This window comes from Massilia sp. KIM, from assembly GCF_002007115.1.
Lineage (GTDB): Bacteria > Pseudomonadota > Gammaproteobacteria > Burkholderiales > Burkholderiaceae_D > Telluria.
Map to the genome: position 1 here is coordinate 2,444,450 of NZ_MVAD01000001.1, position 56,948 is coordinate 2,501,397.

Annotated in this window: 51 protein-coding genes (2 of these 51 running past the window's edge); 6 read left to right on the forward strand and 45 right to left on the reverse strand. The window is 67.7% G+C overall.

Features of this window, described 5'->3' with window-relative positions; translation table 11 throughout:
- The 11 genes in view from B0920_RS10615 to B0920_RS25560 are tightly spaced (at most 54 nt apart) and all read right to left on the reverse strand, a layout consistent with a single transcriptional unit that may run on beyond the window.
- Window positions 1-154, reverse strand: partial view of a type II secretion system protein gene (locus B0920_RS10615; protein WP_229455350.1) — the 5' portion only. 233 nt of this gene lie to the left of the window's left edge; only the first 154 of its 387 coding nucleotides appear in the window; the start codon lies at window positions 152-154; the stop codon falls past the left edge of the window.
- 5 nt (window positions 155-159) lie between these two features.
- The gene (locus B0920_RS10620; protein WP_078032465.1) at window positions 160-651 is read right to left on the reverse strand and encodes a type II secretion system protein; all 492 of its coding nucleotides are present in this window, start codon (window positions 649-651) and stop codon (window positions 160-162) included.
- Window positions 648-2,771 carry a secretin and TonB N-terminal domain-containing protein gene (locus tag B0920_RS10625; protein WP_078032466.1) on the reverse strand — a complete coding sequence of 708 codons (2,124 nt, stop codon included), beginning with the start codon at window positions 2,769-2,771 and terminating at the stop codon, window positions 648-650. The genes B0920_RS10620 and B0920_RS10625 overlap by 4 nt, the downstream gene beginning before the upstream one ends.
- Window positions 2,771-3,313, reverse strand: coding sequence for a hypothetical protein (locus B0920_RS10630; RefSeq protein WP_078032467.1), 543 nt, complete (start codon window positions 3,311-3,313; stop codon window positions 2,771-2,773). Before B0920_RS10630 ends, B0920_RS10625 begins: the two co-directional genes overlap by 1 nt.
- Window positions 3,310-3,879: a hypothetical protein gene (locus B0920_RS10635; protein ID WP_229455352.1), complete on the reverse strand. Its 570-nt coding sequence runs from the start codon at window positions 3,877-3,879 to the stop codon at window positions 3,310-3,312. Before B0920_RS10635 ends, B0920_RS10630 begins: the two co-directional genes overlap by 4 nt.
- Window positions 3,876-4,442: a PilN domain-containing protein gene (locus tag B0920_RS10640; RefSeq protein WP_078032468.1), complete on the reverse strand. Its 567-nt coding sequence runs from the start codon at window positions 4,440-4,442 to the stop codon at window positions 3,876-3,878. The genes B0920_RS10635 and B0920_RS10640 overlap by 4 nt, the downstream gene beginning before the upstream one ends.
- Entirely contained in the window at window positions 4,439-5,272 is an 834-nt protein-coding gene (locus tag B0920_RS10645) for a hypothetical protein (protein WP_078032469.1), read from the reverse strand. Before B0920_RS10645 ends, B0920_RS10640 begins: the two co-directional genes overlap by 4 nt.
- Window positions 5,265-6,956, reverse strand: coding sequence for a GspE/PulE family protein (locus B0920_RS10650; protein WP_078032470.1), 1,692 nt, complete (start codon window positions 6,954-6,956; stop codon window positions 5,265-5,267). The genes B0920_RS10645 and B0920_RS10650 overlap by 8 nt, the downstream gene beginning before the upstream one ends.
- Window positions 6,957-6,967: 11 nt before the next feature.
- Window positions 6,968-8,152 (reverse strand): type II secretion system F family protein, encoded by a 1,185-nt coding sequence (locus B0920_RS10655; RefSeq protein ID WP_078032471.1) that lies wholly within the window; start codon window positions 8,150-8,152, stop codon window positions 6,968-6,970.
- A 54-nt stretch (window positions 8,153-8,206) separates the two neighbouring features.
- The gene (gene gspG / locus B0920_RS10660; protein ID WP_179119138.1) at window positions 8,207-8,638 is read right to left on the reverse strand and encodes a type II secretion system major pseudopilin GspG; all 432 of its coding nucleotides are present in this window, start codon (window positions 8,636-8,638) and stop codon (window positions 8,207-8,209) included.
- Window positions 8,639-8,666: 28 nt separating this feature from the next.
- A complete protein-coding gene (locus B0920_RS25560; RefSeq protein ID WP_143745700.1) occupies window positions 8,667-8,933 on the reverse strand; it encodes a hypothetical protein in 267 nt (88 codons plus the stop codon).
- Between the two features lie 181 nt (window positions 8,934-9,114).
- Here B0920_RS25560 and B0920_RS10665 point away from each other — a divergent pair, with 181 nt between their 5' ends.
- Together B0920_RS10665 and B0920_RS10670 are read left to right on the forward strand one after the other, a co-directional pair.
- The gene (locus B0920_RS10665) at window positions 9,115-9,921 is read left to right on the forward strand and encodes an NF038120 family PEP-CTERM protein (protein ID WP_078032473.1); all 807 of its coding nucleotides are present in this window, start codon (window positions 9,115-9,117) and stop codon (window positions 9,919-9,921) included.
- Window positions 9,922-9,952: 31 nt separating this feature from the next.
- Window positions 9,953-13,153: a S8 family serine peptidase gene (locus tag B0920_RS10670; RefSeq protein ID WP_078032474.1), complete on the forward strand. Its 3,201-nt coding sequence runs from the start codon at window positions 9,953-9,955 to the stop codon at window positions 13,151-13,153.
- A 93-nt stretch (window positions 13,154-13,246) separates the two neighbouring features.
- Here B0920_RS10670 and B0920_RS10675 read toward each other — a convergent pair whose 3' ends face one another.
- Window positions 13,247-13,672, reverse strand: coding sequence for a hypothetical protein (locus B0920_RS10675; RefSeq protein ID WP_078032475.1), 426 nt, complete (start codon window positions 13,670-13,672; stop codon window positions 13,247-13,249).
- 323 nt (window positions 13,673-13,995) lie between these two features.
- On the opposite strand from B0920_RS10675, the gene B0920_RS10680 reads away from it, so the two are divergent.
- A complete protein-coding gene (locus B0920_RS10680) occupies window positions 13,996-14,310 on the forward strand; it encodes a hypothetical protein (RefSeq protein ID WP_143745701.1) in 315 nt (104 codons plus the stop codon).
- A gap of 24 nt (window positions 14,311-14,334) precedes the next feature.
- Here the strand turns inward: B0920_RS10680 and B0920_RS10685 are convergent, their stop codons facing one another.
- The 4 genes from B0920_RS10685 to B0920_RS10700 form a co-directional block, all read right to left on the reverse strand.
- The gene (locus B0920_RS10685) at window positions 14,335-15,093 is read right to left on the reverse strand and encodes a LuxR C-terminal-related transcriptional regulator (protein ID WP_078032477.1); all 759 of its coding nucleotides are present in this window, start codon (window positions 15,091-15,093) and stop codon (window positions 14,335-14,337) included.
- Between the two features lie 2 nt (window positions 15,094-15,095).
- Window positions 15,096-15,818 carry a winged helix-turn-helix domain-containing protein gene (locus B0920_RS10690; RefSeq protein ID WP_078032478.1) on the reverse strand — a complete coding sequence of 241 codons (723 nt, stop codon included), beginning with the start codon at window positions 15,816-15,818 and terminating at the stop codon, window positions 15,096-15,098.
- A gap of 157 nt (window positions 15,819-15,975) precedes the next feature.
- On the reverse strand, window positions 15,976-16,566 hold the full coding sequence (locus B0920_RS10695; protein WP_078033377.1) for an NF038129 family PEP-CTERM protein: 591 nt from the start codon (window positions 16,564-16,566) through the stop codon (window positions 15,976-15,978).
- Between the two features lie 14 nt (window positions 16,567-16,580).
- Window positions 16,581-19,565: an ExeM/NucH family extracellular endonuclease gene (locus B0920_RS10700; protein ID WP_078032479.1), complete on the reverse strand. Its 2,985-nt coding sequence runs from the start codon at window positions 19,563-19,565 to the stop codon at window positions 16,581-16,583.
- A gap of 178 nt (window positions 19,566-19,743) precedes the next feature.
- Between B0920_RS10700 and B0920_RS10705 the strand changes: the two genes are divergently transcribed.
- Window positions 19,744-20,520: a hypothetical protein gene (locus B0920_RS10705; protein ID WP_078032480.1), complete on the forward strand. Its 777-nt coding sequence runs from the start codon at window positions 19,744-19,746 to the stop codon at window positions 20,518-20,520.
- A 313-nt stretch (window positions 20,521-20,833) separates the two neighbouring features.
- Complete coding sequence (locus B0920_RS10710; protein ID WP_078032481.1) at window positions 20,834-21,430, forward strand: hypothetical protein; 597 nt, start codon at window positions 20,834-20,836, stop codon at window positions 21,428-21,430.
- 186 nt (window positions 21,431-21,616) lie between these two features.
- Here B0920_RS10710 and B0920_RS10715 read toward each other — a convergent pair whose 3' ends face one another.
- The 15 genes from B0920_RS10715 to B0920_RS10790 form a co-directional block, all read right to left on the reverse strand.
- The gene (locus B0920_RS10715) at window positions 21,617-22,606 is read right to left on the reverse strand and encodes a TIGR03790 family protein (protein ID WP_307188903.1); all 990 of its coding nucleotides are present in this window, start codon (window positions 22,604-22,606) and stop codon (window positions 21,617-21,619) included.
- 156 nt (window positions 22,607-22,762) lie between these two features.
- Window positions 22,763-23,467, reverse strand: a complete 705-nt coding sequence (locus tag B0920_RS10720) for a PEP_CTERM-anchored TLD domain-containing protein (protein ID WP_373887897.1) — start codon at window positions 23,465-23,467, stop codon at window positions 22,763-22,765.
- A 283-nt stretch (window positions 23,468-23,750) separates the two neighbouring features.
- Window positions 23,751-25,169, reverse strand: a complete 1,419-nt coding sequence (locus tag B0920_RS10725) for a mannose-1-phosphate guanylyltransferase/mannose-6-phosphate isomerase (protein ID WP_078032484.1) — start codon at window positions 25,167-25,169, stop codon at window positions 23,751-23,753.
- Complete coding sequence (locus B0920_RS10730) at window positions 25,166-26,329, reverse strand: sugar phosphate nucleotidyltransferase (protein WP_078032485.1); 1,164 nt, start codon at window positions 26,327-26,329, stop codon at window positions 25,166-25,168. The genes B0920_RS10725 and B0920_RS10730 overlap by 4 nt, the downstream gene beginning before the upstream one ends.
- A 16-nt stretch (window positions 26,330-26,345) precedes the next feature.
- Window positions 26,346-27,344 (reverse strand): UDP-glucose 4-epimerase GalE, encoded by a 999-nt coding sequence (gene galE / locus B0920_RS10735; RefSeq protein WP_078032486.1) that lies wholly within the window; start codon window positions 27,342-27,344, stop codon window positions 26,346-26,348.
- Window positions 27,345-27,507: 163 nt separating this feature from the next.
- The gene (locus B0920_RS10740; RefSeq protein ID WP_078032487.1) at window positions 27,508-28,257 is read right to left on the reverse strand and encodes a WecB/TagA/CpsF family glycosyltransferase; all 750 of its coding nucleotides are present in this window, start codon (window positions 28,255-28,257) and stop codon (window positions 27,508-27,510) included.
- Complete coding sequence (gene wecB, locus B0920_RS10745) at window positions 28,254-29,348, reverse strand: non-hydrolyzing UDP-N-acetylglucosamine 2-epimerase (protein WP_078032488.1); 1,095 nt, start codon at window positions 29,346-29,348, stop codon at window positions 28,254-28,256. The genes B0920_RS10740 and wecB overlap by 4 nt, the downstream gene beginning before the upstream one ends.
- Window positions 29,349-29,378: 30 nt before the next feature.
- Window positions 29,379-31,340, reverse strand: coding sequence for an alginate lyase family protein (locus B0920_RS10750; RefSeq protein WP_229455354.1), 1,962 nt, complete (start codon window positions 31,338-31,340; stop codon window positions 29,379-29,381).
- Window positions 31,340-32,446, reverse strand: coding sequence for a glycosyltransferase (locus B0920_RS10755; protein WP_229455357.1), 1,107 nt, complete (start codon window positions 32,444-32,446; stop codon window positions 31,340-31,342). Before B0920_RS10755 ends, B0920_RS10750 begins: the two co-directional genes overlap by 1 nt.
- A 66-nt stretch (window positions 32,447-32,512) precedes the next feature.
- Entirely contained in the window at window positions 32,513-33,808 is a 1,296-nt protein-coding gene (locus B0920_RS10760; RefSeq protein WP_078032490.1) for a phenylacetate--CoA ligase family protein, read from the reverse strand.
- A gap of 8 nt (window positions 33,809-33,816) precedes the next feature.
- Window positions 33,817-35,034, reverse strand: a complete 1,218-nt coding sequence (locus B0920_RS10765) for a glycosyltransferase (RefSeq protein ID WP_078032491.1) — start codon at window positions 35,032-35,034, stop codon at window positions 33,817-33,819.
- A 160-nt stretch (window positions 35,035-35,194) separates the two neighbouring features.
- Window positions 35,195-36,355: a GGDEF domain-containing protein gene (locus B0920_RS10770; protein ID WP_078032492.1), complete on the reverse strand. Its 1,161-nt coding sequence runs from the start codon at window positions 36,353-36,355 to the stop codon at window positions 35,195-35,197.
- Between the two features lie 258 nt (window positions 36,356-36,613).
- On the reverse strand, window positions 36,614-38,095 hold the full coding sequence (locus tag B0920_RS10775) for an App1 family protein (protein ID WP_143745702.1): 1,482 nt from the start codon (window positions 38,093-38,095) through the stop codon (window positions 36,614-36,616).
- A gap of 93 nt (window positions 38,096-38,188) precedes the next feature.
- Window positions 38,189-39,049, reverse strand: a complete 861-nt coding sequence (locus B0920_RS10785) for a beta-1,6-N-acetylglucosaminyltransferase (RefSeq protein ID WP_078032495.1) — start codon at window positions 39,047-39,049, stop codon at window positions 38,189-38,191.
- Window positions 39,050-39,163: 114 nt separating this feature from the next.
- Window positions 39,164-41,398 (reverse strand): DUF4962 domain-containing protein, encoded by a 2,235-nt coding sequence (locus B0920_RS10790; RefSeq protein ID WP_078032496.1) that lies wholly within the window; start codon window positions 41,396-41,398, stop codon window positions 39,164-39,166.
- Here B0920_RS10790 and B0920_RS25565 point away from each other — a divergent pair.
- Window positions 41,397-41,612 carry a hypothetical protein gene (locus B0920_RS25565; RefSeq protein ID WP_143745703.1) on the forward strand — a complete coding sequence of 72 codons (216 nt, stop codon included), beginning with the start codon at window positions 41,397-41,399 and terminating at the stop codon, window positions 41,610-41,612. The genes B0920_RS10790 and B0920_RS25565 overlap by 2 nt on opposite strands.
- An 86-nt stretch (window positions 41,613-41,698) precedes the next feature.
- Here the strand turns inward: B0920_RS25565 and B0920_RS10795 are convergent, their stop codons facing one another.
- The 14 genes from B0920_RS10795 to epsL form a co-directional block, all read right to left on the reverse strand.
- Window positions 41,699-42,484: a glycosyltransferase family 2 protein gene (locus B0920_RS10795; RefSeq protein WP_078032497.1), complete on the reverse strand. Its 786-nt coding sequence runs from the start codon at window positions 42,482-42,484 to the stop codon at window positions 41,699-41,701.
- Entirely contained in the window at window positions 42,420-43,685 is a 1,266-nt protein-coding gene (locus B0920_RS10800) for a glycosyltransferase family 4 protein (RefSeq protein WP_078032498.1), read from the reverse strand. The genes B0920_RS10795 and B0920_RS10800 overlap by 65 nt, the downstream gene beginning before the upstream one ends.
- A 1-nt stretch (window position 43,686) precedes the next feature.
- Window positions 43,687-45,201 carry an oligosaccharide flippase family protein gene (locus tag B0920_RS10805; RefSeq protein WP_078032499.1) on the reverse strand — a complete coding sequence of 505 codons (1,515 nt, stop codon included), beginning with the start codon at window positions 45,199-45,201 and terminating at the stop codon, window positions 43,687-43,689.
- Window positions 45,201-46,664 (reverse strand): O-antigen ligase, encoded by a 1,464-nt coding sequence (locus B0920_RS10810; RefSeq protein ID WP_078032500.1) that lies wholly within the window; start codon window positions 46,662-46,664, stop codon window positions 45,201-45,203. The genes B0920_RS10805 and B0920_RS10810 overlap by 1 nt, the downstream gene beginning before the upstream one ends.
- 27 nt (window positions 46,665-46,691) lie before the next feature.
- Entirely contained in the window at window positions 46,692-47,408 is a 717-nt protein-coding gene (gene epsI, locus B0920_RS10815) for an exosortase-associated protein EpsI, B-type (protein ID WP_078032501.1), read from the reverse strand.
- Window positions 47,405-48,349, reverse strand: coding sequence for an exosortase B (gene xrtB / locus B0920_RS10820; protein WP_078032502.1), 945 nt, complete (start codon window positions 48,347-48,349; stop codon window positions 47,405-47,407). Before xrtB ends, epsI begins: the two co-directional genes overlap by 4 nt.
- A gap of 1 nt (window position 48,350) precedes the next feature.
- Window positions 48,351-49,220: a chain length determinant protein tyrosine kinase EpsG gene (gene epsG / locus B0920_RS10825; protein WP_078032503.1), complete on the reverse strand. Its 870-nt coding sequence runs from the start codon at window positions 49,218-49,220 to the stop codon at window positions 48,351-48,353.
- 15 nt (window positions 49,221-49,235) lie between these two features.
- Window positions 49,236-50,645: a chain length determinant protein EpsF gene (gene epsF, locus B0920_RS10830; protein WP_078032504.1), complete on the reverse strand. Its 1,410-nt coding sequence runs from the start codon at window positions 50,643-50,645 to the stop codon at window positions 49,236-49,238.
- 49 nt (window positions 50,646-50,694) lie between these two features.
- Window positions 50,695-51,483, reverse strand: coding sequence for a polysaccharide export protein EpsE (epsE, locus tag B0920_RS10835; protein ID WP_078032505.1), 789 nt, complete (start codon window positions 51,481-51,483; stop codon window positions 50,695-50,697).
- Window positions 51,484-51,538: 55 nt separating this feature from the next.
- Window positions 51,539-52,567, reverse strand: coding sequence for an EpsD family peptidyl-prolyl cis-trans isomerase (locus tag B0920_RS10840; RefSeq protein WP_078032506.1), 1,029 nt, complete (start codon window positions 52,565-52,567; stop codon window positions 51,539-51,541).
- A 154-nt stretch (window positions 52,568-52,721) separates the two neighbouring features.
- Window positions 52,722-53,726 carry a GDP-L-fucose synthase gene (locus tag B0920_RS10845; RefSeq protein ID WP_078032507.1) on the reverse strand — a complete coding sequence of 335 codons (1,005 nt, stop codon included), beginning with the start codon at window positions 53,724-53,726 and terminating at the stop codon, window positions 52,722-52,724.
- Between the two features lie 2 nt (window positions 53,727-53,728).
- Window positions 53,729-54,844 carry a GDP-mannose 4,6-dehydratase gene (gene gmd, locus B0920_RS10850; RefSeq protein ID WP_078032508.1) on the reverse strand — a complete coding sequence of 372 codons (1,116 nt, stop codon included), beginning with the start codon at window positions 54,842-54,844 and terminating at the stop codon, window positions 53,729-53,731.
- A gap of 304 nt (window positions 54,845-55,148) precedes the next feature.
- Window positions 55,149-56,531, reverse strand: a complete 1,383-nt coding sequence (locus B0920_RS10855; RefSeq protein WP_078032509.1) for an undecaprenyl-phosphate glucose phosphotransferase — start codon at window positions 56,529-56,531, stop codon at window positions 55,149-55,151.
- A 29-nt stretch (window positions 56,532-56,560) separates the two neighbouring features.
- On the reverse strand, window positions 56,561-56,948 hold the 3' end of the coding sequence (gene epsL / locus B0920_RS10860) for an XrtB/PEP-CTERM-associated polysaccharide biosynthesis outer membrane protein EpsL (protein ID WP_229455359.1). It continues 824 nt past the right edge of the window; only the last 388 of its 1,212 coding nucleotides appear in the window; its start codon lies beyond the right edge, outside the window; the stop codon is at window positions 56,561-56,563.

Sequence of the window (56,948 nt, forward strand, 5' to 3'; positions counted from 1 at the left end):
TGCGCAGGTTGTCGGCCAGGATGGTCTCCTTGGTGCTGTCGATGCTGGGGAAGAAGCGCGGCGCGGCGAGGGTCAGCAGCAGGGCCACGATGCCCAGCACCACCAGGAGTTCGATCAGGGTGAAGGCGCCCTGGCGCCGGCGGGATTGCGGCATGGGGCTCACCATTTGTTGTAGGGGATGCCGTTCAGGCCCAGGCGCTCGGAAGTCGAGTACACGTCGTAGACGTCCTCGCCCTCCTTCGGCTCGTCGGCCTCGCTGGCGTAGCTGCGCTTGCCCCAGGTCGCGGCGTCCGACAGCTGGGGGTCGGGCTGGAAGGGGTCGCGCGGCAGGCGGCGCATGAAGAAGATCTTCGCCCCCTTCGGGCTGCGCTGGTCGCGCACCCCTTCCACCAGCAGCTCCAGGCGCGCCGGATAGCCGGTGGCGCCGGCCGCCTTGGCGATGCGGCCCTCGTCGCTGGCCTTCTTGTAGGCGTCCAGGCCGGCGCGGATCTCGCGCAGCGCGCGGCGCAACTCCTGCTCGTCGCGCCGCTGCGCCGTGACCTGGGCCACCGGCACCACCAGGGTGCCCAGCAGCGCCAGGATCGCCAGGGTCACCAGCAGCTCGATCAGGGTGAAGCCGCGGCGCGGGGCCGGGGCGCACAGGGTGCTCATTGCTGGGTCGCCGGCGCGGGTTGGGCGGATGGGGCGGGTTGGGCCGGCTGGCCCGGGGGCGGCGGCGCCACCGGAGTCACCTCGACGTTCGCCGGCGGCTGGCCGGTGGGCGGCGGGCCGGACGGCGGGGAGCCGAGCTGCGGGGTGCTGGGCAGCTGCGAGGGCGGCACCGACAGCGGCGCAGCCGGCGCGGCCGGCGCGGCGTTCACGCCGGCCGGAGCCGGAGCCGGGGTCGGGGCCGGAGCAGAAGCCGGAGCAGAAGCAGGAACCGAAGCGGCGGCCGGCGCGGCCGGCTGCTGGCCGGCGGCCGCCGGCTGGCGGCCGCCGGTGGGCACGGTCACGGAGCGCACCACGTTGTCCGGGCGGCGGCGGAAGCTGGCCTCGGTGCCGGCGCCGAACTCGGAAGCGGCGGCCGGCGGGCGCTGGATGTTGCGCACCAGGCGCGGCGTGATCGACAGCACGATCTCGGTGCGGTCGCTCTGGTCGCGCGTGCTGCCGAACAGGCGGCCGACGATGGGCAGGTCGCCGATGCCGGGGATCTTGCTGCCGCTGGAGCGGTCCTCGTTGCTGATCAGGCCCGCCAGCACCTGGTTCTCGCCGTCCTTCAGCTGCAGCAGCGTGGTGGCCGAACGGGTGCCGATGCGGTAGGCCACCGAGCCGGAACGGGTGGTGACCGATTCGCCCAGGGTGCTGACTTCGAGCGAGATGCGGATCGCCACCTCGTTGTTCAGGTAGATGACCGGCTCCACGTTCAGGGTCAGGCCGACGTCCACGTAGTTCACGTTCTCCGAGGCGAAGCCGCCCACGCCGGTCGACACGGTGGCCGAGATGTTGGGGATCTTGTCGCCGATGACGACCTTGGCCTTTTCCTTGTTGCGCACCCGGATGCGCGGGTTGGCCAGGGTGTTGGTGTCGCCGTCGGTCTTGTTGGCGTTGACCTTGGCCTCGATGTTGCTGACCGCGATAGAGCCGCGGTTCAGGCGGCGCAGGCTGTCGATGGTGAGCGGCGCGCCGTCCTCGAAGGTCAAGGGGGCGAAGGACACCGCCGCCGGCCACTGGATGCCGAGGTCCATGATGCGGCTGCGCTTGATTTCCAGCACCTCGACGTCGAGCATGACTTCCGGCTCGGGCACGTCCTGCAGGGCCACCAGCTGCGTGGCGATGCGCACCGCTTCCGGATTGTCGCGCAGGATCACCAGGTTGAGCTTCTCGTCAATCACCACGTCGCGCGCCTTGAGGATGGTCTTGAGGGTGTTGGCGATGTTCTTGGCGTCGGCATTGGCCAGGAAGAAGGTCTTGACCGTCATCTCCTGGTATTCGCGCAGCTTGGCCGCGATGTTCGGGTAGATCAGGATGGTGTTGCCGTCCATGACCTGGCGCTCGAGCTGGTTGGTCATGAGGAGGTAGTAGACCGCCGCTTCCACCGTGCTGTTCTTCAGGAAGATCGAGGTGCGCTGGTCGCCCTTGACGTCCTTGTCGAAGACGAAGTTCAGGCCCGAGTGGCGCGAGATGATCTCGAACACCTGCTTGAGCGGGGCGTCGCGGAATTCCAGGCTGATCGGCTTGCGGTAGGCCGCCGCCAGCGCCGCCTCGCCGGCCGGCTGCTCCAGCGCCTTCTCGTTGACCTGGACCAGCAGCTGGCGCGCCGGCTCGTAGCCGGGACGCTCGGTCAGCAGGGCGCCCAGCTTCTGGCGCGCGCCATCGAGCTCGTTCCTGTCGAAGGCTTCGCGGGCAGCGGCCAGCATGCTCCCCAGGCGGCGCTCGGATTCGACCAGGCGCAGGCCGGCGCGGGCGCGGTCGTTGCCCGGGTCGAAGGAAAGCACGCGCCGGTAGTTTTCCAGCGCCAGCTCGGGCTGGCCCTCCTGCAGCAGGCGGTCGGCCTGTTCCAGCAGGCGCGCGCCGGCGCTGTCGCGCGCGCGCAGCCAGGCCGCCTTGTACAGCGGGTTGGTCGGATCGGCCGCCACCGCTTCCTGGTACTTGGCCAGGCCGGCCGCGACCTGGTCCTGGGCCAGCAGCGCATTGCCTTCCTGGTAGGCGCGCTGGGCGGCGCAGCCGGCCAGCAACAGCGCCAGCGGCAGCACGAGCGCCACGGCCCGGCCCTTGATTCGCAAACGAAGCATCAGTCGAACACTCCAATATTGAGCTGCTGAACCTGGTTCAGCGGCAGGTAGGTCAGGGTCAGGACCGGCGGCTTGATCGCGTCCACGCGGTAGGCGCCGTCGATGACGTCCTTGTCGCGCACCAGGTAGGCGCGCTCGCCGCGCGCCAGATACACCTGCCATACGCCGTCCTGCAGCGACTTGCCGATGAAGGTGAAGGGCAGCGGCGGCGCGCTGGGCGGCGGCGGTGGCGGCGGGGGCGGCGCCGGTTCGGGCGGCGGGGTCCAGTCCTGGCGCGCGAAGGCGGCGGCATCCGGCCCGCCGTCGGCGCCCAGCAGGGTGGCGCGCGGGATCAGGCGCGCGATGCGCGTCTCCTCCCCTTCCCCGGCCGCTCCCGCCACGCCGGCGGACGGCGCGCGGCCAGGCGCCGGGGCGGCGGGAGCGGCCGTCGCGGCGCGCTCGCTCGGCTCGGCGATGCCGCTGTCGGGCGCATTGTCGCCGAACGCGAGCAGGCCGGCGGCCAGCAGCAGGGCCGCGCCCAGGGCGAGATGGCGCGGCTTCATTGCGGCACCCCGGGCGTCTCCAGCAGGTAGAGGGTCAGGCGCAGCCGCGCCTCCACCTGCGGGTCGCCGATGCTGTCGCGGCGGAAGCTCAGGTCGTCGAGCGAGGCGTGCGGCAGCGCGCGCAGGGCCGCGAACACGAACTGCCAGATCGCGCCATACGCGCCCTTGACCGGCAGGTTGATCTGATAGGTGTGCAGCCGGGCCGCGCGGTCGTAGCTGCTGCGGTATTCGCCCTGCTGCAGGGCCAGGCCGTGCTTGCCGGCCAGCGCGAACAGGGACTTGAGCTGGTGCTCGACGTCGCGCCTTGCGCCCAGGGCCGCATAGAACTCGGCCAGGTTCTGGTCGCTGCTGGGCGGCGCGGGCGGCGGCGCGGCGCGAACCGGGGCCGGGGCCCGGGCGGCCTGGCGCGCCGCGGCGTAGTCGCGTTCGAGCTCCTCGCGCGCCGCGAGCAGCCAGGCCAGCGCGAAGGCGCCGGCCGCCAGCAGCGCCAGCACCGCCGCCACCGGAGGATTGATGCGCCCCAGCGCCAGGCGCAGGCGCAGCCAGAGGCCGGCGGCGCGCATCATCGGCCCGCTCCTTGGGCGCCCCATTGGGCCTGGATCTGGAAGCGCACCGGGCGGTTCGGGTCCTGCTCCACCACTTCATGGCGCACCAGGGCCACCGCGCTGAACCAGGCCTGCTCCTGCAGCTTGCCGACATAGGCGAACATGTCGTCGGTGCCGCGCGCCTCGGCGGTGAGGCGCAGGCTGCGGCGTTTGGCGTCCGGCTCGAGGGCCAGCAGGGCCACGCTGGGCGGGGTGGCCGCGGCCACCGCGTCGTGCAGCTCGCGCCACGGCAGATTGAGCTGCATGATCGCCTCGTTGACGGCCTGGGCCTGCTGCGGCGCGATCGCGACGGTCTTGGCCGCCGGGGCCGCGGCCGGGGCCGGCGCGGCGGCCGCGGCGCGCGCGGCCAGGGCGGCGCGCAGGGCGTCCAGCTCGCGCTGCTTGTCGAGGTAGTCGAGGCCCTGGACCAGGGCCAGCGCGCCGATCGCCAGGCCGGCGGCCAGCGGCCCGACCAGGCGCGGCGGGGTGTGGAACAGCACCCGGCGCAGGCTGCGCGGGGCGAAATCGATGCGGGTGCGCCTCATGCCGCGCTCCCGGTGCGCGCCAGCCGGGCCAGGTCGGTCCAGCCGGCGTTGGCGGCGTCGTCTTCGTGCTCGAACAGGATGCAGGCGAATTTCAGGCGGCCCACGCTGCTGGCCCAGCGCGCCGGCGCCGCGCCGCACAACTGGAGGCGCTCGGGCCGGCCGACGCCCACCCGCAGGGCTTCGCGCGCCACGTGGGCTTCCAGCCAGTCGCGGTCGGCGCCGGCCGGGATCACGGCGGTGCGCACCGCCGCCAGCCGCTTGCCGTCGTAGGCGGCCAGCGACAGCACCCCGCCCTGCACCAGCCCGAACCAGGCGCCGGGACGGCGCTCGCGCCGCCATTCGTTCATCGCGGCCACGAACTGCGGCACCACCTCGACCAGGTGCAGACGCAGCGCGCGCGTGGTGTCGATCAGCTGGTCCAGCAAGGGGCCGGGCACGGCCGCGGCCAGGAAGGGATGGGCGGCGTCCCAGTCGGCCTGGATGCGCCAGTCGCCGCCGTCGCTGCCGAACAGGTGCTGGAAGCGCAGGCGCGCCGCCGCCTCGAGGTCGGCCGGGCGGCTCGCGCCCGGTGGCGGCGGCACCTGCCACAGGCGCACCAGCTCGTCGGCCAGCACCACGCTCACCGGCCAGCCGCCGACCGGCAGGTCGCCCCCCAGGTCGTCGGCGAACAGGGCGCGCAGGCCGTCCGCCAGGGCGCCCGGCGCAGCCAGGTCGGCGTGGCGCTCGGCCAGGGCCAGGGGCGCGTTGCCGAACAGGCGGCTGGTCCTGACCAGGGCCAGGCCGTGGGCCGACAGGCCGATGCGCAGCGATTGTCCGATCCGTCTACGCATGCAAGGTCACCCGCTTGATCTCGTCGATGGTGGTGGCGCCGCGCCGGACCAGGTCGAGCGCCGCCAGGCGCAGGCTGCGGGTGCCGTTGGCGTGGGCCGCGGCCTTGATGCGGCGGATCGGCTGCTTGTCGACGATCAGCTCGCGGATCTCGTCGTTGAGCGTGAGGATCTCGGCGATCGAGCGGCGTCCTCGGTAGCCGGTGCCGCGGCAGTCGCCGCAGCCCTTGCCGCGCATGAAGACGTAGTCGGCCACCTCAGGCCGCGTCAGGTGCACCGAGGCCAGTTCGGCCTCCGCCGGCTCGTAGCGCGCCGCGCAGTGCGGGCAGTTCATGCGGATCAGGCGCTGGGCCCAGATCCCGTTCAGGGCCGAGACGAAGGCGTAGGGATCGATCCCCATGTGGGTGAAGCGGCCGAACACGTCGAACACGTTGTTGGCGTGGACCGTGGTCAGGACCAGGTGGCCGGTCAGGGCCGACTGCACCGCGATCTCGGCGGTCTCGCGGTCGCGGATCTCGCCCACCATGATCTTGTCGGGGTCGTGGCGCAGGATCGAGCGCAGGCCCTTGGCGAAGGTCAGGCCCTTCTTCTCGTTGACCGGGATCTGCAGGATGCCGGGCAGCTGGTATTCGACCGGGTCCTCGATGGTGATGATCTTCTCGCGTCCGTTGTGGATCTCGGTCAGGGCCGCGTACAGGGTGGTGGTCTTGCCCGAGCCGGTCGGGCCGGTCACCAGCAGCATGCCGTAGGCCTCCTGGGCCAGGGCGCGCAGGGTCGCCAGCGAAGGCGCGTCGAAGCCCAGGGCTTCCAGGGTCAGGGCGCCGTAGGACTCGATCATGGCGCGCTTGTCGAGGATACGGATCACCGCGTCCTCGCCGTGGATGCTGGGCATGATCGAGACCCGCAGGTCGATGTCGCGCCCGCCGGACTCGACCCGGAAGCTGCCGTCCTGGGGGATGCGGCGCTCGGCGATGTCGAGTTCGGCCAGCACCTTCAGGCGCGAGATGATGTGCTCGGCCAGCTCGACCCCGCCCACGGTGGTGGCGTGGTCGAGCACCCCGTCCACCCGGTACTTGACGGCCAGGCCGCCGGCGGTGCTCTCCAGGTGGATGTCGGAAGCGCCGGCCTTGAGCGCGTCGTAGAGGGTCGAGTTGACCAGCTTGACCGCCGGGCTGCCGGCCTCGGACACCGAGGCGAAGGACAGCACCTGGGCGGTGCGGCCGTCGCGCCGCCCGTCCCCCGCCCCGCCGACGATGGCGTCGACCGCGCGCGCCGATTCCTCCTGCTTGGACAAATAGGCCTGGATGTCGGCCTGCAGCGCCAGGCACAGCTCCAGCGGGGCGCGCGCGGTGGCGCGCGCCTGGGCCCCGAGCCAGGTCTGGAGGTCGAGGTCGAAGGGATCGGCCAGCACCCCGGTCAGGCGGCCGTCGGCGGCGCGCAGCAGCACGCAGTGGCGCGATAGGGCCTGGGCCAGGGGCAGCAGGTCGAAGGCCGGCGCCAGGGCCAGCATGCCGGCCGTCTCCATCACCGGCATGGCGAAGGGCGCGGCCAGCTCGCGCACCAGCCGGCGCGGCTCGCGCCCGGTCAGGCCTTCGAGCTCGGCCACCAGGCCGCGGCGCGACTGGGCGGCGGCGGCGCGGGCGCGCGCCAGCAGGGCCGCGTCCAGCGGGGCGTCGACCGGGTGCATGGGGGCGGCGCTCACGACATGTCTCCCGCCAGGTCGAAGATCGGCATATAGAGCAGCACCACGATGGCGCCCACCACCAGGCCGATGGCGGCCATCAGGAGCGGCTCGAAGGTGCGCGTGAAGCGGTCGATCCAGCGCCCGATCTCGCCGTCGTAGAAGGCGGCCGACTGGGTCAGCATCGGCCCCATCTCGCCGGTGCGCTCGCCCACCCGCAGCATGCGCAGCGAGATCGGGGTGGTCAGGCCGTTGGCCTCGAAGGCGTTCGACAGCGGCTGGCCCGACTCGATCGCGGCGCGCGCCTGGGCCAGGCCCTTGCGCACGCCGCTCGAGACCATCGGCTGCACGGTCTCGATGGCGTTGACGATGGTGATGCCGCCCTCGGTCAGCATGCCGAGCGTGAGGTAGAGGCGCGAGAGTTCATAGATGCGGGCGCGCTCGCCGATGCCCGGCAAACGGGTGAGCAGGCGCCGCAGCCCGCCGCTGCGCAGCAGGTGGCGCAGGCCGGCGAAGGCGCCCACGGCCAGCAGCAGCGCGGCCAGGCCGATGGCGCCGCCGTGGGCGGAGGCGAACTGGCCCCAGTCCAGCAGCAGCTGGGACATCCAGGGCAGCGAGCGTCCTGCGCCGTGGTAGACCTCGGCGAACTTGGGCACCACATAGCCGATGAGGAAGGCGCTCACGCCCCCGCCCACCAGGAGCAGGATCACCGGATAGATGGAGGCGCTGACGATCTTGGCGCGCACCGCGTCGATGCGCTGCTGGTAGTCGATGTAGCGCGCCAGGGCGCGCGGCAGGTCGCTGGTGCCTTCGGCGGCGCGCACGATGCCGACGTAGAGCGGCGGGAACAGCTCGGGCTGGTCGGCCAGCACGCCGGAAAAGCGCTTGCCTTCGCGCAGGCCGGCCAGCAGGCGCTCGAACACGCTGCGCGCGCCCGGGCTGCTTTCCTTTTCCAGCAGGGCCTCCAGGCCCTCGACGATGCCCAGGCCGGCGTTGAGCAGGGCCAGCAGCTCCTGGCTGAACAGCACCAGCGAGAGCTTGCCGCCGCCGCCGCGCCTCAGGCGCGCGCGCGCCGGCTCGACGCTGCTGACGAACAGGCCGCGCGCTTCCAACTGGCGGCGCGCATCGGCGGCGTCGACGGCATCGACGACGATGCTGGCGATCGACATGTCGGGCGCAAGTGTACGTACGGCGAACTGCATGGGGAGCCCGGCGAAAGACGTTGCGTTGAGCTGGCGGAAACGGCGCCGCGCGACTTATTGGGAACTGATGTCGGCGTTGTCGCCGCTGCCGCCGGGCTGTCCGTCCTTGCCCAGCGAGACGATCTCGTACTCGCCCTTGCTGCCGGGAGCGCGGTACTGGTAGGCGTTGCCCCAGGGGTCGGGCGGGACGCCCTTCTTCAGGTAGGGGCCGTTCCACTTGGCGCCGGCCGAGGGCGGCGCGGTCATCAGGGCGCCCAGGCCTTCCTCGGCGCTGGGATAGCGGCCGACGTCGAGGCGGTAGGTGTCGAGCGACTTGTCGAAGGCTTCGATCTGGGCCTTGGCCACCGTGACTTCCGACTTGCCGAGCTGGGAGAAATACTTGGGTCCGACGTAAGCCGCGAGCAGGCCGATGATCACGATCACGACCAGCAGTTCGAGCAGCGTGAAGCCGCGCACGCGCCGGCGCGAAGGGTGGCTCTGTTTCATTCCTGCATACATCTGTTGGACTCCTGGATTACACAAGCACAAAGACATGGCGAGGGGCGCGCCGGCCGGCAAGCGCGGCCTGCCGGAACCTCTCCGTCGGCGAGCAGGCTACCACGCCCGCAATAGTTGAGACAACTTTTCTTTCAAACTTGTAAAGCCCGGCGCACACCCCGCCGGGAGCGGTAACACGCATGCCACAAAACGCTTTTTTGCGCCAGCGGCGCACGATTGCAATGTCGCAATTTTCGTACACGAAAGTTACTGAAATATGCACGTTCTTGATAGGGGAAAACAAATTTTCTCCAGCGAATTTCCTTTGATTCAAAATTACCTTCGTTAAAATTTTTTACATCTTCATTATTTCCTTTGCTATATTTAATTGCAACCCGTTAACGGAAAAGCGGGGCGGCCCGCCTGCCCAAAGGCACAGCAATCGGATTCACCAAATAAATCACCAACGATAAAGGTAAAGACTGATGAAACGCGAACTTCGACCTGCTGCGCGCACCTACTCGGTGCCCGCGACCCTGAAACCTTTGCTGTGCGCCGCCGTGGTGAGCGCCCTGGGCGCCCTTGCCCCCGCCCAGGCCGAAGTCATCACGTTCGACAGTGTTACCAATATCGTGTCCGGCACCCTGAAACCGGGCGACACCGCCTACAACACCGGCGACGCCTTCACCCAGGGCGGCTACCAGTTCCGCGCCAACAACAGCGCCACCGCCGATCCTTCCGACTATGGCGTGGTCGGCGCCCTGGTCGACTCCGACAACAGCTTTGCCTGCCTGGTCACCGGCTGCCCGAACGGCACCGGCAGCACCTATTACGCCGGCCTGAACGACGGCTCGCTCACCGTCACCGGCGCGAGCCCGCTCGGCTTCACGGTCAGCGGCCTCAAATACGCCTTCGTGGCGCCGCTCGACGGCCTGGCCGATTTCAGCTACGGCCGCCTGCTCCTGACCGGCATCACCAGCACCGGCGCCAGCTTCAGCACCGGCGGCGACTTCGCCGGCCAGGGCGCCAACAACCGCTTCGACTTCGCCGATTTCCTGTTCGACGCCAGCTTCGCTACCACCGCCTTCACCAGCCTGACGATCAGCGCCTGCCTGTTCGACGTCAGCGGCGACTGCATCGACGTGCACGAACTGACCCGCAACCAGGCCCAGTTCGCGATCGACGACCTGGTCCTGAACGCCGCGGCCGCCGTGCCGGAACCGGGCACGATCGCCCTGCTGCTGATGGGCATGGCCGGCCTGGGCGCCGCCTCGCGCCGTCGCGTCCTGTGATCCGCCCCGCATCGAACAAGGAAAAGAATCCATGAAACTGCGTCCCATTTCCCTCGCCGTGCTGGCGGTCCTGTCCAGCGCCGCCCTGAGCGCCTCCGCCGACGGCGTGCGCCGCTCCTACATCGTGCAGCTGGCCGACAAGCCGGTCGCCACCTATACCGGCGAAGTGAGCGGCCTGCCCGCCACCAAGCCGGCCCCCGGCCAGCATCTCGACGTCAGCGCGGCCGACGTCCAGGCCTATATCCAGTATCTGGAGAAGAAGCAGAACAGCGTGCTGGCCAGCGTCAACGCGGCCCAGCTGACCCACAAGTACAAGCTGGTGTTCAACGGCTTCGCGGCGCGCCTGACCGAGTCCGAAGTCAAGGCCCTGAAGGCCGACCCGGCAGTGGCGGCCATCAGCGCCGACGAAGAGCGTACGCTCGACACCAACTTCACCCCGACCTTCCTGGGCCTGGACAAGCCGGGCGGCCTGTGGAGCAAGGAACTGAACAACAAGAGCAAGGGCGAAGACGTCATCATCGGCATCGTCGACGGCGGCATCTGGCCCGAGAACCCGGCCTTCGCCGACCGCGTCGACGGCGAAGGCAACCCGACCTTCGAGGCCTCCGGCACCCTGGCCTACGGCGCTCCGCCGGCCAAATGGAACGGCGCCTGTATCGAAGGAGAAGGCTTCACCGCCCAGAACTGCAACAACAAGCTGATCGGCGCGCGCTACTTCAACGAGACCTTCCTGTCGACCGGACGCGAGATGCACTGGTCCGACTTCGTCTCGCCGCGCGACTCGGTGGACGGCCCGACCGCCCACGGCGGCCACGGCACCCACACCGCCAGCACCGCCGGCGGCAACAGCAACGTCGCCATCAACCTGAACGGCATCCCGATGGGCAAGGCCAGCGGCATCGCGCCGCGCGCCCGCATCGCCGCCTACAAGGTGTGCTGGACCTATCCGGACCCGAGCGCGACCGACGGCACCGGCACCCGCAACAGCTGCTTCAACTCGGACAGCGTGGCCGCCATCGACCAGGCCGTCGCCGACGGCGTGGACGTGATCAACTTCTCGATCAGCGGCTCGCAGACCAGCGTCACCGATCCGGTCGAACTGGCCTTCTTCGGCGCTTCCAACGCCAACGTCTTCGTGGCGACCTCGGCCGGTAACGCCGGTCCGGCCAACGCCGTGGCCCACCTCAGCCCCTGGGTCACCACCGTGGCGGCCTCGACCCACAACCGCCTGAACGGTGCGACCGCGACCGTCAGCAACGGCGCCACCTATACCGGCGCTTCGCTCAACACCAGCCCGCTGCCCGCCACTACCGCGATCTCGGCGCGCGACGCCGGCATGAAACCCTTTGCCCAGCTGAACGCGGCCGACCAGGAAGCGCTGCGCCTCTGCTACACCGACGCCAACCGGATCCAGTGGCCGGCCAGCGCCGACGCCGCCCTCGACCCGGCCAAGGTCAAGGACAAGGTCGTGCTGTGCGAGCGCGGCACCAACCCGCGCGTGGACAAGAGCAAGGCCGTGGCCGACGCCCAGGGCGTCGGCATGGTGCTGATCGACACCGGCACCAGCCTGGTGTCGGAAATCCACAGCGTCCCGACCGTGCACCTGACCAAGACCGACGGCGAAGCCCTGCGCAGCTACGTGCAGTCCAACCCGGCCGCCACCGTCGCGATCTCGTCCTGGAGCCTGATGACCAGCTTCATCCCGGCCCCGGTCACCGCCGGCTTCTCGTCGCGCGGCCCGAACCGCGGCTACGCCAGCATCCTCAAGCCCGACCTGATCGCGCCGGGCGTGGACATCATCGCCGGCCACTCGCCGGTCAAGACCCAGGCGGAACGCGACGCCATCGCCAGCGGCAGCGGCACCCCGGGCGCGGCCTGGGCCTCGCTCCAGGGCACCTCGATGGCCAGCCCGCACGTGGCCGGCCTGGGCGCCCTGCTCAAGCAGCTGCACCCGAACTGGTCGCCGGCAGCGATCAAGTCGTCCCTGATGACCACCGGCGGCGCCACCTTCAACGACGGCCTGCCGGGCGCCCAGAACGGCCGCCTGCCATGGGGCCAGGGCGCCGGCCACGTGCAGCCGAACCTGGCCTTCGACCCGGGCCTGGTGTACGACGCCAACATCCTCGACTACGCCCGCTTCATGTGCGGCTCGGGCGCCGGCGCTGTCTTCGCTCCCGGCACCTGCTCGCAGATCGGCACCATCCAGGCCCACAACCTGAACCTCCCGTCGCTGACCGCCGGCAGCGTGCTGGGCAAGCTGAGCATGACGCGCACCGTCACCAACGTCAGCGGCGCCCAGGCCACCTTCACGCCGAGCGCCACCCTGGACGGCTTCACCGTGAGCGTGTCGCCGGCCTCCCTGACCCTGGCGCCGGGCGCCAAGGCCAGCTACACGGTCAACCTGACCCGCACCAGCGCCCCGCTCGACCAGTACAGCTTCGGCTCGCTGGAGTGGAACAGCAATCTGGGCCATAAGGTCCGCAGCCCGCTGACCGCGCGCGCCCAGGCCCTGTCGGCCCCCGCCACCCTGCACAGCGAGCAGGTTACCGGCAACATCGTGTACACGATCGGCACCGGTTACAACGGCAAGCTGGGCGCCCTGCAGGGCGGCCTCAAGCCGGCCACCCTGAACCAGCAGACCGTGGGCCAGACCCTGGCGGCGGACGGCGGCGTGGCTGAATGCGCGGCCGGCGGCTCGTCCGGCGTGAAGGCGACCAGCTTCACCGTCCCTGCCAACACCATGGTGGCCCGCTTCTCGCTGCGCGACCTCGACACCAGCGGCTACCAGGCCGGTTTCGCGGACGACCTGGACCTGATCGTCTACGGTCCGAGCAACACCCAGGTCGGCTATAGCGGCAACGCGACCTCGAACGAGATGGTGACCCTGGTGGCGCCGGCGGCCGGCACCTACCGCGTCTGCGTGGCCGGCTACGCCCCGCGTGGCGGCAGCTCGACCTACACCCTGGCTTCGTGGGTGGTGGGCGCCGGCGAGACCGGCGGCAACCTGAAGGTCTCGCTGCCGGGCAGCGTGTTCCTGGCAGGCACCGCCTCGGCTGTGGCAAGCTGGTCCGGCCTGACCCCGGACACCCGCTACCTGGCCGCGATCCGCTACCTGAACGGCAGCGCCACGGTCGGCACCTCGCTGCTGGAAGTGGATGCCACCAACCCGGTCCCGACCCCGGGCCCGGTGGGCAAGCCGCCCAAGGCCGGCGCCGTGACCTCGCTGCGCTGATCGCCCCTGGTCCGCCGCCAGGCGGACCTGAAAAAAAACGCTGCGTGCCTCCGGGCACGCAGCGTTTTTCTTTTGCTGGCCGTGAAGCCGGTCTCAGCTGGCGTCGGCGCCGCCCAGGCGGCAGCTTCCCGATACGCAGACCGCGCCCGGATCGGGGCGGTAGCGGCAGGTCGACATTTCACCGGTCTTGACGATTTCCGACTGGCGCTGGGCCCGATAGCGCTCGGCCAACTCGCGCAACTGTTTTTCGTTGGTGCGGGTCACCGAGTACGGCAGGTAGTCCTGGGGGCCGCCACAGGCCAGGGCGCCGACCGGAATGCTGCGGCATTGGGTGCTTTCGCTGCAGGTGGCGTCGGCGGTCAGGGCGCGCATCTGGGACAGCAGGTCACCGCCTGGGGCGGCCTGGGCCTGGGCCGGGCGGGCGCCAGTGTCCTTCGGGGCCGAAGACGTGGAGGGATCCTGCGCCTTGGTGGTGCAGGCGGCGCAGCCGAGGAGAAGGATGAGGAGAAGTTTGTTCATGCCGCATCTTCGCGCTCCCTGCTGCCGTGGTCAAGCGAATCACATCCTTTATAGAGCTGCTAATTAATCGCAGGAACTTGCTTTTTCGTCGTGGCTACGATGCCACGCGGCAATTTTTCCACAGCACATTTTTCTCAAAAGAATTTTTTATTTCTTTGAGGATATATTGGGCTTCTTCGCTTAACTTCGCTCAACATCGCAAATCTTTCGTTCAATAAACTTAATCTTGGCTGTTCGCTAACGAAATTAATTGAGCACCGGCAAAAATTTACGAACTACAATAGCCTCACTTGTTACAGACCAGCTCGCTCAAAACGATCACCATGAAACAAATCAGCTTCCGCACCACCGCCGCCCTCGCCCTCGCCGTCCTGCTCAGCGCTTGTGGCGCCGGCCAGCAAGAAGTCCAGGCGACTGCCCAGACCGCCTCGGTGCAGACCGCCGCCGTGACCACTGCCTCTTTTGAAGCCGCCTCGACCGGCGCGCCGGTGGCCCCGGTGGTCTCGGCCAACATGCCGGCGCCGGATTGCGCCCCCGAAGGCTGCAACAGCCTGCGCATCATCGACGGCAATGCCGAAGCCTGGCGCATCGACGCCCAGCGCCGTGCCGCCCAGGAAGGCCAGTACCCCCAGTCGTAATCTTGATGCCGCCGCCCGGCGGCGTCACAGCAGGCGCAGCTCCATGCAGCGCGCCACAGCGTGGGCCCGGTTTCCCACTCCCAGCACCCGATACACGCGCTGCAGGTGATTCTTCACCGTCAGCGCGCTGATCCCGAGCGCGTGCGCGGCTTCTTCGTTGCTGCGGCCCGCGCGCACCTGTTCCAGCACCGCCAGTTCACGCGCCGACAGCGCGCGCGCCAGGCGCACGCGTGCGCCCTCTCCCGCCCCCAGGCGCAACAGCGCCAGATGCAGGTAAGGCAGCAGCAGTTGCAGGAACCAGGCCTGGCGCGCCCCCGGCCGCAAGGGTAGGCCAAGGAAGGCGAACACGGTGGCGGCGCTTCCGTGCGCCCCTCCGCCCTGCCCCGCGCTGCCATGCACCAGGGTATTAACGTAGCCGCTGCGGCGCAGCGCCTCGCGGCAGGACGCCAGCGCACCGCCGGCCCCAGCCGGCTCGTCCGGCGTTTCCAGTTCCAGCACGGCCGGCTGAGGCGGACCGACGCGCCAGGCCCGGGCCAGCGCCGGTCCCAGCTCACCCTCCAGCTGCGCCAGCGCGCTTGGGGCCAGCACCGCCTGGCGCAGGCATTCGACACGCCGCAGCGCGCCGCCGCCATCGAGCTCCATGCACAACAGCGCCGCATGCGGCAGCAGGGCCTGCAGCGGCCCCTGGCTCCAGAGGAAAAACTGGCGCAGGTCGGCCAGCCCGACCCCGGATTCGATGCTGCGCAGCAGGTATTCCTGCTCCAGCTTGCTGAGGATGACCATGTTCAGGCGGCCGTGGCCCAGCCCGCCCGGGCCTGTAGCGACCAGGCCGCGAAGCGGTAGCCGCTGCCGCGCACGGTTTCGATGTGACGCTCGTGCCCGCTCGCCTGGAGCGCCAGGCGCAGGCGGCCGACATGGGTGTCGACGGTGCGTTCGTCCAGCACCGCGTGGCGGCCCCATACGCCGTCGAGCAATTGCGAGCGGGTGTGCACCCGCTCCGGGTGGTGCATCAGGAAGTTCAGCAGGCGGAACTCCACCGGTCCGAGCGGGATGCGACGCACGCCCGCGGTCACGCGCTGGGTGGCCGGATCGAGGCGCAGGCCGGCCAGCTGGATGCAGTCGGCGCCCGGCGCCGGAGCGCGGCGGCGCAGCACCGCGCCCATGCGCGCCAGCAGCTCGCGCGGGCCGAAGGGTTTGGTCAGATAGTCGTCGGCGCCGGATTCGAGCGCCAGCACCTTGTCGTGCTCGGCCGCGCGCGCGCTCAGCATGATCACCGGCAGGTCGCGGGTGCGGGCCTGGGCGCGCAGGCGCCGCACCAGCGCCTCGCCGCTCTGCCCCGCCAGTTCCCACTCGAGGATCAGGAGCTCGGGCAAGGCCTCATCCAACAGCACCAGGGCCGATTCGGCATCGGCGCAGCAGGCGGCCGTATAACCGGCGCTGCCGAGGTTTTGCACCAGCAATTGCTGGGTGCGGGGATCCGGATCGACCACGAAGACTTGGGCTGACATGGTGCAGTGTCTGTATGACAATGCTTTGACTATGCCGCAAGCCCCGACGCCTGAACAATATAATTTCGTTTAACAATTGAGACGTTTGGCGACTAAATCCTGAAACAAAAACACCTGGCCTCGGGCAGGTGTTTTCGCATGGGCGAAGGGGTCTGGATCAGCGTCGCGCCGCCTTGCGACGGGTGAGGCCGATCAGCAACAATCCGCTCGCCACCAGCAGCCAGTCGGCCGGTTCCGGCACCGCGCTCACGCTCACGCCCTGCCCCGGCACCTCGACCGTGTCGGCCAGGCCCGGCACGCGCTCGATGGTCAGGAGGTCGGCGGCGGCGCCCAGGTAGCTGCTGAAGTCCTCGTTGAACAAGGCCACGCTGAACAGCATGCCGTTGTCGCCGCCGAAGTCCTCGAGCGCCACCCGGAAGCTGAACAGGCCGCCGAAGTTCACGCCCTGGTCGATGAAGTTGTAGCCGGTCTGGTTACCCAGGGTGAAGCCGTCGAGCACGTTGCCGGCGGTGTCGCCCGCCAGCTTCAGTTCGCTCGTGAAGTCGCCGCTGAGGCCGTCCACCCGCGCGCCGGCGCCCGGGTCGCCCGGACCGTTGAAGCCGAAGTCGAGCCAGCCGGTGCTGCCCGCCCATTGCGCGGTATCGATCGTCACGTGGTAATACACCGGATTGGCCAGGGCCGCCGGAACGGTGCCCAGCATGGTCAGCGCCAGCATGGCGCGCAGGAATAGTGCTTTGATGTCGAACATGGTCTTTTCCATTCTTAGAAGCTGCCGCTGAAGAGTTTCGGCGTGTAGTTGATGCTGGTACGGGACGGATTGGTGAAGGTCGTGCCCAGCGTGACGGTGGCGCCGGCCGCGATCGTGGCCTGCGGCAGGCTCAGGTAAGGTGCGCCGTTACGCGTGCCGCTGGCGTTGTCGAGCGTGACGCCGGCAGGCAGGCCTTGCAGCAGGAAGTGCAGCGGGCCGCTCAGGGGTTGGCCGCTGGTGTTGGTGATGGTGACATTGCCGCTGTACTTGCCCGTCAGGCGGTTGACCGTGAAGCCACCCAGCGTGATCTTCACCGAAGCGCTCAGGTCGGCGTAGGTCGGGGTCAGGTTCAGGCTTACCACCACCGGGTCGTGGTCCGAGGCGCGGTAGGGGTCCATGGTGAACTGGTCCTTCGGCGTGTCGCCCAGGTTGTAGTCGATCGCCTCCGGCTCGTCGGCGTTGTTGTGCCACTCGGCCGCGCCGGCCACCTGGCTGCTCAGGGAGGCGCTCGCCAGCGCGTGGTCGAGGTAGCCCGACTGGCCGTCGAACACGTAGGAGTAAGGCATGCCCTGCGGACGCACGAAGCGCTCGATCTGGTTCACCAGGCCGGCGCTGCCGGTCAGGTAATTGATCGGGTTCTCGAAGGCGTAGGCGTTGAGGTCGCCGATCACCAGCACGTCCGGGTCCTGGGCCGCCGAGGTCACCTGCGGGATGAACCAGCTCGCGAGACGCTGGGCCTGGCTGGTGCGCAGCTTGTCCCAGCAGCCCTGGCCGTTGCCCGGGTCGGTGTCGCCGCTGCCGGCGCCGCCGCAGCTGGCCTTGGACTTGAAGTGGTTGACGATCACCGAGAACACCGCGCCGTTGGCGGCCTTGAAGCTGGCGCCCATCGGAGGACGGTTGTGGATGGCGTCGCCGTCGGAGAGCGAACGGTTGCCGACCAGGTTCAGGACCTGCGGCTTGTAGATCATCGCCACCCGGATCGCGTCGGTGCCGGTCGCGGCCGGCTTGGGCACGACCGCGTAGGTGGGCTTGCCGTAGGCGGCGTTGAGCTGGTCGACCAGGTAGCCGGTGGCGACGTCGCCGTTGTTCTCGATTTCCATCAGGCCGACCACGTCCGCGTCCAGGGCCTTGAGCGAGGCCACGATCTTGTCGCGCTGGCGCACGAACTCGGCCAGGTTGTCGGCGCCGCGGCATTCCGAGGGGCTGGTCTTGCCGCCCACGGTGCAGCCCGGGCTGGCCTTGCCCCAGGCGTCGGTGCCGTCCGGGAAGCTGGTGAAGAAGTTCAGCACGTTGGCGCTGGCCACCTTGACCCCGGCCGGCAGGGTCGGCGCAGGCAGGCGCGCATTGGTGCGCGAGAACACCGGGGCCACGGTCGGCTGCAGCTTGAAGCCGGCGCCGCCGCCACCGAGCGAACCGAAGTCGAGCACGCCCGTCAGGTCGTGCACGGTGTCGCCGGCACGCACGGTGCCGTCCTCGGCCAGGTAGGGAATGGTGGCCGGGGTGGTGAAGATGCCGTCGTCCAGCACCACCTGGTTGGCCTTGTTCTCGGCCAGCAGGGCGGCGGCTTCGGGCGAGCCGGCCGGATGGCGGTTGGTCGGGTTCTCGCGGCGGCCATTGGACAGGATCAGTTCGCCGCGGTCGCCGAGGTAGCGGTTGCCGTTGACGGTCAGCGGGGTGGTGAAGCGCACCAGCATGGCTTCGTAGCGCCCCAGGTCGGGCTCGGGCAGACCGATGTTGGTCGGGACAATGGTGTAGCCGCTGCCGATGGTCGTGATGTAGGTCACGTCCTTGAGTTCGGTGTAGCTGCGGCTCGCGCCATTCGGCTTGTACTCGTCGACCGTGGCGGTGACGCGCACCAAGTCGCCCACCGCCGCCGTCGTATTGGTGCCGAACACGTAGATCGCGTCCGAGGTCGCCGGGTCGTCGTCGCCGTTGGGATCCTGCAGGAAGAAGCCGTTGCCGACCTTGGCCGTGATCACGCCGCGGGTGGCGACCACCGCGCCATCGTAGTCGCTGGTCGCCTTGGCGCCCTGGATCTGCGAAATGCTGAGCTCGCCGGAGACGGTGACGTTGACCGTGCAGCTCGCCTTCTCGCCCTCGTTGTTGCCGAACTCGATTGTGACCGGATATTTGCCGGCGGCCAGGCTGCCATCGGCCTGGAGGGTGACCTCGGCCTTGCCGCCGTCGGCGGTGGCCGGGACCAGGCCGGACAGGCCGATGCCCGGCAGCGCGCCGGCGACGATGGCTGCCTTGTCGACGATGCTGTCCGGGTCGGTGGCCGACAGCAGGATGCTGGCGGCGCTGCCCTTCTCGGCCACCAGGGCGGCCGGGCAACTCGGCACGATCGGCTTGGCGACCGGAACGCCGGAGCACACGTTGCGCGCCGAATCCATGTTGCGCGGACCGGTCACGAGGCGGGAGACGAAGTCGCTGCTGTTGTTGTCGGTGTCGGTGCAGCCCGCGGCTTCGCGCTGGATGCTGTTGGTCAGGCTCGGCGCCGGCGCCTGGCCGCCTTCCGAGACGTTGGCGTTGCCGTAGCCGACCATTTCGACGATCGAGGCGTGGGCCACGGCCGGTGGCAGCGAGGTGGTGGAGGTCGACAGCGAGACGCGGCCGCCGTTGCCGGACAGGTTCATCGCCGAGGGCGCGGTGGCGTTCGGCGTGCCGACATCGGCCCCGTTGGCGCCGCCGGCGGCCGTGATCAGGAAGTACTGGCCTGGTTGCAGGGTGACATTGGGCAGCAGCAGGAAGCTGCTGTTGCCGGTGCCGGTGGCCGAGTGGTAATGCACGCTTAGGCCGCCCAGGCTGGCCGGTTCGCTGCTGCGGTTGAACAGTTCGATGAAGTCCTTGTTCCATGCGGCGCCGGCATTGCCGCCCGCGCCGTAGACCTGGCTGATGACGATGTTATTGGGAGTGGCCCAGGCGCTGGCCGCCAGCCCGCCCAGCAGCGTGGCCAGGAGGGTGCGGCGCAGGAAAATCGGTGCGGTGAGAGTGGTCATGAAGGTTCCGTGTTGTCCGCCCCGTTGCCCGGGGCATGCGTATCGTTAGCAAATGCATATTAAATGCACAAATTGACAACATGATGACCACGGATTAGTCCGTACGGATCAAGCGAAATTGCAGTGAATGTGACAATGCGCGTATCTCGCGACACATTTGCCTTGCTAACATGCATCCATGACCGATATCGAGATGCAGACCAGCCGCGCCATCGCCATGAACCAGGAAGGGCGCCATGAGGAAGCCCTGGCGCTGTTGCGCCGCCTGCTCGCCGAGGCCGAGGAGGCCGTCGCGCCGACCCGCTCGCGGCTGTTCATCGCCATCCTCGAATGGACCATGCTGGCCGAGCATTACGCGCCGGCGCGCGCCGCCCTGAAGGACTTGCGCGAAGACCAGATCGCGCGCCTGCTGGCGGGCGACCTCTATCTGGGACGCGACGATCCCGACGGCGACCCGGACGCCCGCTTCGGACGCATCTCGCGGTTCTCGCTGATCGTCGACATCAATCACACCCTGCACGATGCCCGCTCGACCTGGTCGGTGTTCAGCGCCCTCGACAAGAGCCAGCCGCGCCTAGCCTGGCAGTACGCCTGGAGCGCCCTGCCTGCGGTGGTCGAGGCCGGCGACTTCGCGCTGGCCGAGCGTTACCGGGGCGATCCGCTGGCCAGCCTGGAAGGGGTCAACGACCAGGCGCGCTGCGCTCCCCTCTTCCCCCTGCCCGGCCAGGCGCCGCGGCTGGCAGCGGAACTGATGAACCTGGCCACCGCAGTGCGCCTCGGGGCCGCCATCCTACGTGGCCTGGGACGTGGTTCGGAAGCGGAAGCCTTGCGCGCATCCCTGCTGGCGGGACTGGCGACGGCGGAGCTGAAGGAATGGGCGCGCCGCGAGCTCGATTTGCCGGGCACGATCACGCGCGAGATCGTCGACCGCCAGATGGCCCAGGATTGCGCCTGACATAGCCGAACACGGCAAGGGTACGGGCCTGCCTCATCGCGCCGGGCTCGCGGCTGGTGCGGATATTCGCTGGCATTCCCCCTGTCACATAGCCTGCCGCTTGTGATAGTCCGTGACTATCTAGCGTCGGCGAACTGCTATGCTGGACCGAATGGTCGGGTTCGGTTAAGGCGGAACTGACACGATGCAGAACCTGACATCCAAATACGTCGTGATTTCGGCAGCATCACTGTTGCGCCCCCGTATTGGCCAACCAAAAAAATACGTGAATACGGTCATATGTTTAAATTAGCAAATGGGTGGAAACTCATCGATGATGGAAAATAGCCAAGTGCTGCCCGATAGCCGGAGCGGCGAAGACCTTGTGTCTGTCGCTCCTATTTTCTACGTAGTCTCCCGAAAGAAGTTGGCAATATTGTATCTAGCCACACTAGGGTTTTACGGGGTCTACTGGTTCTATAAGAATTGGAGCAATTACAAGAACTTCAACTCGGACAAATTTAACGTTGACCAATCGATCTGGCCGGTTGCACGCGGTATATTCTCCATCTTCTTCACCCACGCCTTGTTCCGCGAAATAAAGGCCTATGGGCGGGACAAGACCGCGCTGGCTGAATGGAATAACGAATTGCTTGCGACACTACTGGTGCTATTCACAATCGCATCGAACATACTTGACCGATTGAGCTATCGTTCCATTGGCTCGCCCTACACAGATGTCGCCTCGCTTCTGATCATGATGCCCCTGCTTGGTCTGTTGCTTAGTGCCCAGCACAAGGTCAATGTCAGTTGCGATGACCCCAAGGCCGAAAGCAACAGCCACATGACCAGTGTTAATTACTGTTGGATAGCGCTAGGTGCGATCTTGTGGTTCCTCATCGTTCTCGGCTTGATTTTGCCGGAAGCCTGACTACTGCTGTGGAACAGCGGCGATAGAGGACTTTCAGGTGCCTGAATCTTTTGAAAGATTCGCTCGCTAATAGAAAAAATACGTTTAAGCAAAAACGATAGTACGCTCTGCAAATTCGGACATGGCGCGCACACGACGCGCCTGAACTGGTCGCCTGAATTTAGTATGGGCTACAGGGACGCTGTGTCAGCGCCGGCCACGATAAGGCGCGGCCAGCGGCTCGCCGATGAACAGGCCCTGGGTCGGCCAGGCCACGCTCTTCCAGTACGCCTCGATCGCCGTATCTCCCGCTACGTAGTTGCGCAGCAGGACAGCCGGATTCGGAAACTTCTGCCAGTGATTGCAGGGCTCGCTCACCGTGCCATAGCTGGCCGTCGCGCCCGCCTCCAGCCAGCGCAGGCTGCTCATCTGCTGGGTGCCCAGCAGGTCGCCGCCGAGCGAGGTCAGGTGATCGGCCAGGGCGCCCGGCACGAACTTCAGGGTCTCGAGCTTGCTCACCTGCGCCATGCCGGTCTGGTAGATCAGGACGTCGTCCTTGTTCTCCAGCACGTCGGCCTCGATGCGCTTGGTGGCCAGGCGCCGCGCGGCGATCTTGCCGTTGGGCGGGAAGAAGCCGGCGCGCGTGTTGCGCGCCTTCTCCGAGGTCACGAGGTAATACGCCGTGGCCGGCACGGTGCGAAATCCCGCAGCGGCGCCGCGGTCGATCAGGGCCTTGGCCTCCTGCACCGACTCGGTCGGCAGCAGCATCGACAGTCGCATGCGGTGTTCGCCAAAAGGCGCGCCGCCCTTGGCGTTGAAATAAGGGCTGGGACGGCCGGCGGCGCAAGTCTTCAAGCATTGTTGGGCGTCGTAGCCCAGGCTGTAAGCGCCGGTGATGGCATTGCAGTCCACCGCATAGGGCGCGGTCCAGACCATCAGCACCGCCTGCACCTGCGGCCCCAGCTTGCTGTCTATCTCTTCACGCAACTCCTCGAAACGCTCGGGGCTGAGGCGCTGGGGCTTGCCCGGAATACGCACGTGCACCACGTTGGCCTTGGGGATGTCCCGCCGCTTGCGGTAGTACTCCCCCACCGCCACGCTGTTCGGGTCCTCGTCGTTGATCACGATCGCCAGCGCCTCGGGGCGCAGGGCCGCCGCCGCATGGCCCGCGTGCAGCAGGCCGGCGCACAGGAACAAGGCTAAGGCGAAACGGAAGAAGAAGCGGAGTGGATGAAGCGCAGGCTCAGGCGGTGGTCGTCTCATGGATAGGCGAATGGTGGACAGGATCGCGGCCCGCTCCGTCGCCGGACGCAGGCCTGTGTGCATGATGCCACAGGCCCGCCGACAGCCGCGTTACGCCTTGCGCCGGCGCCGCGCCGCCCAGCCCAGCACGCCCAGGCCGGCGGCCAGCATGGCGTAGCTGCCCGGCTCGGGCACCGGCGCGATCGAATACACCTCGAGCGCGTCGATGCGCATGAACTGGCCGCCATAGCTGCCGTCGATGATGCTGCGGCCCTCGTAGTCCGGGTCGCCGTAGGTCAGTTGCCAGGACAGGGCGACGTCGAGCCCCTCGCTGACGAACAGGTCCGGCCCCTGGCCGAAGGTGGGACCATGGTCCGACCAGTTATAGGTCAGCCGCGCGCCCTGGCTGGGCAATTCATAGGTGCTCGGCACCGGACGGAACACGGCCGGGTCGGTGTAATTGAAGATGAAGGCCGTGCGCTCCCAGTCGCGCTGGGCGATGTGCCAGCCCTCGGTCGAAGACCAGCTGTTGGGGTTGTAGCCGCCAACCAGCCAGCTGCCGCCCGTGTCATTGCTGACGCGCATCAGGGTAAAGGTCGGGCCCTTGCCGTCGGCGGCGGCGTGGAAGTCCGCCGAGTAGTTGCCGGTCTGGCGGGTGTAGATGTTTTCCAGGTAGAGATCCCCGGCGCCGAGCCAGCGTTCGAGCTGTCCGTGCAGGGTGATGTCCAGGAGAGGGGTGCTCTGTGCCTGCGCCAGGGACGTCCAGCCCCCAAGCGCAGCGGCCAGCAGGCCGGCTGCAACGGTCGTCTTCATGATGAACCTCGCTCGCATTCTCGACGGTTCATTGTATGCCACGACCAAAAGGACCTACGCACGCTTGAATGTTTGGCGTGCCCAGCAATGCAAAACGGGGAACCGAAGCTCTAATGCCGTTCAGTTAGCGCATACACGTCATTCCGGCGCAGGCCGGAATCCAAGTTCTCCGAGCTGTCGAGCCGCCGAACTTGGGCCCCGGCCTTCGCCGGGGCGACGGTTTTTCTGCTAACTGAACACCATTAGAGCCGAAGCTCCCCGTTTTCCGCTGGCGGCGCAGGCGCGATCAGTTGCGCTTGTAGATGTCCTCGAAGCGGACGATGTCGTCCTCGCCGAGGTAGCTGCCCGACTGCACCTCGATGATGTGCAGCGGCAGCTTGCCCGGGTTTTCCAGGCGGTGGTTCATGCCGATCGGGATATAGGTCGACTCGTTCTCGGACAGCAGGCTAACCTTGTCGCCGCAGGTCACGCGCGCGGTGCCCGAGACCACCACCCAGTGCTCGGCGCGGTGGTGGTGCATCTGCAGCGACAGCTTCTCGCCCGGCTTGACCGTGATGCGCTTGACCTGGAAGCGGTCGCCCGCGTCGATGCCCTCGTAATGGCCCCAGGGACGGTAGACCTTGGTGTGGTGCAGGTGCTCGGTGCGGGACTGGGTCTTGAGGTGGTCGACCACCTGCTTGACGCGCTGCACCTTGTCCTTGTGGGTGACCAGCACCGCGTCCTCGGTCTCGACCACGACGATGTCCTCGACCCCGACCACGGCCACGATGCGGCTCTCGGCGCGCACCAGCGAATTCTTGACGCCGTCCAGGTAGACGTCGCCGCGCCGCGCGTTCCCGTTCTCGTCCTTGGGCTGGACTTCCCACAGCGCCGACCAGGAGCCGACGTCGTTCCAGCCGATGTCGGCCGGCACCACGGCGGCGTCGCGGGTGTGTTCCATCACCGCGTAGTCGATCGAATCCGAGGGGCAGGCCGCGAAGCTGGTTTCGTCCAGGCGGCAGAAATCGAGGTCGCGGTAGGCGGCCTTCATCGACTGCTCGGCGGCCTCGGCGATGGCCGGCGCATGCTCGCGCAGCTCGGCCAGGTAGCGTTCGGCCTGGAACATGAACATGCCGCTGTTCCAGTAGTAGCCGCCTTCCTTCAGGAAGCCTTCGGCGGTGGCCAGGTCGGGCTTCTCGACGAAGCGCGCGACCTTGAAGCACTCGCCGCAATTGGCGACCTGCTCGCCACGGCGGATGTAGCCGTAGCCAGTTTCGGGGGTCTTGGGCACGATGCCGAAGGTGGCCAGGGCGCCCTGCCCCACCAGGGTCACGGCGCGCTCGACCGCGTCTCGGAAGGCCGCGCCGTTCTCGATCACGTGGTCGGCCGGCAGCACCAGCATCACCGCTTCCGGGTCGACCGATTTCAGGTAATGGGCGGCCGCCGCCACCGCGGGCGCGGTATTGCGGCCGAGCGGCTCGAGCAGGATGCCGAGCGGCGTGATGCCGATCTCGCGCAATTGCTCGGCCACCATGAAGCGGTGGTCGTTACCACAGACCACCAGAGGCGCCATCACTCCCGGCCAATTGGCCACGCGCAGGGCGGTTTCCTGCAGCATGGTCTTGTCCGCCACCAGCGGCAGCAGCTGCTTGGGCAGCACGGCGCGCGAAAGCGGCCACAGGCGGGTGCCGGCGCCGCCGGAGAGGATGACTGGATAAATTTTCATGCGCTGACTTTCTCTAATTCTGGATTGTGACTATCGAATTCCTTGCGTCGGGAGCGGCGGCGATCGCGCGCGTTCAGCCATTCCTCGGAAGAATACTCGGAAGCATGCTTCATTTCGCCCTTGCGGTCGACACTGTAATCCTTGAATACTATCATTTCATTCAATGTTACATCATGCAACACGCGTGTATATTCAAACAAGACGCTGCGTACGATTTCCGCACCTTCGCAGATGTGGCTGCCGTGACCGATCCAGGTCGGCCCCACGATGCGCGCACCGGCCTCGACCTTGACGCCGGAACCGATGTAGACCGGCCCCTCGATGCTGGTGCCTTCCCAGTCGATGCTGGTGTTCAGGCCCACCCACACGCCCGGCTTGATCTGGATGCCCGGCACGTCCATGTGGTTGACCTCGCCGGTCAGCACGGTCTGCAGCACTTCCCAGTAGTCGCCCATGGTGCCGATGTCCAGCCAGTTGAAGGGCCGGCCCTGGGCGTAGAACGGCAGGCCGCGCTCGGCCAGCAGGGGGAACAGCTCGGAACCGATGTCGAAAGGCACGCCGGGCGGAATCAGGTCGATCACTTCGGGCTCGAAGATGTAGATGCCGGTCGAGATGAAGTTCGACTTGGCTTCTTCCTGGCTCGGCTTTTCCTGGAATTCCACGATGCGGCCTTGCTCATCGGTCACGACGACGCCGTAGGATGATACCTTATCCCAAGGCACTTCCTTGGTGATGACGGTGGCCATCGCCCCCTTGCGGCGGTGCTCCAGCAGGGCCGCCTTGAGGTCGAGGTCGATCAGCGCGTCGCCGCACAGCACGATGGTGGTGTCGTCGAAGAAGCCGCCGAACTCCTGGATCTTCTTCATGCCGCCGGCCGAGCCGATCGGCTCGGGCACGACTTCGCCGTCGTCCTTGGTATAGCCCTCGAACGAATAGCCGATCTGCACGCCGAACTGCTCGCCTTCACCGAAGTACTCTTCGATCTTTTCGTGCAGCCAGCTGACGTTGACCATGATTTCGGTCACGCCATGCTTCTTGAGGTGTTCGACCAGGTAGGCCATCACGGGCTTGCCCAGCAGGGGGATCATGGGTTTTGGCAGGTCGTAGGTCAGCGGGCGCACACGCGTGCCCTTGCCTGCAGCGAGAATCATGGCTTTCATTAGACCGTCCTTCCGTTTATTTGGCTGTGGTTTGGTAGCGCCATACGTCGGCGCACATTTGAGCGACATCACGCTGGGCGCTCCAGCCCAGCTCCTCGCGCGCCAGGGTCGGATCGGCGTAGCACTTGGCCACGTCGCCCGGGCGGCGATCGACGATCTGATAGGGAATCGAACGGCCGCTGGCCTGCTCGAAGGCACGCACCATTTCCAGTACGCTGTTGCCGCGGCCCGTGCCGAGGTTGTAGGTGAGGATGCCGGGGCCCTTGGCCAGGCGGTCCAGGGTCTTGACGTGGCCGATCGCCAGGTCGACCACATGGATGTAGTCGCGCAGGCCGGTGCCGTCCGGGGTGTCGTAGTCGCCGCCGAAGACCGACAGCTTGTCGCGCTGGCCGTTTGCGACCTGGGCGATGTAGGGGACGAGGTTGTTGGGAATGCCGCTCGGCTCTTCGCCGATCAGGCCGCTTTCATGGGCGCCGACCGGGTTGAAGTAGCGCAGCAGGGCGATGCGCCAGTCGGGCTCGGCCTTGGACAGGTCGCGCAGGATGTCCTCGATCATCAGCTTGCTGCGGCCGTAGGGATTGGTGGCCGAGAGCGGGAAATCCTCGCGGATCGGCACCGAGGCCGGGTCGCCGTAGACCGTCGCCGAGGACGAGAACACCAGCGACTTGACGCCGAACTTGGCCATGGTCTCGAACAGCACCACGCTGCCGGAAACGTTGTTGTCGTAGTAGCGCAGCGGCTGGGCCACCGATTCGCCGACCGCCTTCAGGCCGGCGAAGTGGATCACGGCGTCCACCTTGTGGGCGGCGAAGGCCGCCTCCATGGCGGCACGGTCGCGGATGTCGGCCTCGACGAAGTCGAAAGGCTTGCCGGTGATTCTCTGCACCCTGTCGCGCACCGATGCCTGGGCGTTGGACAGGTTGTCGACCACGACCACGTCGTGCCCGGCGTTCTGCAGTTCGACGACGGTATGCGAGCCGATATAGCCCATCCCGCCAGTAACCAGAATCTTCATGTCTTTCGCTCTCTGTAGGATGATGGAACGGAGCCGCTTCCAGCGGCATCCGCTAGTGCGCGGCCGTGCGGGCGCGCCCGCCGGCCGATGTCCCGGAGGTCCTGGGGACCCCGGGAGGTATTCACGTCAGTCGGGCGGCGCCTGGCCGCCCCTTCCCTGCGGGTCAGCGGCCCCGCGCCGCCGCTTCCTTGATGAACAACCAGACGAAGGCCATGTCCTCGATGAAGTAGCGGCGGAACATGCGGCGCGGCTCCTGCAGGAAGCGGTAGAACCATTCGAGGCCGGATTTCTGCATCCACACCGGGGCCCGCTTGACCTTGCCGATGGCCACGTCGAAGGTGCCGCCCACGCCCATGGCGAAGGGGATCTTCATCTCGGCCTGGTACTTGCCCAGGAATTGTTCCTTCTTGGGCGAGGAAATCGCCACGAACAGCAGGTCGGCCTGGCTATCGCGGATCTGGCGCGCCACCTCGGCTTCCTCGTGCTCGCCCTTCCAGTAGCCGTTGCGGTAGCCGGCCAGCACCAGGCGCGGGTACTTGCGCTGGTAGGTCTCGGCCACCTTGCTCACGACTTCTTCCTTGGCCCCGAGCAGGAACACCCGCCAGCCCTTTTCGCCGGCGCGCCGCATCAGGGCCTCGAACAGGTCGACCCCGGCGACCCTTTCCTTGAGCGGCTTGCCGAGCAGGCGCGAGGCCCACACTACCGGCATGCCGTCCACGTTGATCAGAGCGCATTCGTTGATGATGCGGCGCAGCTCCGGATCGCGGCTGGCCTTGACCAGCTTGTCGACATTGACCACCACGTGCTGGTGGGGCCGTCCCGACGCGATGAAGCCTTCGATTTTTCCCAGGGTCTCTTCCATCGACAAATTGTCGACCTGGCAGCCCATCAACGTAATGCGCTCTTCATTCATGCAAGTTCCTTTGTCAAAATGGCGACAATGCGTTCGGCCGCCTTGCCGTCCCACAGCTGGGGGCGGCGGCCTTGCTTGCCTTCGCCGCGCAGCGCCTTGCGGGCTTCGCGCACGATGGTCTCGGGATCGGTGCCGGCCAGGACATTGGAGCCCTCCTCGACCGTCACCGGACGTTCGGTGTTTTCGCGGATCGTCACGCAGGGCACGCCCAGCGCGGTGGTTTCCTCCTGCAGGCCGCCGCTGTCGGTCAGCACCACGACCGCGTCCTTCCACAGGTTCAGGAAGGCCATGTAGGCCTGGGGGCCGGCCAGGGTGATGTTGGGACCCAGGTCGATGCCGAACTTCTCGATGTTGGCGCGGGTGCGCGGGTGCACCGGGAAGATCAGCGGCAGCTCGGCGGCGATCTCCTTGAGGGCGCCGGCGATGCGGGTGAAGGTGGCGGGGTCGTCCACGTTGCTCGGACGGTGCAGGGTCACCACCCCGTAGCGCGGGTTGGCGGCCTTGAAGCCGCTGGTTTCAAAGGCCGATGTATCGGCGGCCGACAGTTTCTCGGCCTGGTAGAGCACGTTGTCGACCATGACGTGGCCGACGTAGTGCACGGCGGAGTCGGCCTTGCCTTCGCGGCGCAGGTGCTCGACCGCGGCCGGCTCGGTGGCGAAGAACCAGTCCGAGATGCTGTCGGTGACCAGGCGGTTGATTTCCTCGGGCATGGCCATGTCGCCGCTGCGCAGGCCGGCCTCGACGTGGGCCACCGGGATGTTCAGCTTCTTGGCCACGATCGAGCAGGCCAGGGTCGAGTTGACGTCGCCCACCACCAGCACCGCGGCCGGACGCTCGGCCATGCACAGCTCCTCGAAACCGACCATGATCTTGGCGGTCTGCTGGGCATGGCTGCCGCCGCCGGCCGCCATGAAGACGTCGGGCTGGGGAATGCCCAGCTCTTCGAAGAACACGTCGTTCATCTCGCGGTCATAGTGCTGGCCGGTATGGATGATCTTGAACGACAGCACATCCTGCGCCTGGAGCGCGCGCACGATGGGCGCGATCTTCATGAAGTTGGGACGGGCGCCGGCGACGAGGTAGATCAGCATGAGGACTTTCCCTTTGATAATTATTTGTTATTAAAAAAACGTTATTGTAAACCTGCATTCGACCGGAACGGCGGACGATACTGTGGAGATACGCAGCACCTCGCAAGGCTGCCTGGCCTCGTAGGTGCGCGAATACCAGCCCAGCGGCGGATTCTCGGCCCCGCGCACCAGTTCGAGCTGGAGATCGGCGCCGCTGGCCTGCATCTGCAGCACGAAGCGCTGGCCGCGCACCGACAGGCCCTGGCTGGACAGGCGCACGTCGAGGCCGGGCGCGAAGTGCCAGAACAGCTCGACCTTGTGCTGCTTCTTGGCCGAGACTTCGTCGCGCACCACCAGGGTATTGCTGGCGCCGTCGAACTTCACGCTGCGCACGTGGCGCACCGGGTCGGACAGGCGCTCGTAGCCGTCGTGCGAGCCGCGGAAATCGAATTCCTGGGGCGAGCTCGGCATGCGCTCGATGGCGGCCCTGGCCTTCCTCAGCCACATGAAACGGCCGCCGCTGACGGACTGGTCGAGGCCGTCGATGCGCAGGGTGTTATGGGCCGAGGTGCCGCGGAAGTAATCGCGCCATTTCTGGTCTTGCCAGTAGGAATAGGTGCCGGGGTCGACCAGGCACTCTTCGCCCGCCACCGACAGGGTCAGGGCCAGGGCATCGGCATGGCCGTGGGCGGCGATGCCGAGGTAGCCGAGCGGGCCGCAGTCGAGCATGCCCTTGATCTCGCGCTCCTCGCCGAAGTGGTTGCCGAACAGCAGATAACCGCCGTCAGGGAAGGCCCAGCCGGTCTCGACCTCGTGCGGATCGCAATCCGGCCGCCCGCCGGGCATGGCATGCAGCAGCCAGCGCACGCCCGGGTGCTGGTCTGCATGCCCGCCGAACACGGTGTCGCCCAGGGCCAGCAGCTGGCCCGCGCGGTCCAGGCCGGCGGCGTCGAGGCGGAACACGCAGCCGTCGTCGGCGTCGCCGACCATGGGCACATGACCGCCGACGTCGCGCACCGAGCGCAGGAAGCGCAGCGCGCGCTGCAGCGAGGCCCAGTAGTTGCGCGAGAAAGGCTGGGAAGCGGCCTGGCCCAGCAGGCCGGCCACGAACAGGAATTCGCTCGAGAACACGTGGTAGGCGAAGGCCTGCTCGCGGTTCACGCCATCGCGCGAGAACTGGAGCACGGCTTCGTGTTCGAGTTCGCGGCGCGCCTGGGCGGCCCAGTCGGCCGACTCCTTCCAGCACGGCCAGGTGGTGGCGCCGACGTAGAGGCCGGCCAGTTCGCCGATCAGGTGGTTGTTGGCCGAGGAATGGCGCGACAGGTGGCGCGCGATGCTGCGGCAGTGGGCGTGGATGCTGTCGAGCCAGTCGGCGCGCAGCTTGCGGCCGCTGTCGCCCTCGAACATGGGGCTGTTCTCGCCGCCGGTGAGCTGCCACACCAGGCTCCAGTTGATCAGGCGGATGCCCAGTTCCAGCGAGCTGGTCCAGTTGGGTCCGGTCAGCGGCGGGCACTGGTCGAGCCAGCTGCGCAACTGCTGTTCCAGCGCGTGGATCCAGCGCACGTCGCGGCTCAGGGCCCAGGCCTGGGCCAGGCGCACCAGGTGCAGGTGGCGGTTCAGTTCCCAGACGTGCTTGATGTCGCCGACCTGCTCGCGCCGGGTGATCGCGATGTCGCCGGCATAGATGGCGGGGCCGGTGACCCCGGTCTCGGGGTCGCGGTTCCAGGCGGTGGGCACGCCGACGTCGAAGCGGCGTTCGGCGAACAGCACGACATGGCCGGCGCAGATGCGGTCGGCGTCGGCCAGCAGGGCCTCGGCCTCGAGCGGGTCGAGCGCGGGCGCGCCGCGCACCGGCAGGGTCAGCGCGCGCGGCAGCGGCGGCGGCGCCGCGCGCCCGGACAGGCGCTTGCCCAGCCTGGTCGCGGCCGCCTGCCGGAAGCGGTAGCCGACCTCGGCCACCGACATGCAGCGCAGCCGGTTCACCAGCCATACCATGCGTAGTGTTGCGTTCATTACCCCCCCGCCGTGCGTAGTTGTCGATAGACCGCCGAGATCCGTGCGATCACCACGCCGGACTCGTATTGTTGTTCGATCGTGGCCCGGGCGCGCCCGCCCAGGCGGCGCCGTTCGGCGCTGCTGCCCAGCAGCCGGGCCAGGGCCGCGGCCAGGGCCTCGACGTCGCCGGGCGGCACCAAGAGGCCGTTGTCGTCGTCGCGCACGGCGTCGGGAATGCCGCCGACGCTGCCCACCACGACCGGCTTGCCGGCGGCCATCGCTTCCAGCATGGCCATCGGCAGGCCCTCGGCATGCGAGGGCAGGCAGAACAGCGCGGCCCGCGCCAGTTCTTCCTGTTTCTGCCGGGCGTCGATCCAGCCCAGGGGCACGATGCGGTCCTCGACGCCCAGTTCGCGGGCGCGGCGCTTGACCTGCTCCAGCTCGCCCTGCCCGCCGATCGCCAGTTCTACCTGCGGAAACTGCGGCGCGACCCTGGCCAGCGCTTCCACCAGTTCATAAATGCCCTTGCGCTGCTCGATCTGTCCGAGGAACAGGATCCGTGCCGGCTGTTCCTGCTCCAGCGCGAGCGGCGGCAGCGGCACCGAGTTCGGGATCACCACCACGTTGGCGCGCGGCGCGAAGCCGCGCAGGAACACGGCCCAGCGCTCGGACAGCGCGATCACCACCGAACTGGCTTCCAGCGTGTGGCGGATCCAGCGCCGCATGCGCGGCGAGGCCTTGTCGATGAAGCTGTCGAAACAGGCCCCGTGCAGGTGGAACACGGTCTTGCAGCCGGCCGCGCGGGCCAGGGCCAGCAGCACCGACTTGCGCACGAAGCTGGCGTTGGAGGCGCCGTGCACGTGCACCAGCTCGGGGCGGCGCAGCAAGCAGGCCAGGGTGCGCGCCACGCCCAGCACGGCGGCGCGTGCCTTGTCCCAGCGGCTGCCTTCGACGTGGGTCGGGATGTAGCACACCCCTTCGCGCTCGAACAGTCCGTCCTGGCGCAGCAGCGAGACCACGGTCGCGACGCCGCCGCGCCCTTCCGGCGCGGTGCCCAGCATCAGCACCCTGGGCGCGCTCGGCGCCGCGGTGTGCGATGTGGCGGGATGCGATGCCTGGCTCATGCCGACCGCCCCTTCCACAGAAACCTGTAAAAAAGAAATTCTTTTAAATAGTACAACGATGTTTTTTTAACGAAGCGCACGATTGTCAACAGCGATGAATTCAAATTTCCCGTTCGGCCCGCGCGGGATCGCGGCCACGCGCTCGACCGCCACCTTGACCCCGGGCACGCGCAGCAGGAATTTCTCGATCAGGGCGGCCTCGTCCTGCTCCGTGAAGCCTTCGGTCACCACCACGCGCAGGGTGAAGCGGGCCTCGCCGTGGTACAGCACCTGGCCTTCGACCAGGTTACGGTCGTGGCCCTGGAAGATGCGGTCCAGGCGCGCCACGATGCGCCCGTCCGGCAGGGTCAGGATCTTTTCCTGGCGGCCGACGATGGCCTGCACGGTCGGGAACACCCGGCCGCAGGGGCAGGCCTCGCCCTCCCCAGGCACCACGGTGTCGCCGGTGCGGTAGCGCACCAGGGGCATGGCGCGGTTATTAAGAGTGGTGCCGACCAGCTCGGCGCTGCCGTCGCCCTTGTCGAGCAGTTCGACGCCGGCGTAGTCGGTCAACAGGTGGTAGTGCCCGTGCTCGCAGGTGCCGATGGCCGAGACCCGCTCGGCCTGGCCGTACCAGTCGAACACCACCACCCCGAAGGCGCGCGTCACCGCCTCGCGCACCGCCGGCTCCAGGGTTTCGGACGAGGTCATCACGCCGCGCAGCGACCGGCCGGCGTAGCGGCGGCCGGCGGCGTTGAGCCAGTTGGCGATCGCCGCGATCGAGGACGGGTAGGCGTGGATCACCACCGGGTCGTATTCCTCCAGGGCCTGGACGTAGGCGCCGATGGTCGCGTTCGACAGGTGGTAGGAAGACATCATGAGCATGTTGCCGACCCAGTCGCGGCACCAGTAGCGGCCGTCCTTCGGCTGGTCGTCGCAGACAATGTCGCCGCGGATCCACGCGCGCCGCTGGCCCGGGCGCCAGCCGATCCAGCGCAGCTGGCGGTAGACGAAGCCCTCTTCGCGCACCACGGTGCCCAGGGTCTGGACCAGGGTCAGGGGCGAACCCGAGGTGCCGCTGGTCTTGATGGTGTTGCGGATCAGCGAGCCCAGGCCGCGCGGGCGCACGAAGCGCTCCGGGTGCTGCTTGACCTCGGTCTTTTCGAGCAGTTTGGCGCCGGGCGCCACACGCTGCAGGCGGGCGCCGTCGGGCGCCACCGGCACCCGCAGGTGGCGCGCGCGGCGCGCGATATAGGCGTTCAGGTTGGCGGTGGAATATTCGTTGCGGGCCAGCACCGGATAGACCAGCACCCTGCCCCACAGGTTGCGCGCCAGCTCACGGACCAGTGAACGCAGCGAGAGTTTCAGCGAATAAGTCCACATCGTCGTGATCACTTCCGGTCAGGCAGGATGTTTGTGTACGTTTCGGCAACAATCCGGCCGAGAATAGCATAGGTCCGGTGGCTTCTTACGTACGCTGGGCCACGTTCGGCGAACTCTGCAGCAAGAGCGCGGTCGTCCAGCAGGCGGCGCACCGCGCGCGCGAAGGGGGCCGGCTCCATCGGGGCGCACAGGCCGGCGCCGCTTTGCGCGATGACCAGGGCCTGGTCGGGGATGTCGTTGGCCACGCTGGGGATGCCCAGGGCCAGGTATTCGACCAGCTTGGTCGGCGAGGAGACGTCGAACAGGGCGCCGCGCGGGATCGGCGACAGGCCGACCTCGGCCCGCACCGCGTAGCCGAGGGCGGTGCGCTGGGGCAGCCAGCCGGTCAGCAGCACGTGGCTGTCGAGGCCGCGGCGCGCGATCTCGGCGCGCATCCAGTCCATCTCGTCGTTCGAGGCGGCGTCGCCAGCCAGCACCAGCAGCACGTCAGGGACGTCGGGCTTGAGCAGCTCGACCATATCGAGCAGGAAATCGGAGCGGCGCGCCTGGGCAATGCGGCCCAGGTAGAGCACCACGCGGCGGCCGTCCAGGCGCGGGTCCTGGACCGGCTCGATCCGGGCGCGGTCGAACAATTCGGCGTCCACGCCCATCGGTACCGCGGTCATGCGCGCGCGCTCGAAGCCCTTGGCAGCCAGCCAGTCGGCCATGGCCTCGCTCTGCACGAAGATGTGGCGCGCGCCGGGCAGCACCAGCCTGTAGATGACGAAGCGCGAGGCCGCCGCGCGCAGCGCGTGCCCGAACCACTTCAAGCCCTTGCCGCGCCGGCCGATCTCGTCGCGCCTCACCTCGAAGCCCTCCACGATGGGGAAGGACATCCAGTACAGGAAGGGCACGCCGAGCAATGCTGCGGCGCAGCGTCCGAGCAAACCCGAGGCGATCTTGTCGCGCACCTGGATGCAGTCGGGGCGGGCGCCGCGGCGCGCGCGCAGCAGGCCTTGCAGGTCCCACAGCGGCGACAGCACGCTGGCGAAGCGGCTCTTGAGACTGCCGACCCGGTGCATGCCGCCGGCCCGCCAGGGGTCGCTCGCCTCGCTGCCCGACTGGCCGACCAGTTCGGTGCGCACCCCATAGCGCGGCATCTCGGCGCCGAACAGGGTCAGCACGTCGGCGCGCAGCGGCGGCAGCGGATCACGAACGATGAAGGCGATGGACAGGGGCTTGCGCATGGACGATCGATAGCGATTGATCAAGAATCGGGCCAATCGATTCTAGCGCAGCCTTGGGCGCGCACAATTCATCAACACGCGCCATGTGTGCGGTGCAGCACACTCAGCCATAAAAAGTCGCGCCGGGAGCCCCCCGATCGCAGGGAATCGCGCGCCGGCCCTAGGCGATCGCGCGGTCCAGCGGGTCCTCGGCCTGCTCGACCCGATTGCGTCCCGCGCGCTTGGCCCGGTACAAGGCCTTGTCGGCGCGTCCCAGGGCCGTGCCGATGCCGTCGCCCTCCCCCAACGTGGCGACGCCGATGCTGACCGTCAGCGCCATCCGCTCGCCCTGGTCCTCGAGCGCCGCCGTCGCCACCGCGCGGCGCAGGCGCTCGGCCAGCGCGAACGCCCCGGCCGCGTCGGTGGCGGGCAGCAGCACCGCGAATTCCTCCCCGCCCAGCCGCCCCAGCAGGTCGCCGCGGCGCAGCGCCGCGCCGGCGGCGGCTGCGAATACCTGCAGCGCGCGGTCGCCGAAGGCGTGGCCGTGGCCGTCGTTCATGCGCTTGAAGTGGTCGATGTCCAGCATCAGCAGGCTGAGCGGCTGCCCGAGCCGCCGCGCCTGCGCCTGCGCGCGCTCGGCCTCGGCCAGGAAGCAGTGGCGGTTGGCCAGGCCGGTCAGGCTGTCGGTGGTGGCCAGCTCGCGCAGGCGCGCCTCGTCCTTCTGCTTGCACAGCAGCAGGAAGCCGAAGCCGTTCACGACCAGCAGGAAGTAGGCGCCCAGGTAGACCGTGGTCTGGGACGGACTGGGGGTGTACACGTCGAGGCCGCTGCCGCTGGCTACCCAGGCGCGCCAGAAGAAGGCGAAGGCGACCAGCAGGTTGGGCAGGCCGATGATGCAGCGCAGGAGCGAAAAGCGGGGCCCGGTGCCGATCATGATCAGGCCGTTCAGGCCGGCGATCGTGGCCAGCACCAGCGACATCAGGAGGACGCGCTGGGCCGCGCTGGCGTCGAAGGCCACGGTGGCGAGCAGCAGCCCCTCGCCCAGGATGAACAGACCGAGCAGGCCGCGCTGCCAGCGGTAGCCGAGGAAGGTGGTGTAGGCCAGCGCCTCGCCCACGGCGGCGGCGATCAGGAGCCCGTTCGAGAGCAGCACGCCGGTCGCGGGCGGCAGCGAAGGCCGCAGCCAGAAGGCCAGGAAGCCCGCGCCCTCGATCAGCTTGGCCCAGGTCCAGATCTTCATCGAGCGGTCCGGCCGGCCGGTGCGCGAATAGCCCGCCATCAGGACGGCGTAGCTGATATTGCCGATGGCGAGCATCAGCATGAACGCGCGTATCTCGTTCATGCCGCGCCTGGCTCGCCGCGCGCTGGCTGCTGTCTCATCGTTTCCCCTGATCTTCCATTCAAGCTTGGCAATGGATATTGTCTTTATGCAATTATCTCATAGAAACATATCGCTATGCAGACCGGATGGCGGGCGACCGGGGATTCGGAATGACGAGGCGAAGCGGCCGCCGGACGGCGAGGCCGAACGGCGGGGCCGGACGGCGGCCGAACGGCGGGGCCGAACGGCGAGGCCGAACGGCAAGGCCGGACGACATGTTCAGCCGGCGCTCAGCAGCTTGTCGTCCTCGCGCTTGTCGAGGCGCACGTCGGCCAGGCGGTCGACGTGGATCAGGCCCTCGGCCGCCGCGTGCGAGGCGGCGAACACGCTGTCGGGGGCCAGCACGAGCTGGGCGCCGGTGGCGCTGACCTCGGCGATCAGGCGGTCCAGGGCTTCGATGCGCAAGGGGTCGGGATTCACGTTGCGGATATAGATCATGCGTACCGCCTGCGGATGGCGACGCACCACCTCGGCATAGATCTCGGGATCCTGTTCGCCGCTGTCGCCGATCAGGACGAAGCGCATGCCGGGGTGGAAGGACAGGATGCGCTCGATCTGCTCCAGCTTGTGGCTGCCGTGGCTGGTGGGCTTGAGGATGGTGCGCAGGTCGAGCTCGCGCAGCAGCAGCGGTCCGAGCGGAATGCCCTGCATGCGCAGGAAGTCGACGAGCGGCCCGAACAGGTGCCAGGGACTGCTCGAGACGTAGAACAGCGGGTTGTTTTCCTTGCCGGACACGCCGGCGGACAGGGCGCGGTAGAAGGCGGCCACGCCCTTGAAGGGCTTGCGGGTGTGGGCGTTGCTGCGCACCAGCATCAGGGCCATGTTCAATTTGTTGGTGACATTGGTCCAGAGCACGGTGTCGTCGATGTCGCTGATGATCCCGAACTTCGCCGTGGATGCCGGCACCATGGCCTCGGCCTCGGCCCTGGGCGGCTGGCCGTCCGGGCCGCGGCTGTCCGGCAGCTCCAGCTCGACCCGCTGCCAGCCGTCCGCCAGCGGCGCGGCGGCGCTGATCTCGAAGCTGAAGTAGCCGCCGCGGTCGGTGAAGCTTTCCAGCTCCTGGCCCTGGAAGCGCGCCAGCACGCGCGCGCCCTCCACCTCGTCCGACTCCAGGCGGCGGTACAGGGCGATCAGGTTGTGCCAGCCGCTGTCGGTCGGGGTCTGGTCGCGGAAAGCCTGCTCGTCCAGCACCCGGCCCTTGATCCACAGCTTGCCGGCATTGCCGAAGCCGAGGTAAGGCAGCAGCATCGGCTGGCCGCCGCCGGCCAGGCCGCGCAGGCGGCGCAGCGCCTGGCCGGCGAACAGGCCGGCGCCGCGCGCCAGGCGACGGTGCAGGTCGCGCGCCCGCGGCGGCGGCAGCGACTCGGACACTTCTGGCGCGGCCGGCAGGCCGCTTGCCACCGGTCCCGATACCGGTCCCGGCCCGGGCAGCGCCGGACCGTGTTCGACCCAGGCGCGGCTGTCGATGCCGCGCGCCAGGTGCAGGGCCAGCTCGGCCTCGCGCGCGCGGCCGGGCTCGACCGGCTGGCCGAGGATGTGCAGGACGGCGCCGGCTGCGCGCAGGCGGGCCAGCTCGGCTTCGGTGGCGATGCCGGGATTGAGGATCAGCAGCGCACCGGCATGCTCGACCCGTTCGACCAGGTCGTCGAAGCCGGCGCGTGTCAGGATCAGGAAGGGCAAGGCGCCCGCGGACTCGCTCACGGTGGGTTTCCTTTGCAAACCTTGGACGCAATCAGTATCCACCAGGCACCGACCGTCCACCGTGCGCCAGGTCGCATTCCGGGGGCGCCGCGCTCAGGCCGCCGCCCTGCTCTCCTTCCACGCGGCCAAGCGCCGCAACAGTCCGGCGCTGGCCTGGCTGTCGAGCTTGCGGCAGAAATGGGCCCCGGAAGCCTGGATGCGCGCCAGGTCGCTTTCGTCCAGCAGCTTGGGATTGCGGGCGCCGCCCTCCGGCCACTGGATGTAGCGGAAGTTCTGCGCCAGGACGCGCCCGGCGTAGCGCGAATTCATGACCAGGGTCTGGAAGAACAGCTCGTCCGGGCACTGGGCGCTGCGGCACAGGCGCGCCAGTCCCGGATGGGCTTCGTGCAGGCGCAGGATCTCCTGCACGCACTCGCGCGACAGCGCCCACCAGCAGGAGCCGCCGTGCGGCGTGAGCCCGGCCGGAAAGCTTCGCCGGCGCTTGAGGAGCTTCATGCCGCGATTGAGCAGGCCGCAGGCCAGGCGCTCGAGCCGGCCGCCGCCCTCGCGGTGGAAATACTGGTAGCGGTGGGCCACGTTCCAGCCGTCCGGCCCGATCGGCGCGGTCTCGATCAGCTCGCGTCCGCGCAGGGCTTCCAGCTCGCGCTTGAGCAAGGCGTTGGGCAGCAGCGGATAGTCCTGGGCCGAGAGGAAGACCAGCTTGTCGAACTCCGGCACCTCGGCCAGGATCTGGCGCGCCGAGACCAGGATCGCCTCGACCTGGGAGAAGCGGCCCCAGCGCACGTCGATGCGCTCGCGCACCAGGCGCGCCGCCGGATGCAGGGCGCCGGGGTCGATCGCGCTCTTGCGGTCGAGGTGGACGTAGACCAGGAAGTCCGGGTCGTCCAAGGCCGCGACCAGGGCCTCGAGCTGGGCGGCGTCCTTGTGGGCGCCGATCAGGAATACCTGTTTCATGGGGCTCCAAAACGAAAAGCCCCCGGCAGCGCGAAGCCGCAGGGGGACTTGGGGTGCGTTGCGCGCCGAGTCTAGCATGGCGCGCCGCCGGACTGCGCCCGGTTGAGCAGGACCTTAGTTGATCGTCACTGCCTGGCCGGCCACGGTCACGGTGCGGGTCGAGCCGCTGGTGGTGATGTTGACGGTCGGGCGCTTGCAGCCCACGTCCAGCAGCACCAGGAACTCGGCGGTCGACTTGCCGTCGTTCTTCAGGTAGAAGGCGCCGTGGTCCTCGACCACGTTGGTCTTGGCGCCCGGACCGATCCACTTGGCGAAGCTGGCATTGGTGTTCAGCGAACGCAGGCAGACCGACTGGGCACCGGCGACGACCTTGACGTTGAGCGAGTTCTCCACCGTCATGATGACCGGGGTGTGGATGTTCCACTCATAGGTGCGGGCCACGGTGCTGGCCAGGCGGTCGCGCACCAGGATGGCGTTGCCGGCGTTGCGCAGGTGCCAGATCTGGCGCTTGGCCATGGTCAGCTGACCGCCGTAGGCCGGGGTGGCGTCGCCTTCCGCGTAGTCGTAGCTCGGCTGGGCCGAGAAACCGGTGATGCGGCCGTTACGCTGCAGCTGCTCGCGGTAGCCGGTCACCATCTGGCCCTTGCCGCCGTCGAAGGTGATGCCGTTCTGCGAACGGGTCTGGTGGTACCAGTCGGTCCAGTAGGGCGAGCCGTACCAGTCGTACCAGCCGGCCTTCACCAGCAGGGGCTGGTTCGCGACCGACAGCAGGATGCCGTTCTGGTCGCCGTGGCTGTGGTTGAAGGAGCCGTAGGGGCTGGACTTGAAGTACAGCGAGGAACGCTGGTCCGACGCCAGGTTGCTGTGCATGGCCACCCAGCCGATGCTCGGGTAGTAGGCCGAGTCCGAAGGCGCCGCGTAGACGGTGGTGTTCTTCACCGGCAGCGGATACTCGGCCTGCAGCAGCGAGAGCCCGTCTTCCATGCCCGAGGTGTTCTTCACGTACCAGGCGGCGCGCGGCGACCACATGCGGGAAGCGAAGGCGCGGAACACGCGGGAGTCCGGCTTGGTCTCGGAGGCGTCGCCGAAGGCGTGGACGCGCGAACCCGGCGGGGTGAATTCCATCGCGAAGTCCAGGAAACCGAGGGTCCAGGGCTTGCCGAAGAAGTTCACGCCCGAGGCATGGGTGAGCGGGTCCCACAGCGCCAGCAGGTAGCCTGCGTTGTACTCGGCGTAGGCGGTGCCGTTGGCGTAGCCGCCTTCCGGGCCGCTCCAGGGCGAGGGGCTGTTGGCGTAGGCGCGGAAGGAGAAGTCGAACCACTTCTGGGCTTCCGGGATGTCGCCCAGCGACAGGGTCGAGATCAGCACCATGAAGATCAGGCTGGTGTTGCCGTGCGAATCGAAGGGGTACTGGTCGAGGCGGCCGTTGTCGCCCGCCAGGTTGTTGAACATCTCGGTGGCGCGGGCCTTGACCGCGGCCAGCCAGCGCGCCTTGCGGGTCGCGTCCAGTTTCGGGCCCAGCACGTCGACGGCCTTGATCAGGCTCCAGGCGATCTGGCGGGTGGCCTGGTCCTGGTTGGCGTAGCTGGTCGGGCCGTTGGGGTCGAGCGAAGCGAGCTGGTCGCCGCGCTTGAGCGCTTCGGTCAGGTAGACCTGGTCGCCCTTGAGATAGACCATCAGCGAAGCGGCTTCGAGCTGGCGGCTGGCTTCGTTGATGCGTTGGCGCACGTCGGTCTGCTGCGAAGCCATGGCGGCGGTCAGCGGGGTCGAGATGGTGATGCTCCAGCGCGAGTCGGACAGGGCCGGCACGGCGGTGGACTGGGCCACCACTTCGTTGCCGAGGCGGCTCACGTAGTGTTCGAGTTCGACCTTGCGGGCGTATTTCCAGGTCGCGACCGGGGTCACCGATGCCGGCAGCGAGCGCGGACGGGCCTTGGACATGATGCGCGAGCGCAGGGTGGCGTTGTCCGGCACTTCGAAGATGTTGGACTTGCTGGTCACCGAGAAAGTGCGCGGGCTCGACCATTCTCCCGAAGTGGTCGGGCGCACGCGCCAGGTGTAGTTACCGAGGGCCATGGCCTTGGTCGGCAGATACCAGTTGCGGTCGGTGACGATCTTGGTCGGCGTGCCGCCGACCGGGGTGATCTCGAGTTCGTAGTTGGCCGGACCGGTCGCATGACGCGCCCAGGTGAAACCCGGCGGGTTCTGGGCCGCCACCGTGTTCATTGCCGGGCTCGGCTTAACGATCAGGGGATCGGTGGACTCGACCCAGTCCGCGCGCGCATCGATGCTCGCGACCAGCGAGGCAAACAGGGCAGCACAAACGAGACTCTTCCGGTGAAATTTCATGTTGAAGCTCCGAGAAAAAAACCTGATTTCCGATGAGCACCGCGAACGGGCACTCGATACCTGCTGTGCGGGAGTTTCTTTGCGACGCCCTTACTCAACGAAAAGAATGTTACCCCAAACTTTATTGAGCACAGGAAAAATCCCCGAAGAAATCACGTTTTTTTTGCTTGCCTCACAGAAATACGACAGGCAAAAAATCAATTTTGCCGAATAATATTTTCACCTTTCTAACGGTTGTGGTGCCCTGGATAACGGTCTTGGCCTGCATGAAAAGACAAAAACGCAAACCTGTCAGATTTGCTACGCCGGTTTCAGCTCCCTCGCTTCGGCTTCCAGCACCCGCATGCGCTTCATGTAACGCAGGCAGTAAATACCGAAGGCCAGCGGCGCCTTGGCCATGTGCCGCTTGCGCACCGCGAATTCCTCGCGCCGCGCCTTGATCTTGTTGGCCGAGGACACGCTGCCCGCGTGGTCGCGGAACACGGTCAGCGGCTGGTCGACCATGATCGGCCGCGCCACCGCACCCAGGCGCAGCCAGAGGTCGATGTCCATCGCGTACTTGAGCTGCTCGTCGAACATGCCATGGCGCTCGAAGGCGGCCTTGCGGATGAACACGGCCGGATGCGGGATCGAGGCTCGCCCGGCCACGAAGGAGCGGTAGGAATACGGCGGCATCGCATAGGGGGGCACCAGCTTGCCGTCCTTCAGCACCTGGATATTGCCGTACAACCAATCCGCGGGCTGGCCTGCCGTGCGCGCGCCTTCGAAGGCGCGCGCCACCGTGGCCAGCACGTCGGGGCCGGCGTAATAGTCGTCCGAGTGCAGGTGGGCGATGAATTCGCCGCGCGCCGCTTCGATGCCCTGGTTCATGGCGCGGCTGATGCCGCCGCCGACGTCGCGCAGCACCCGCTTGTTGCCGGGATAGGCGGCGATCATGTCCAGGGTGGCGTCGGTCGAGCCGCCGTCCACGAAGATGTGTTCGAAGTCCTGGCAGGTCTGGGACTGGACCGAGGCCAGGGTGTCAGCCAGCGTGGCGGCGCTGTTCCAGGTGCAGGTAACGATCGAAAAGGTTGGTGTGTTCGGCATACAGCTCCAGTAAGCGCGGTAGCAGGCGCCCGGCATCGGCGCCGAACTGCGGCGCCGGCGCCACGCGCCGGGGTGGTTCGGCAAGCCGGGCGGCCACCAGGCCGACCAGCTCGTCCATGGATTCGGCCAGCGCCAGCTGGCCCTCGTAGAGCTGGTAGCGGGCCAGCTCCGGGGTGCCGCCGCGCGCCATCGCGACGCACTGGCGTCCCAGGGCCAGGGCTTCCAGCACCGTGGTGCTGCAGGCTTCCTCGCACAGCGAGGGCACCACGCACAGGTGGGCGCGCGCCGACAGGGCCAGGGTGCTGGGATAGTCCTGCCAGCCGAGGAAGCGCACCCCTGCCCCGCCATGGCGGGCTTCGAGTTCGGCGCGCTGCGGGCCGTCGCCGGCGATCAGGAGGCGCGCATGCGGCGGCAGGCGGCCGCTGGCGGCGTCGAGGAATTCGGCGAAGCCCTTGCCCTTGTCGACCCGGCCCACCAGCACCACCTCGCCCATCACCGGGTCGGGGGCGGCCTCGGCCGCGGCGCGCAGGCGCGGGTAGTCGACGAAGTTGTGGATCACGCGGCAGCGCGAGAGGTCGGCGTCGGGCACGGCGCGCAGGAACTGGCGGCGCAGGAAGTCCGACACGAACACCGTCTTGTGGCGGGCGAAGGCGCGCGCGGTCTGCTCGCGGTAGCCGTTGACGGCGATCGCGGTCACGCGCTTGCGCATCGGGCCGGCGGACCGGGTGATGCAGGCCGAGCAGTCGCCCGGCACCAGGTTGTCGCACACGGCGCCGTCGCGGAAACGCAGGTGGGTCAGGCATTCGCTGCCCTGGTCGTGGCGGGTCTGGACGTAGTTGATGCCCTCCTCCACGTGCAGGCCCACCATCGGCAGGTGGCCGTGGTAGTGGACCACGTCGAAGCCGGGCGCGTGCTCGTTGATGGCGGCGCCGATCTTGCGGGCGAAATAAGGGCGCTTGAGCGGGTTGAACACGCCCATCTGCAATTCCTTCCAGCCGGGGCGCGCCTGGTCGAAGCCAGGGCGGAACACGCCCTTGAAACCGATCTGCTCGGCGCAGCCCACGGTGCCGCGATCGTTGCGGCCGAGGATCTCGACGTCGTGCCCTTCGGCCAGCAGGCGGTTCGCAAGCGTGACCACGTGCTTGCCCAGGCCGCCAATCTGTTCTCCAGGTAAATCCTCCGACACCATCAAGATCCGCATCTCATCCTCCCGCCGGCTGCCAACGTTGCTTGACGCGCGACCAGGCCAGCATGCGATCGTCGCGCTCGATCACGAACATCACCCCGTGCACGCCCAGCAGGACCACCGTGAGCGCCAGGATGACCAGGAAATCCGTCATGCCGCCGTCGAACAGCTGCTCGGCGGCGGTGGCGGCGATCGCCACCAGGGCGACACCGAGCAGGCCCGGCGCATAGCCCTGGGACAGCAGGCGGCCGAGCGAGGTCGGCACTGTGCGGCCGTGGACGTAGACCACGAAGGCCGTGGTGAACAGCAGCGAGCCAACCAGGTGGCCCCAGGCCGCGCCATCGATGCCCCAGCCGGCCACGCCGACGTAGACGATGGCCAGGCCGGCGCAGGCGCGTCCCAGCGCGAACATGCCGGACACGCGCGGATGGCCCATGCCGTCGTTGACCAGGGACGGCAGGCTGGTGAGCGAATCGATGAATTGCGACAGCGCCATCACGGTGAGCACCACGGCGCCGTTGCGCGCGAAGTCCTCGTTCATCCACAGGGCCAGGATCTGGTGGGCGAACACCGCCACCAGCACCAGGATCGCGGCATTCAGATACACCACGTAGCGCGTCGCCTTCAGGTAGACCTGGTCGAGCCGGGCCAGCTCGCCCTTCGCGGCCAGGGCGCTGGCGGCCGGGAAGAACACCCCGGACAGGCGGAAGGTCAGGCTCAGCACCCGGTTGGCCAGGGTCGAGGCGACCGTGAAATAGGCCAGGCCGGTTACGCCGACCAGGGCGCCGATGATCAGCTTGTCGGCATAGGCGTAGGACAGCGAGGCGAAGCGCGCCAGGAAGGAATAGGCCGAGAAGCCGAGCAGCTCGGCGCGGATGCGCTGCCCCGGCCAGCGGAAGGCCAGGCCGGGCAGCAGGCGGCGGATGGCGCGCCACAGGATCAGGCAGTGGATGCTGCTGGCCACCACGCGCAGCAGGATCACCTCGAACAGGCCGTAGCCGAGCATCAGGATGCCGACCGTGGCGAGCGGCACCAGGGTGCCGAACACCATCTCCACGCGGCTCGAGATGTCGTAGCGCATCAGGGACTGGGGCACGCTGTTCAGGTAGGCCTGGAGCTGGCCCAGGAAGAAGCCGAGCGAGGCCAGGCGCAGGGTGTCGGTGGCTTCCTGGACCAGGCGCGGCGGCACCGTGAACACGTCGTTCACGAACCAGGCCGCGCCCAGGAACAGGCCGGCCCCGCCCACCAGCCCGATCAGGGTATAGGTGGCCAGGCCGAAGGTGAGCGTCTCGGCCACCTTGGCGCGGTCTTCGCGCGCCTGGTGTTCGGCGATGTACTTGACCGAGCCGGCGGTGACATTGATGTCGATCACGGCGAAATAGCCGACGATGGCGGTCACCAGGGAGTAGACGCCATAGCTGGCCTCCCCCAGGCCCTTGACCACCAGGGGCACGGTGCCGAGCATGACCAGGGCCGGAATCGCCGCCCCCAGCAGGTTGGACCAGGCGTTGCGCAGGAGTCGCAGGTTCATCAGGCGTGCACCAGGCGGGGACGGGGTACGAAGGGTTTGGGCGCCTGGCGCACCGGGGCTGGGGCCATTTGGCTGACCGCCGCCGCCAGGTAGGGCAAGGCCATGCAGAAGGCCAGCATCTGGGTGGTGCGCACCTGCGGGAACGGCGTGCCGATCAATAGGTCGGGGGTCATGAAGGCGATCCCCGCCACCCCGGCCGTGCCCAGGCCCAGCAGTTCGGGCGGGAGTTTACGCAGGGTGCGGCGGGCGAAGCCGACGAAGGCCAGGATGGTGCCGAACAGCAGGGTCGTGCCGATCAGGCCGCTCTTCAGGGCGATGTGCAGGATGCCGCTGTGCAGGAACAGGCCGCCATCCGGATTGTTCTGCCAGGAGATGTACTGGTAGCCGTTATAGCGGCCCCAGGAACCGATGCCGGTGAGCGGGCGCGACATGAAATCGGCCGCGGCCAGCTTGAGTTCGAGCACGCGCTCGCTCTCGGGGCCGAAGCGCTTCGATTGCATGTCGTAGATCATCGACGAGAGGCCGCCGCTCGCGCCCTTGGTCTGGGTCAGGCGGCGCACCGCGGCATAGGCCAGGGCCGCGCCCACCAGGGGCAGTCCGGCCACGGTGAGCTGGAGGCGGCGCTTGGTCGGGAAGCGGAACATCACCACCACGAATGCCAGCAGGAAACCGATCCAGGCCGAGCGGCGGTAGGATAGCACCACGCAGGCGGCGGTCAGGACCAGGGTCATCCATTCGATGTTGCGCCAGAACTTGGGGCGGTCGGTCTTGTGCGCCTGGAACAGGTGGACCGCGGTGATGGCGAAGGCGACCGTGCACAGCAGGCTGTCGTTGATGTCGAAGAAGGTCAGCCGGATCTTGATCGCGTTCATGTTGGCGTAGACATTGTTCGGGTCGCCGCCGAAGGCCGCCCAGCGGACCAGGCCGAACACGGCGCGGCACAGGCCGGCCAGCATGATGAAGTGGGCCAGTTCGATCACCTGCTCGCGGGTGCGGAAGGCCAGCAGCATCAGGGCGATCAGGGGCATCATCCAGACGATGTTGGAGAAGCCCGAGGGCGCCAGGGTTTCGGCCAGGGGCACGCCCGAGAACAGGCCCACGCCCACGTGGGCCGCGAGCAGCAGGAACCAGCCCCAGAACCAGGGCCGCAGGTTGCAGGCCGGCGCCGGATAGCGGTTGAAGGTGGCCGAGACCCGCGCCACGACCCAGGCGCCCAGCATGCACCACAGCAGCAGGGCGAAGTAGAGCTTGCCCGAGCCGCGGCTGTAGATGCTCTTGGCGGCGAACACCGCCAGGTTGCCGTAGCTGGTCGAATTCACCCAGAAGAACACCAGCAGGTAGCCATAGACCAGGAAGCGCGGCCAGACCAGGCCCAGGCCCACGCCGGCCACGGCCGCGATCGACAAGCCGATCACGAAGGCCCAGGGCAGCGAATAATAGATATAGGGCAGGATCTCGTTCATCGGCGTTGCGGGTGTCTACTCAAGGGTTCAGTGGTGTTGCGCGAGCTGGGCCGGCGCCTTGCCGGCGTCGGCGCCCAGCAGGCGCGTACGGTCCTGGGGCGCGAGCGCGCCCAGCATCTCCTGGACGAAGCGGTCCTGGACGGCGTAGGCCGCGCCCTGGTCGGCGCCGATGGTCGAGACCCGCACCAGCATGCCGTCCGGGATCTCGCCCGACAGGCCATAGGCCAGGCGGCGCAGCTTCTGCTGGATGCCGCTGCGGGTCACGCTCTCGCCGATCGTGATCCAGTAGGTGATCGGCTCGTTGCGCTCGTGCAGGCGCGCCACCAGGCGCTGGACCGGCACCTCGCCGTAGCGGGTGGCGAGCGCGTCCTCCCTCTCGTCGACCATCTGGAAGCCCTGGGCCACGTAGCAGACCTCGGGCAGGTGTAGCTGCAGCGACTTGCTCTGCTCGCCGCCATAGGCGATCGACAGCATAACGCGCTCGCCGCGCGGGTTGATGTAGGTGCGCGACAGGGTCTGGTCGTAGATCAGCTCGAGCACGCGCTGCTGTTCCGGGTCCGGGGTCAGCGGCACCACGCTGGGGTCGAGCACCCACTGGCCGAAGCGCTGCGGGATCATCTGCTCGAGGCTGAACTTTTCATGCTCCTCGAGCGGACGCGGCTTGGGCGTCAGGGCCCCGGTCAGGGCCGAGGTGCCGGCCATGGCGGCGCCCAGGATCAGGCTGATGGCGAGACGGCGGTTCATACGGCCTCCTTGAGCTTGTGGGACGGGCCGGGGCCGCGCGGGCCCCCGCCTTCCCTGCGCTTGATCCACCACTGCAGGCCGGAGTCGACCGCCAGGATCAGCACCAGGGCCGTGACGAACAGCACCATGCCCGCGAAGCCGTGCAGGAAGCCCTGGCCGGCCGCGTCGCCGAAGTAATAGGTGATCAGGGTCAGGGTGATCACGCGGATCACGTTGGCCGCGAAGGAGATCGGGACGATCAGGATCGCCAGGCCGATGTTGCGGAAGGCCGAGGGGTGGCGCATCAGGTTCAGGTAGAACAGGCCGAGGGCCTCCAGGGTCAGCAGGGTCTGCAGGCCGGCGCAGGCGTCGGCCACCAGCAGCTGGTACTGGCCGATCTGCAGCACCACGCCTGAGCGCGAGATCGGGTAGCCCAGGCCGAACAGGATGTGCTCGGTGGCCCAGGACACGGCCATCTTCATGGGCATGGTCACGGCGGCCACGAGTTCGCTCGGCAGCGGCACCATGAAGAGCATGAAGAAGAAGGGGAACCACAGCACGCGCAAAGCGCGCGAACCGCGCTTGATCAGGAGGATCGCGGCCGTCACGGCCAGGATCGAGCCGACCTCGAACATCAGGATGGCTTGCGAACGGCCCAGCAGGTGGATGGCCAGGCCGAAGACCAGCAGCGGCCAGCCGAACCAGCTCGCCTGCGGCGGGGTGCTGGCGGCGATGACTTCGGGCCACTTGCGCCAGATCAGCCAGACCGCGAGGAAGAAGATGATCGGGCCGTGGCCCTGCTCTTCGCTGACCCAGGCGCCGGTGAACAGGCTGTAGAAGGTGGGGCCGAACAGGAGCGCCAGTCCGAGCAGGACGGGCCACCATTCGGGCAGGGCGTGGCGCAGATCGGACCGCCAATCTCCCGCGTCCAGCGGGGCGCTTGCAGGTACCTGGTTCGCCATCTCAGAACTCCACCACCACCGAACCGATCACTTCCGCGCCGGCCTCGGCCATCTGCTCGGCCATGCGGCCGATGTTGGCGATGCGGGTGCGGTGCTTGGCCGCCACCAGCAGCACGCCGCCGGCGCGCCCGGCCACGGCCAGGGCGTCGGCGCCCGAGCCGAAGGGCGGCAGGTCGTAGAGCACCACGTCGTAGCGGCTCTCGAGCTGGGTGTTGAGGTTGCGGAAGCCTTCGCGCGCCAGCAGTTCCTGGGGGTTGGGCGGGAGGGTCCCGGCCGGCATCACCGACAGGTCGACGAAGGCGGGCACGCGGGCGATGACGTCGAGGTCGGCGCGTCCGGCCAGCAGGTCGGACAGGCCCTGGCGCGGCTTGATGCCGAACATCTCGCTCTGGCGCGGACCGCGCAGGTTGGCGTCCACCAGCAGGGTCTGCTCGCCGAGCTGGGAGAACACCACCGCCAGGTTGGCCGCGAACAGGCTGGAGCCGTCTTCGGGCGAGACCCCGGCGATCGCCAGGGCGCGGCGGCCGCGCGCGAACCAGCGCAGCATCAGCTGGCTGCGGATCGCGCGCAGCGATTCGACCTGGGGCGAGAAGGGTTCATAGGCCGCCACCAGCTTGGGCGAGAGGTTGGCCTGGCCCTTTTGCAGGTAAGGATAGGAGAACTGGCGAGCCAGCACCTGCTGGATGTCGTCCTCGCTCACCAGGCCGAGGCGCACGGCGGCCTCGCCGAAGCGGATCCCGAGGTCCTTCTGCATGCGCAGCACGCGCTCGGCGCTCTCGGGGGTCAGCTTGCCGGCGTCGAGCAGCAGCGCGCCCATGCTGGTCTCGGCCGGGTGGCCGGTAGGCAGTGCGGATAGCACGGATGAATTCATGATGGTGTCGACTCCTTAGTTCAGGCGCAAGAGGCGGCGCGGCGCCATCAGGTTGCGGATGCCGCCGCTGCGGGCACGGGCCGGGCGCCATTCGATGGTGCCGAGCACCGGGATGCCCAGCATGTCCTTGACGTCGCCGGTCGAGCGCACCGGACGGTTGATCAGCTCCAGCAGCAGGGCCAGGCCGACGCCGAGCACGGTGCCGAGCAGGATCGAGATCAGGGTATTGAGCAGCACGCGCGGGCCGGACGGATCGGTGGGCGCGGTGGCCGGGTTCAGGATCGAGATGTCGGACTGTTCGGACTGGGCTTCGATGCGGGTCTGGGAGAAGCGCTGGCTGGCCGAGTCGAAGGCGCGCTGGGCGCTGTCGAGGTCCTTGAGCAGCACGCCCAGCTCGTCGCGGGTGCGGTTCAGCTCCAGCACGCGCGCCTTTTGCGCGGCCAGTTCGGAGCGCAGCTCGGCTTCGCGCTGGCGCAGTACCGAGGCGTTCGAGCCGACGCTGCGGGTGACGCTGCCCAGGGCGGCGTTGAGTTCGGCGCGCAGCTTGCCCACCTCGGCCGAGGCCGACTGGTATTGCGGGTGGTTGCGGCCGTAGCGCGAGCCGGCTTCGGCCAGCTTCGATTCGGCGCCGGAGAGCTGCACGCGCAGGTTCTGGATCAGGGGATTGTTGGCCACGTCGGCCGAGTTGACGCCGCCGCCGGCCATCTTCTCGCGCGAGCCGGCCTCGATGGCGGCGGTCTGGGCCGCGACCAGCTGGGACGACAGGTCGTTCAGGCGCGACAGCTCGATGTCGACGCGGTTGTTGTCCAGGCTGACGATGCCCTTTTCCTGCTGGTACTTGGACAGGCGCGCCTGGGCCGCCTCGAGGTTGTCGCGCAGCTGCTTGGTCTGCTCGTTGAAGTAGGTCGAGGCCTTCTTCGCCGGCTCGGTCTTGAGCTGCACGCTGATCTTCTGGTATTCCTCGGCGAAGGCGTTGGCGACCGCCGCCGCGAAGGCCGGGTCGGCGCCCTTGAAGCTGATCTCGACCACGCTCGACTCGCGCGAGGGCATGATCTCGAGCTTCTTGAGCAGCAGGTCGGCCAGCCAGTCGCGCGCGCTGCCCTTGCCTTCGCTCGAATCGCGCCACTGCTGCTGGACCGCCGGGCTGGAGGCCAGGCGCAGCGAGTCGACCACGCGCAGCGCCACGTTCTTGGAGCTGATGATGTCGATCTGGGTGGCCATGTAGCCCGGCAGCAGCTGGCCCGGCATGGTCAGGCCGGTCAGCGGGTCCACCCCCTTGTAGTTCAGCAGCACGGACGCCGTCGCCTTGTAGGTCTTTTGCTGGATCAGGCTCCAGCCCAGCGCCAGCAGCACCGTGACCAGGAGGGTCGACAGAATAAGCTTCTTCCTGGCAAGAAGAATCAGGAGGAATTGTTGAACGTTCATGGCTAAACCTTTTCTACAGCGGGGTGAACAAACCGGGCGGGCCGGACTCTCAGAACCAGCTCTCGCGCACGGTGATCACGTCGTCGACCTGGACCACGTCGTTGGCCTTGACGTTGATGGTGACCGGATTGCCGCTGGCGTCCTTGCGGGTGATCTTCATGCCGTTGTTGCTGCCGCGCGGGCTCAGGCCGCCGCTCGCCGAGACGGCTTGCTGCACGGTCATGCCGCGCTCCAGGCGGAACGGACCGGGACGGGTGACTTCGCCGGTGACGTAGGCGCGCGGGGCGCGCTCAACGTAGATGACGTCGCCGCCCGCCACTTCGTAATCCTTGTCCAGCTCGCCCTTGCGCACCATGTCGATCACGTCGATGGTCTCGCGGGTGGTCTTGCCGTCGCGGGTGCGCACCAGGCTCACCATGTCGCCGCCGTCGCCGTGGATGCCGCCGGCCATGGACAGCAGGTCGAGCACCTTGCGCCGGCCCTCGACCGGATAGCGGCCCGGGCGGTTGACATAGCCCAGCACCGAGACCTGCTGGCTGGCCAGGGTGGTCACCAGCATGTTGACCTGGGCCTTCTTGAGATAGCCGCCCTTCTCCAGCAGGCTGCCGATCTTCTTCTCGGCCTCGGCCACCGAGAGGCCGCCCACGCTCACCTGGCCCAGCAGCGGGAAGGTGATGTTGCCGGTTTCGCTGACGCGGGTCTCCAGGGCCAGGTCAGGGCTGCCGTAGACCGACATCTTGACCACGTCGCCCGGTCCCAGCTTGACTTCCTGGGCGCCGGCGAAGCCGAAGCTCAGCGTGAGGGCCGCGGCCACCATCCACTTGATGAAACGTTTCATGTTTGCTCCTTTATGCTTGATCTTGTCGGATACCTGTTTGCGAATCAGGTGTTCATCACTTCAGGCCGGCCACGCCGCGCGAGACCGCGGCCTCGTCGGTCGAACCGCCCTCGCCTGCCGCCGGCGCCACCGCGCCCGCCGCCGCCGAGCCATCGGCCACCGCGGTCGGGGCCGCCGGCGCCGCCGGGACGGCGCCCGGCGCCGGATCGTTCTTGCCCGGCGCCATGTCCTTGTTCAGGTAGTCGATCTTGGCGGTCTGGCGCAGGCGCTGGATTTCGGCCTGGGCCAGCTCCTTGTTCTTGCGGTTCATCAGGTACTGGCCGATCTGGGGCGCGGCCACGGCCAGGGTGACGGGCGCGTCGCGCACGTCGGCGATCGACATGACGAGGGCGCGCTGGCCTTCCTTGACCACGAACAGCTGGCCCTTGGGCATGGACAGCAGCTTGGACGAGATCTGCTGGTTGAGGTCGGCGGTGCTGCGGGTCACCTGGGCGCGGCCGTACTGGACCTTGCGCGAATCGAGCAGCACGGCCACCTCTTCCAGCGACTTGGCGTTGTCGACGGCGCTGCGCAGCTCGGGCGTCAGGGCGGCGGCCGGCAGCACCAGCTGGTTCATGGCGAACTGCTTGCGGTTGGCGAAGAACTGCGGGTTCTTGTTGAAGTAATCCTCGATCTCGGCCTGGGTGGGGCGGACCGGCTCGCCGACCTTCTTCTGCATGTAGGCCTGGGCGATGATCAGGGAGCGGGCGCGTTCGATGGCCTGCATCACCTTGGGATCGCGGTCGATCTTTTCCTTCTCGGCCTCGCTCTCGAGCAGCTGGCGGTCGATCAGGGCCTGCAGCAACTGCTTGCTGGCCACCTGCTGCTGGGCTGCCGGCACGCCGGCGCGCTGCATTTCCTCGTTCAGCTGCAGCACCGTGATTTCTTCGCCGTTGACGCTGGCCAGGGCCTGGCCGGGTTTGGCTTCCTTTTCCTTGTCGCCGCAGCCGGCCAGGACCGCGGTGACCATGACCAGCGCCGCGCACAGGGCGCGCTTGGGAGTGGAAGGATGGGTTTGCTTGGCTGCCAAATGGAAGGTTTTCAAGATGACTCCTTTGTGTCGTCGGGCGGTGCGCCGCCCCGTGTTGTTATTCCTGCCGGCTCCGGGACCGGCCGGCTTCATCGGGAAGCCGGCCGGCACTCATCCATTCTGGCGAGCGCACGTTGTAAACTCTGTACGTCAATTAACACTCTGCCATTCAAGCAGCGGCCAGGCTCGGTTCTTCCTTGGCCTGGACCTGGGCTTCCTGTTCCTCCAGGTAAGCCGCGTAGGCGCGGCGCAGCCCTTCCTCGAGCGGCGTCGAAGCGCGCCAGCCGAGCGTGTTCAGCTTCGACACGTCGAGCAGCTTGCGCGGCGTGCCGTCCGGCTTGCTCGAATCGAAGACGATGCGGCCGTGGTAGCCCACGGTCTGGCCCACCAGGCGCGCCAGCTCGGCGATGGTGACGTCCTGGCCGGTGCCGACGTTGATGTGCGAGTGCATCGGATCGGTGTTGGCGGCGTAGACCTCGTGCGGCAGGTTCATCACGTAGACGCTGGCCGCGGCCATGTCGTCGACGAAGAGGAATTCGCGCATCGGCTTGCCGCTGCCCCAGATCACGACCTCGGGCGCCTGGCCCACCTTGGCTTCGTGGAAACGACGCAGCAGGGCCGGGATCACGTGGCTGTTTTCAGGATGATAGTTGTCGCCGGGGCCGTAGAGGTTGGTCGGCATCACGCTTCGGTAATCGGTGCCGTACTGGCGGTTGTAGCTCTCGCACAGCTTGATGCCGGCGATCTTGGCCATGGCATAGGGCTCGTTGGTCGGCTCGAGGATGCCGTTCATCAAGTACTCTTCGCGGATCGGCTGGGCCGCCAGGCGCGGGTAGATGCAGGAGGAGCCGAGGAAGAGCAGCTTCTGCACGCCGGCGCGCCAGGCTTCGTGCACGACATTGGCCTGCACCATCATGTTGTCGTAGATGAACTCGGCCGGATAGGTGTTGTTGGCGTGGATGCCGCCCACCTTGGCCGCGGCCAGGTAGACCTGGTCGATCTGCTCGGTGCGGAAGAACTCGCGCACGGCGGCCTGGTCGGTCAGTTCCAGTTCGGCGTGGGTGCGGGTCACGATATTGGTCAGGCCCTGGGCGCGCAGGATGCGCACGATGGCCGAGCCGACCAGGCCACGGTGGCCGGCGACATAGATGCGGGGCTGCGAAGTGTTCGACACGTTTACTCCAGTGAAAGTGCAACGTTGTAGCCATGCGATGCGAGCAGCTTGTGGCGGCGCGCCGTTTCCAGGTCGTGCGCCACCATCTCCTGCACCATCGCTTCGAAAGTTGTCGTGGGTTCCCAGCCGAGGCGCTCGCGCGCGCGGCTGGGGTCGCCCAACAGGGTGTCCACCTCGGTGGGACGGAAGTACTGCGGATCGACCGCCACGATGGGCTGGCCGACCGCCACGCCGGGCGCCTTGTCGCCATGCACCGCGGCCACCAGGCCGCGCTCGTGCACGCCTTCGCCCTGCCAGGCGATCTCGATGCCCAGCTCGCGCGCGGCGATCTCGACGAACTGGCGCACCGAATACTGGCGGCCCGTGGCGATCACGAAGTCCTCGGGCTTGTCCTGCTGCAGCATCAGCCACTGCATCTCGACGTAGTCGCGCGCATGGCCCCAGTCGCGCAGGGCGTCCATGTTGCCGAGGAAGAGTTCCTTTTCCAGGCCCTGGGAGATATTGGCCAGGGCGCGCGTGATCTTGCGGGTGACGAAGGTCTCGCCGCGGCGCGGGGATTCGTGGTTGAACAGGATGCCGTTGCAGGCATACATGCCATACGCCTCGCGGTAATTGACCGTGATCCAGTAGGCGTAGAGCTTGGCCACCGCGTAGGGGCTGCGCGGATAGAAAGGCGTGGTCTCGCGCTGCGGGATTTCCTGCACCAGGCCGTAGAGCTCGGAGGTCGAGGCCTGGTAGAAGCGGGTTTTCTTTTCGAGTCCGAGGAAGCGGATGCCTTCCAGCAGGCGCAGGGTGCCGATGCCGTCGACGTCGGCCGTGTACTCGGGCGATTCAAAGGACACCGCGACGTGGCTCATGGCGCCCAGGTTGTAGACCTCGTCGGGGCGGACCTGGGCCAGGATGCGGTTCAGGTTCGAGGTGTCGCTCAGGTCGCCGTAGTGCAGGATCAGGCGCGGATTGTCCGCATGCGGGTCCTGGTAGATGTGGTCGATCCGGTCGGTGTTGAACAGCGAGGCGCGGCGCTTGATGCCGTGGACCTCGTAGCCCTTGGCGAGCAGCAGTTCCGCCAGATAAGAGCCGTCCTGTCCGGTGACGCCCGTGATCAGTGCTTTCTTCATATTCTTGTTTCCCTGTTAAGCAAAGGCAGGCGCTTTGCTGGAATCTTGCAAACTCATCAACGATTCTACGCGGCGCGAGTGGTCACGCAAGCAAGATTCCAATCGTGCGCCCCCCTTTTAAGTGGACTTTAAGTCAAACGTTGCTCCGCGAACCTCTCCGCGGGAAGAAGCCGTGTTTTCACACGACAATGCACGTGTGTTGGTGCAAATTAGTTACATTTAGCAACTCAGCCATTGCCACCAGGGCCCACCCCGACATCGTTCGATGCGCGCGCGCCGCGCCGGTTCACGCCCTGGGCGGACCTCAATAGGCGTTCTCGCGGGTGAACACCACCTTCACCGTCTTGACGATGATCCACAGGTCCAGCCACAGCGACCAGTTGCGCAGGTAGTCGAGGTCGTACTGGATGCGCGACTCCATCTTGTCCAGGGTGGCGGTCTCGCCGCGCAGCCCGTTGACCTGGGCCCAGCCGGTGATGCCGGGCTTGACCTTATGGCGCAGCATGTAACCCTTGATCAGCTTGCGGTACTGCTCGTTGTGGGCCACCGCGTGCGGGCGCGGACCGACGATGCTCATGCGTCCCTGCAGCGCGTTAATGAACTGGGGCAACTCGTCGAGCGAGGTGCGGCGCAGGAAGCCACCCACCTTGGTGATGCGCTGGTCGTTCTTCTTGGCCTGCACCACCACCGGGCCGTCGTCGGCCACGGTCATCGAGCGGAACTTGTAGACATAGATTTCCTCGCCATACAGGCCGTAGCGGCGCTGCTTGAAGATGACCGGCCCCGGCGAGCTGAACTTCACGGCGAGGGCAATGACCAGCATCAGCGGCGCCAGCAGGATCAGGGCGATGCTCGAGATCACGATGTCGCTGCCGCGCTTGAGCACGCTGTTGAAGCCCATGAAGGGGGTCTCGGAGATCGCGATCACCGGCATCCCGCCGACGGTGTCGAAACGCGCCTGCATCAGGTCGAACACGTAGACGTCGGGCAGGAAGTAGACCGAGGCGGTGGTGTCCTTCAGCTCGTCGATCAGCTTGCGGATGCGCGGCTGGGCCGAGATCGGCTGGCTGATGAAGATCATCTTGATGTTGTGCTGGCGCACGTAGGAGGCGACGTCGGCCATCTTGCCCAGCATCGGGTAGCTCATGCCGCAGGGATGGCGCTCGGGGGCGCGGTCGTCGAAGAAGCCGCGCACCTGCATGAACAGGTTGGAGTGCTTGTCGCACACGCCGGCGAACTTGACCCCGACGTCGTTGCAGCCAACCACCACGATCGAGCGCACTTCGCGCATGCGGTCGCGGCTGCCGGTGGCCTTGCGCACCGCGATATGGCTGACCAGGATGGTGAGCGGGGTCGCGATGGCCCAGGCCATCAGCACCTTCTCGTCATAGTAGTACTTGAGGCCGCTGGCCGAGCCGAGGAAGTACAGCACCGCCATCGTGACGCACCAGCCGAACACCGTGTCGCGCGCATAGGCCAGCATGCGCCCGCTGCGCCAGGTGCGGTAGGGGTCGATGTGCTGGTAGACCGCGGAAGAGATGAAGAAGGCCAGGATCATCAGGACCAGCGAGTAGCCCGAAAACGGCTCGTCGAAGGCCAGCGTGGCCAGGTACAGGCTCCCCATGATGATGAGGGGATCGAGCACGCGCTGGAAGAACGAGATAATCGGGATGTCGTTGACCGTCATGTTTCACTTCAAAAAATTGCGGGAAAGCGTCAGAACAGCACATTGGCGCTGACCTGCACCACATTGGCGTCGAACTTGCTGGTGCCCAGGGCAGGCGCGCCGCTGCGCTGCTGGTGGGAATAGCCGGTGATCACCTGGATCTTGCGGGTGGCCTGCCAGGTGGCGCGCAGGTTGGCGGCGCGGATCGAGTCGTTCAGGTCGTCCGAGCCGATGAAGGCGCGGCGCGCGTTGTATTCGCGCTGCTCGTAGACGGCCTCGGCGTCGACCCTGACCTTGCCGGTGGCGTACCAGTTGGCGGCGATCTTGGCGCCCTTGTTGAGGGTGTAGCTGATGGCGGTGCTTTCGATCGGGGCGAATTCGCGCCACACCGAGGCGGTGTAGGCCACCTTGCCCTTGGGCGTGTACAGCAGGTTGACG

Coding starts and splice junctions, on each gene's coding strand:
- B0920_RS10620 (WP_078032465.1), bottom strand. CDS start 651: ATGAGCACCCTGTGCGCCCCGGCCCCGCGCCGCGGCTTCACCCTGATC.
- B0920_RS10625 (WP_078032466.1), bottom strand. CDS start 2,771: ATGCTTCGTTTGCGAATCAAGGGCCGGGCCGTGGCGCTCGTGCTGCCG.
- B0920_RS10630 (WP_078032467.1), bottom strand. CDS start 3,313: ATGAAGCCGCGCCATCTCGCCCTGGGCGCGGCCCTGCTGCTGGCCGCC.
- B0920_RS10635 (WP_229455352.1), bottom strand. CDS start 3,879: ATGATGCGCGCCGCCGGCCTCTGGCTGCGCCTGCGCCTGGCGCTGGGG.
- B0920_RS10640 (WP_078032468.1), bottom strand. CDS start 4,442: ATGAGGCGCACCCGCATCGATTTCGCCCCGCGCAGCCTGCGCCGGGTG.
- B0920_RS10645 (WP_078032469.1), bottom strand. CDS start 5,272: ATGCGTAGACGGATCGGACAATCGCTGCGCATCGGCCTGTCGGCCCAC.
- B0920_RS10650 (WP_078032470.1), bottom strand. CDS start 6,956: ATGCACCCGGTCGACGCCCCGCTGGACGCGGCCCTGCTGGCGCGCGCC.
- B0920_RS10655 (WP_078032471.1), bottom strand. CDS start 8,152: ATGCAGTTCGCCGTACGTACACTTGCGCCCGACATGTCGATCGCCAGC.
- gspG (WP_179119138.1), bottom strand. CDS start 8,638: ATGAAACAGAGCCACCCTTCGCGCCGGCGCGTGCGCGGCTTCACGCTG.
- B0920_RS10665 (WP_078032473.1), top strand. CDS start 9,115: ATGAAACGCGAACTTCGACCTGCTGCGCGCACCTACTCGGTGCCCGCG.
- B0920_RS10670 (WP_078032474.1), top strand. CDS start 9,953: ATGAAACTGCGTCCCATTTCCCTCGCCGTGCTGGCGGTCCTGTCCAGC.
- B0920_RS10675 (WP_078032475.1), bottom strand. CDS start 13,672: ATGAACAAACTTCTCCTCATCCTTCTCCTCGGCTGCGCCGCCTGCACC.
- B0920_RS10680 (WP_143745701.1), top strand. CDS start 13,996: ATGAAACAAATCAGCTTCCGCACCACCGCCGCCCTCGCCCTCGCCGTC.
- B0920_RS10685 (WP_078032477.1), bottom strand. CDS start 15,093: ATGGTCATCCTCAGCAAGCTGGAGCAGGAATACCTGCTGCGCAGCATC.
- B0920_RS10690 (WP_078032478.1), bottom strand. CDS start 15,818: ATGTCAGCCCAAGTCTTCGTGGTCGATCCGGATCCCCGCACCCAGCAA.
- B0920_RS10695 (WP_078033377.1), bottom strand. CDS start 16,566: ATGTTCGACATCAAAGCACTATTCCTGCGCGCCATGCTGGCGCTGACC.
- B0920_RS10700 (WP_078032479.1), bottom strand. CDS start 19,565: ATGACCACTCTCACCGCACCGATTTTCCTGCGCCGCACCCTCCTGGCC.
- B0920_RS10705 (WP_078032480.1), top strand. CDS start 19,744: ATGACCGATATCGAGATGCAGACCAGCCGCGCCATCGCCATGAACCAG.
- B0920_RS10710 (WP_078032481.1), top strand. CDS start 20,834: ATGATGGAAAATAGCCAAGTGCTGCCCGATAGCCGGAGCGGCGAAGAC.
- B0920_RS10725 (WP_078032484.1), bottom strand. CDS start 25,169: ATGAAAATTTATCCAGTCATCCTCTCCGGCGGCGCCGGCACCCGCCTG.
- B0920_RS10730 (WP_078032485.1), bottom strand. CDS start 26,329: ATGAAAGCCATGATTCTCGCTGCAGGCAAGGGCACGCGTGTGCGCCCG.
- galE (WP_078032486.1), bottom strand. CDS start 27,344: ATGAAGATTCTGGTTACTGGCGGGATGGGCTATATCGGCTCGCATACC.
- B0920_RS10740 (WP_078032487.1), bottom strand. CDS start 28,257: ATGAATGAAGAGCGCATTACGTTGATGGGCTGCCAGGTCGACAATTTG.
- wecB (WP_078032488.1), bottom strand. CDS start 29,348: ATGCTGATCTACCTCGTCGCCGGCGCCCGTCCCAACTTCATGAAGATC.
- B0920_RS10750 (WP_229455354.1), bottom strand. CDS start 31,340: ATGAACGCAACACTACGCATGGTATGGCTGGTGAACCGGCTGCGCTGC.
- B0920_RS10755 (WP_229455357.1), bottom strand. CDS start 32,446: ATGAGCCAGGCATCGCATCCCGCCACATCGCACACCGCGGCGCCGAGC.
- B0920_RS10760 (WP_078032490.1), bottom strand. CDS start 33,808: ATGTGGACTTATTCGCTGAAACTCTCGCTGCGTTCACTGGTCCGTGAG.
- B0920_RS10765 (WP_078032491.1), bottom strand. CDS start 35,034: ATGCGCAAGCCCCTGTCCATCGCCTTCATCGTTCGTGATCCGCTGCCG.
- B0920_RS10770 (WP_078032492.1), bottom strand. CDS start 36,355: ATGAACGAGATACGCGCGTTCATGCTGATGCTCGCCATCGGCAATATC.
- B0920_RS10785 (WP_078032495.1), bottom strand. CDS start 39,049: ATGAAACAGGTATTCCTGATCGGCGCCCACAAGGACGCCGCCCAGCTC.
- B0920_RS25565 (WP_143745703.1), top strand. CDS start 41,397: ATGTTGAAGCTCCGAGAAAAAAACCTGATTTCCGATGAGCACCGCGAA.
- B0920_RS10790 (WP_078032496.1), bottom strand. CDS start 41,398: ATGAAATTTCACCGGAAGAGTCTCGTTTGTGCTGCCCTGTTTGCCTCG.
- B0920_RS10795 (WP_078032497.1), bottom strand. CDS start 42,484: ATGCCGAACACACCAACCTTTTCGATCGTTACCTGCACCTGGAACAGC.
- B0920_RS10800 (WP_078032498.1), bottom strand. CDS start 43,685: ATGCGGATCTTGATGGTGTCGGAGGATTTACCTGGAGAACAGATTGGC.
- B0920_RS10805 (WP_078032499.1), bottom strand. CDS start 45,201: ATGAACCTGCGACTCCTGCGCAACGCCTGGTCCAACCTGCTGGGGGCG.
- B0920_RS10810 (WP_078032500.1), bottom strand. CDS start 46,664: ATGAACGAGATCCTGCCCTATATCTATTATTCGCTGCCCTGGGCCTTC.
- epsI (WP_078032501.1), bottom strand. CDS start 47,408: ATGAACCGCCGTCTCGCCATCAGCCTGATCCTGGGCGCCGCCATGGCC.
- xrtB (WP_078032502.1), bottom strand. CDS start 48,349: ATGGCGAACCAGGTACCTGCAAGCGCCCCGCTGGACGCGGGAGATTGG.
- epsG (WP_078032503.1), bottom strand. CDS start 49,220: ATGAATTCATCCGTGCTATCCGCACTGCCTACCGGCCACCCGGCCGAG.
- epsF (WP_078032504.1), bottom strand. CDS start 50,645: ATGAACGTTCAACAATTCCTCCTGATTCTTCTTGCCAGGAAGAAGCTT.
- epsE (WP_078032505.1), bottom strand. CDS start 51,483: ATGAAACGTTTCATCAAGTGGATGGTGGCCGCGGCCCTCACGCTGAGC.
- gmd (WP_078032508.1), bottom strand. CDS start 54,844: ATGAAGAAAGCACTGATCACGGGCGTCACCGGACAGGACGGCTCTTAT.
- B0920_RS10855 (WP_078032509.1), bottom strand. CDS start 56,531: ATGACGGTCAACGACATCCCGATTATCTCGTTCTTCCAGCGCGTGCTC.